Source organism: Bradyrhizobium hereditatis (assembly GCF_020329435.1).
Lineage (GTDB): Bacteria > Pseudomonadota > Alphaproteobacteria > Rhizobiales > Xanthobacteraceae > Bradyrhizobium > Bradyrhizobium hereditatis.
In genome coordinates this window covers 57,672-115,342 of sequence record NZ_JAGKJK010000010.1, presented here as the reverse complement: position 1 = coordinate 115,342, position 57,671 = coordinate 57,672, and the positions used below count along the sequence as shown (strand labels likewise).

General features: G+C 63.0%; 45 protein-coding genes (2 of these 45 cut by a window edge). 31 read left to right on the top strand and 14 right to left on the bottom strand.

Annotated features, from left to right (window positions below; all coding sequences use genetic code 11):
• Positions 1-453 carry the 3' end of an MFS transporter gene (locus J6524_RS23275; protein WP_225674823.1) on the top strand. It extends 771 nt beyond the left edge of the window, so 453 of the gene's 1,224 nt are visible here — the last part of the coding sequence; the start codon falls outside the window, past its left edge; it ends in the stop codon at positions 451-453.
• Between the two features lie 136 nt (positions 454-589).
• Here the strand turns inward: J6524_RS23275 and J6524_RS23270 are convergent, their stop codons facing one another.
• The 6 genes from J6524_RS23270 to hpaH all read right to left on the bottom strand — a co-directional run bounded on the left by J6524_RS23270 (position 590) and on the right by hpaH (position 7,023).
• Positions 590-2,218, bottom strand: coding sequence for a thiamine pyrophosphate-dependent enzyme (locus J6524_RS23270; protein WP_225674821.1), 1,629 nt, complete (start codon positions 2,216-2,218; stop codon positions 590-592).
• A gap of 28 nt (positions 2,219-2,246) precedes the next feature.
• On the bottom strand, positions 2,247-3,116 hold the full coding sequence (locus J6524_RS23265) for a fumarylacetoacetate hydrolase family protein (protein ID WP_225674819.1): 870 nt from the start codon (positions 3,114-3,116) through the stop codon (positions 2,247-2,249).
• Between the two features lie 4 nt (positions 3,117-3,120).
• Positions 3,121-4,104, bottom strand: a complete 984-nt coding sequence (gene hpaD / locus J6524_RS23260; protein WP_225674817.1) for a 3,4-dihydroxyphenylacetate 2,3-dioxygenase — start codon at positions 4,102-4,104, stop codon at positions 3,121-3,123.
• A gap of 147 nt (positions 4,105-4,251) precedes the next feature.
• Positions 4,252-5,796, bottom strand: a complete 1,545-nt coding sequence (gene hpaE, locus J6524_RS23255) for a 5-carboxymethyl-2-hydroxymuconate semialdehyde dehydrogenase (protein ID WP_225674815.1) — start codon at positions 5,794-5,796, stop codon at positions 4,252-4,254.
• Positions 5,789-6,187 carry a 5-carboxymethyl-2-hydroxymuconate Delta-isomerase gene (locus J6524_RS23250; RefSeq protein ID WP_225674813.1) on the bottom strand — a complete coding sequence of 133 codons (399 nt, stop codon included), beginning with the start codon at positions 6,185-6,187 and terminating at the stop codon, positions 5,789-5,791. Before J6524_RS23250 ends, hpaE begins: the two co-directional genes overlap by 8 nt.
• A gap of 29 nt (positions 6,188-6,216) precedes the next feature.
• Complete coding sequence (gene hpaH / locus J6524_RS23245; protein ID WP_225674811.1) at positions 6,217-7,023, bottom strand: 2-oxo-hept-4-ene-1,7-dioate hydratase; 807 nt, start codon at positions 7,021-7,023, stop codon at positions 6,217-6,219.
• 216 nt (positions 7,024-7,239) lie between these two features.
• On the opposite strand from hpaH, the gene hpaR reads away from it, so the two are divergent.
• The 7 genes from hpaR to J6524_RS23210 all read left to right on the top strand — a co-directional run bounded on the left by hpaR (position 7,240) and on the right by J6524_RS23210 (position 18,494).
• On the top strand, positions 7,240-7,704 hold the full coding sequence (gene hpaR / locus J6524_RS23240) for a homoprotocatechuate degradation operon regulator HpaR (protein ID WP_376712069.1): 465 nt from the start codon (positions 7,240-7,242) through the stop codon (positions 7,702-7,704).
• A 207-nt stretch (positions 7,705-7,911) separates the two neighbouring features.
• Positions 7,912-8,997 carry a malate/lactate/ureidoglycolate dehydrogenase gene (locus tag J6524_RS23235; protein WP_225674807.1) on the top strand — a complete coding sequence of 362 codons (1,086 nt, stop codon included), beginning with the start codon at positions 7,912-7,914 and terminating at the stop codon, positions 8,995-8,997.
• Between the two features lie 51 nt (positions 8,998-9,048).
• Positions 9,049-9,828 (top strand): HpcH/HpaI aldolase family protein, encoded by a 780-nt coding sequence (locus J6524_RS23230; RefSeq protein WP_225674804.1) that lies wholly within the window; start codon positions 9,049-9,051, stop codon positions 9,826-9,828.
• Positions 9,829-9,989: 161 nt separating this feature from the next.
• Complete coding sequence (locus J6524_RS23225; protein WP_225674802.1) at positions 9,990-11,516, top strand: D-arabinonate dehydratase; 1,527 nt, start codon at positions 9,990-9,992, stop codon at positions 11,514-11,516.
• A gap of 239 nt (positions 11,517-11,755) precedes the next feature.
• Complete coding sequence (locus J6524_RS23220; protein WP_225674800.1) at positions 11,756-15,010, top strand: transglutaminase family protein; 3,255 nt, start codon at positions 11,756-11,758, stop codon at positions 15,008-15,010.
• A gap of 86 nt (positions 15,011-15,096) precedes the next feature.
• Positions 15,097-17,619: a circularly permuted type 2 ATP-grasp protein gene (locus tag J6524_RS23215; RefSeq protein ID WP_225674798.1), complete on the top strand. Its 2,523-nt coding sequence runs from the start codon at positions 15,097-15,099 to the stop codon at positions 17,617-17,619.
• Positions 17,616-18,494 carry a transglutaminase family protein gene (locus tag J6524_RS23210; protein WP_225674796.1) on the top strand — a complete coding sequence of 293 codons (879 nt, stop codon included), beginning with the start codon at positions 17,616-17,618 and terminating at the stop codon, positions 18,492-18,494. The genes J6524_RS23215 and J6524_RS23210 overlap by 4 nt, the downstream gene beginning before the upstream one ends.
• 178 nt (positions 18,495-18,672) lie before the next feature.
• On the opposite strand, the gene J6524_RS23205 is transcribed toward J6524_RS23210, so the two are convergent.
• Entirely contained in the window at positions 18,673-20,379 is a 1,707-nt protein-coding gene (locus tag J6524_RS23205; protein WP_225674794.1) for a methyl-accepting chemotaxis protein, read from the bottom strand.
• Between the two features lie 465 nt (positions 20,380-20,844).
• Between J6524_RS23205 and J6524_RS23200 the strand changes: the two genes are divergently transcribed.
• The 7 genes from J6524_RS23200 (at position 20,845) to J6524_RS23170 (ending at position 30,716) form a co-directional block, all read left to right on the top strand.
• Entirely contained in the window at positions 20,845-22,227 is a 1,383-nt protein-coding gene (locus J6524_RS23200) for an ethanolamine ammonia-lyase subunit EutB (RefSeq protein WP_225674792.1), read from the top strand.
• Between the two features lie 143 nt (positions 22,228-22,370).
• Positions 22,371-23,957 carry a B12-binding domain-containing radical SAM protein gene (locus J6524_RS23195; protein ID WP_225674790.1) on the top strand — a complete coding sequence of 529 codons (1,587 nt, stop codon included), beginning with the start codon at positions 22,371-22,373 and terminating at the stop codon, positions 23,955-23,957.
• Positions 23,958-23,963: 6 nt separating this feature from the next.
• Entirely contained in the window at positions 23,964-24,740 is a 777-nt protein-coding gene (gene eutC, locus J6524_RS23190) for an ethanolamine ammonia-lyase subunit EutC (RefSeq protein ID WP_225674787.1), read from the top strand.
• 90 nt (positions 24,741-24,830) lie between these two features.
• Positions 24,831-26,267, top strand: coding sequence for an acyltransferase family protein (locus tag J6524_RS23185; RefSeq protein ID WP_225674785.1), 1,437 nt, complete (start codon positions 24,831-24,833; stop codon positions 26,265-26,267).
• On the top strand, positions 26,192-26,848 hold the full coding sequence (locus tag J6524_RS23180; protein WP_225675241.1) for an SGNH hydrolase domain-containing protein: 657 nt from the start codon (positions 26,192-26,194) through the stop codon (positions 26,846-26,848). The genes J6524_RS23185 and J6524_RS23180 overlap by 76 nt, the downstream gene beginning before the upstream one ends.
• 365 nt (positions 26,849-27,213) lie before the next feature.
• Entirely contained in the window at positions 27,214-29,604 is a 2,391-nt protein-coding gene (locus J6524_RS23175; RefSeq protein ID WP_225674783.1) for an efflux RND transporter permease subunit, read from the top strand.
• A 56-nt stretch (positions 29,605-29,660) separates the two neighbouring features.
• Positions 29,661-30,716, top strand: coding sequence for a hypothetical protein (locus tag J6524_RS23170; protein WP_225674781.1), 1,056 nt, complete (start codon positions 29,661-29,663; stop codon positions 30,714-30,716).
• Positions 30,717-30,776: 60 nt separating this feature from the next.
• Here the strand turns inward: J6524_RS23170 and J6524_RS23165 are convergent, their stop codons facing one another.
• Positions 30,777-31,280 (bottom strand): hypothetical protein, encoded by a 504-nt coding sequence (locus tag J6524_RS23165; RefSeq protein WP_225674778.1) that lies wholly within the window; start codon positions 31,278-31,280, stop codon positions 30,777-30,779.
• A gap of 440 nt (positions 31,281-31,720) precedes the next feature.
• Between J6524_RS23165 and J6524_RS23160 the strand changes: the two genes are divergently transcribed.
• The 6 genes from J6524_RS23160 to J6524_RS23135 all read left to right on the top strand — a co-directional run bounded on the left by J6524_RS23160 (position 31,721) and on the right by J6524_RS23135 (position 38,007).
• Positions 31,721-31,960, top strand: coding sequence for a hypothetical protein (locus tag J6524_RS23160; protein WP_225674776.1), 240 nt, complete (start codon positions 31,721-31,723; stop codon positions 31,958-31,960).
• Between the two features lie 190 nt (positions 31,961-32,150).
• Positions 32,151-33,029: a squalene synthase HpnC gene (hpnC, locus tag J6524_RS23155; RefSeq protein WP_225674774.1), complete on the top strand. Its 879-nt coding sequence runs from the start codon at positions 32,151-32,153 to the stop codon at positions 33,027-33,029.
• A complete protein-coding gene (gene hpnD, locus J6524_RS23150) occupies positions 33,026-33,865 on the top strand; it encodes a presqualene diphosphate synthase HpnD (protein WP_225674772.1) in 840 nt (279 codons plus the stop codon). The genes hpnC and hpnD overlap by 4 nt, the downstream gene beginning before the upstream one ends.
• Positions 33,865-35,124, top strand: coding sequence for a hydroxysqualene dehydroxylase HpnE (gene hpnE, locus J6524_RS23145; protein ID WP_225674770.1), 1,260 nt, complete (start codon positions 33,865-33,867; stop codon positions 35,122-35,124). The genes hpnD and hpnE overlap by 1 nt, the downstream gene beginning before the upstream one ends.
• Before the next feature lie 157 nt (positions 35,125-35,281).
• The gene (shc, locus tag J6524_RS23140; RefSeq protein ID WP_225674768.1) at positions 35,282-37,261 is read left to right on the top strand and encodes a squalene--hopene cyclase; all 1,980 of its coding nucleotides are present in this window, start codon (positions 35,282-35,284) and stop codon (positions 37,259-37,261) included.
• Positions 37,258-38,007 carry a phosphorylase gene (locus tag J6524_RS23135; RefSeq protein WP_376712064.1) on the top strand — a complete coding sequence of 250 codons (750 nt, stop codon included), beginning with the start codon at positions 37,258-37,260 and terminating at the stop codon, positions 38,005-38,007. The genes shc and J6524_RS23135 overlap by 4 nt, the downstream gene beginning before the upstream one ends.
• 102 nt (positions 38,008-38,109) lie before the next feature.
• Here the strand turns inward: J6524_RS23135 and hpnH are convergent, their stop codons facing one another.
• Both hpnH and ispH read right to left on the bottom strand, forming a co-directional pair.
• Positions 38,110-39,270, bottom strand: a complete 1,161-nt coding sequence (hpnH, locus tag J6524_RS23130; RefSeq protein ID WP_225674764.1) for an adenosyl-hopene transferase HpnH — start codon at positions 39,268-39,270, stop codon at positions 38,110-38,112.
• 68 nt (positions 39,271-39,338) lie between these two features.
• The gene (gene ispH / locus J6524_RS23125; protein ID WP_225674762.1) at positions 39,339-40,268 is read right to left on the bottom strand and encodes a 4-hydroxy-3-methylbut-2-enyl diphosphate reductase; all 930 of its coding nucleotides are present in this window, start codon (positions 40,266-40,268) and stop codon (positions 39,339-39,341) included.
• Between the two features lie 440 nt (positions 40,269-40,708).
• Between ispH and hpnN the strand changes: the two genes are divergently transcribed.
• Positions 40,709-43,300, top strand: a complete 2,592-nt coding sequence (hpnN, locus tag J6524_RS23120) for a hopanoid transporter HpnN (RefSeq protein WP_225674760.1) — start codon at positions 40,709-40,711, stop codon at positions 43,298-43,300.
• Here hpnN and J6524_RS23115 read toward each other — a convergent pair.
• A complete protein-coding gene (locus J6524_RS23115; protein WP_225674758.1) occupies positions 43,268-43,960 on the bottom strand; it encodes a DUF2147 domain-containing protein in 693 nt (230 codons plus the stop codon). The genes hpnN and J6524_RS23115 overlap by 33 nt on opposite strands.
• A gap of 102 nt (positions 43,961-44,062) precedes the next feature.
• Between J6524_RS23115 and hpnO the strand changes: the two genes are divergently transcribed.
• The 3 genes from hpnO (at position 44,063) to J6524_RS23100 (ending at position 46,578) form a co-directional block, all read left to right on the top strand.
• Positions 44,063-45,454 (top strand): aminobacteriohopanetriol synthase HpnO, encoded by a 1,392-nt coding sequence (gene hpnO / locus J6524_RS23110; protein WP_225674756.1) that lies wholly within the window; start codon positions 44,063-44,065, stop codon positions 45,452-45,454.
• 130 nt (positions 45,455-45,584) lie between these two features.
• Entirely contained in the window at positions 45,585-45,992 is a 408-nt protein-coding gene (locus J6524_RS23105; RefSeq protein ID WP_225674754.1) for a GFA family protein, read from the top strand.
• A gap of 319 nt (positions 45,993-46,311) precedes the next feature.
• Positions 46,312-46,578, top strand: coding sequence for a hypothetical protein (locus tag J6524_RS23100; protein WP_225674752.1), 267 nt, complete (start codon positions 46,312-46,314; stop codon positions 46,576-46,578).
• A 29-nt stretch (positions 46,579-46,607) separates the two neighbouring features.
• Here J6524_RS23100 and J6524_RS23095 read toward each other — a convergent pair whose 3' ends face one another.
• Positions 46,608-48,227: a GMC family oxidoreductase gene (locus tag J6524_RS23095; RefSeq protein ID WP_225674750.1), complete on the bottom strand. Its 1,620-nt coding sequence runs from the start codon at positions 48,225-48,227 to the stop codon at positions 46,608-46,610.
• Between the two features lie 200 nt (positions 48,228-48,427).
• On the opposite strand from J6524_RS23095, the gene J6524_RS23090 reads away from it, so the two are divergent.
• On the top strand, positions 48,428-49,600 hold the full coding sequence (locus J6524_RS23090; protein WP_225674748.1) for a M20 aminoacylase family protein: 1,173 nt from the start codon (positions 48,428-48,430) through the stop codon (positions 49,598-49,600).
• Between the two features lie 162 nt (positions 49,601-49,762).
• On the opposite strand, the gene ppk2 is transcribed toward J6524_RS23090, so the two are convergent.
• Positions 49,763-50,689: a polyphosphate kinase 2 gene (gene ppk2 / locus J6524_RS23085; RefSeq protein WP_225674746.1), complete on the bottom strand. Its 927-nt coding sequence runs from the start codon at positions 50,687-50,689 to the stop codon at positions 49,763-49,765.
• Positions 50,690-51,134: 445 nt separating this feature from the next.
• Between ppk2 and J6524_RS23080 the strand changes: the two genes are divergently transcribed.
• The gene (locus tag J6524_RS23080) at positions 51,135-51,605 is read left to right on the top strand and encodes a VOC family protein (RefSeq protein ID WP_225674744.1); all 471 of its coding nucleotides are present in this window, start codon (positions 51,135-51,137) and stop codon (positions 51,603-51,605) included.
• A gap of 312 nt (positions 51,606-51,917) precedes the next feature.
• Here J6524_RS23080 and J6524_RS23075 read toward each other — a convergent pair whose 3' ends face one another.
• Positions 51,918-53,354 carry a UdgX family uracil-DNA binding protein gene (locus J6524_RS23075; RefSeq protein WP_225674742.1) on the bottom strand — a complete coding sequence of 479 codons (1,437 nt, stop codon included), beginning with the start codon at positions 53,352-53,354 and terminating at the stop codon, positions 51,918-51,920.
• Positions 53,355-53,553: 199 nt separating this feature from the next.
• On the opposite strand from J6524_RS23075, the gene J6524_RS23070 reads away from it, so the two are divergent.
• The 4 genes from J6524_RS23070 to J6524_RS23055 all read left to right on the top strand — a co-directional run.
• Positions 53,554-54,363, top strand: coding sequence for an ImuA family protein (locus J6524_RS23070; RefSeq protein ID WP_225674740.1), 810 nt, complete (start codon positions 53,554-53,556; stop codon positions 54,361-54,363).
• Positions 54,364-54,670: 307 nt separating this feature from the next.
• Positions 54,671-56,188 carry a Y-family DNA polymerase gene (locus J6524_RS23065; protein WP_225675239.1) on the top strand — a complete coding sequence of 506 codons (1,518 nt, stop codon included), beginning with the start codon at positions 54,671-54,673 and terminating at the stop codon, positions 56,186-56,188.
• Positions 56,185-56,550 carry a PHP domain-containing protein gene (locus J6524_RS23060; protein ID WP_225675237.1) on the top strand — a complete coding sequence of 122 codons (366 nt, stop codon included), beginning with the start codon at positions 56,185-56,187 and terminating at the stop codon, positions 56,548-56,550. Before J6524_RS23065 ends, J6524_RS23060 begins: the two co-directional genes overlap by 4 nt.
• Positions 56,490-57,671 carry the 5' portion of an error-prone DNA polymerase gene (locus J6524_RS23055; protein WP_312002450.1) on the top strand. The gene runs 1,971 nt beyond the window's last position, so 1,182 of the gene's 3,153 nt are visible here — the first part of the coding sequence; the start codon lies at positions 56,490-56,492; its stop codon lies beyond the right edge, outside the window. The genes J6524_RS23060 and J6524_RS23055 overlap by 61 nt, the downstream gene beginning before the upstream one ends.

The following is a 57,671-nucleotide window of genomic DNA, read 5'->3' as shown; positions in this document are numbered from 1 at the left end:
TGGCTGATGCCGGTGTTCTGGATCGGCTTCAACATCGCGATGTTTCCGGCGAGCGTCGTCGTCAAGCACCGCGGCGGGCTGATCGTGATGGGCGCGGCAGGCCTGCTCGGCGCACTCGCCGTGCTGGGCGCGGAGATGGCCGGCAATCTCAACATCCTGATCGCGGCGCAGCTCATCGCCGGCGCGGCGTGGGGCTGCATGCTGATGGCCGCCGTCTCGGCGGCGCTCGCGATCGGAGAGACGGGCGCGGAAGGAAAGGTGGTGGGCCTGGTATTCTCCGCGCTGGCGCTGGCAACCTTTGCGCGGATGGCGGCGGTCGCCGGCGGCCTGCAGAAGCTGCCGGAATATGCGCCGCTGTTGCACTGGGCGCCGGTGGCGTGCTGGTCGGTCGCGGGTGCGGGGCTACTGGTGATTGCGGCGTCGCGGATGCAGCGGAGATTGGCGGAGAAGTAGCACGCCCTCATCCCCGCGCAACGGCTTCGCCGTTGTCGCTGGAGGAGCGGCCTTTAGGCCGCGTCTCGAAGGATGGGCCACGGGCCTCATGGTTCGAGATGGCGCTGAAGAAGCGCCTCCTCACCATGAGGATAACTTACGGCTTCGGCGGATGAATGAACGCCCACGGACTCACTTCCGAATCCGTCGGCACTTCCACGGAAATCAAATACGGCCCGCCATCGGCCAGCGCCTTTTCCAGCGCGGGCTTGAACTGAGCGGGCGAGGCAACACGCGCCGCTGCGACGCCGAAGGATTCGGCGAGCTTCACGAAATCCGGATTGACCAGGTCTGACGCCACCACGCGTCCATCAAAATGCTGGCGCTGGTCGCGGCGCACATTGCCGTAGGCGTTGTTATTGAACACCAGCGTCACCACACCGATCTTGAACTGTACAGCAGTCGACAGTTCCTGCACGCCGAACATAAAGCCGCCATCACCAGTGATCGCGACCACCGGCCTATCCGGGTTGGCGACCTTGGCGCCGAGCGCAGTCGGGAAGCCCGAGCCGAGCGTGCCCTGATAACCCGAAGTGATGAAGGTGCGCGGCTCGTAGACCGGAAAGCCGTACCAGGAGGCAAAGCCAACCTGCGACAGTTCATCGGTGACGATGGCGTTCGCAGGCAGCACCTCGCGCAGGATGTTCAGGTAGGCCATCTGCGGCTGCACCTTCTGGATCTCCTGCTGCGCCGCCGCGGTCGCCTCACGGATTTCACCGCGCCGGCCGCTGGTCCTCGTGTAGCCGGCCTTCTTCACGGCGGCGACGAGATCCGCCGTGCCGGCCTCGGCGTCAGCAACGATGGCGGCATCGGAGGCAAGCCGGCGCATCTCGGCAGGATCGATATCGATGCGAACCGATTTCAATCCCTTCGGCTGATACGGCCAGCGGAAGCCGGATGTCGGCAGTTCCGCGCGCGTGCCGATCGCGATCATCAGATCGGTATTCGGCCAGAGTCTATAGGCCGCAGCCATGGTCAGCCCGAGTTCGTGCGCGTTGGAGACGATGCCGCGCCCGCTCCGGAACGCCACCACGGGGGCATCGATCATTTCAGCGAGTTCGAGGATTTCCTCGCGCGCATCGATCGCGCCGCTGCCGACGAAGATCATCGGCCGCTTCGCATCCTTGATCAGCGCGGCGGCCGCCTTGATGCGATCGGGATCGGGCTGCGGCGCGGGCAGGCGATCGAACACCGGGGAAGGGCCGACCTGCGCGCGCTGCGTGAAGACGTCCCACGGCATTTCCAGCGACACCGGACCGCGACGTCCCGACAGCATTTCCTGGAACGCGCGCGACACGACGGAGGGCACCGCATCGGGATATTCGATGCGCTCGGCCCATTTGACGAAGGTGCGCAGCGTCGCGAGCTGGTCCGGCATCTCGTGCAGATGGCCGCGGCCCCTGCCGAGAAACGCCGTCGGCACCTGGCCGGTCAGGCACAGCACCGGCTCGTTGCAGCCGAGCGCGGTGAGCAGCGCCGCGCTGGCATTGAGCACGCCGGGACCGGGCACCACGCTGAACACGCCTGCTTTACCCGATGAACGCGCGTAGCCGAACGCCATGTAGCCGCAAGCCTGCTCATGCCGCGCGCCGATCACCTTCAACTGCGCCTGATGGAAGGCGTCGAACAGCCCGTAGATTTGCGCGCCGGGCAGGCCGAACACGGTATCGACGCCATGCGCGACGAGGCCATTGACGATCGCTTCGCCGCCGGAAGTTGCTTTCATCGTACTATCCACTCGCTCTCAGGAATTGTCAGGCTTCGTCGATCACGCCATTGTTCAGCACGCCGACGCCTTCGGCTTCGACCTCGATGACGTCACCGGGCTTGAGATAGCGCGGCGGGTCGAACCGCGCACCGGCGCCGGTTGGCGTGCCCGTTACGATAACGTCGCCTGGCACCAGCGTGGTGAAGGTCGAGAGATAATTGATGAGGTATCGGAAGCCGAAGATCAACCGCGAGGTGCGGTCGTCCTGCCGCGTCTCGCCATTAACTCGCGTGGTCAAACGAATATCCGCGATCTGGCCTTCATCGGTGTAGGGCACGATCCACGGGCCGAGGCTGCCGGTGGAATCAAAATTCTTGCCCTGCGTGACATTGAACTTGGCGTGCCGCACCCAGTCGCGGATGGTGCCCTCGTTGCAGAGCGTGATGGCGGCGATGTGGCCCAGCGCGTCGCTCTCTTTGATGTGCCGGCCGGCCTTGCCGATGATGATCACCAGCTCGCCCTCATAATCGAGCTGTGCGGATGCACGCGGGCGCACCAGCGGCGTGTTATGGCCGACGAAGGAGCGCGGCGTACGCATGAACATGCTCGGGTATTTCGGCGCGTCCTGACCGTCCTTGTACTCGGCGTTGCGGTCCGGATAGTTGACGCCGATACAGATGATCTTTTCCGGCGAGGGGATCGGCGGCTGCCAGGTGATCGCTTCCAGCGCATGGTCCGGCTGATGCCGCGCGCCTTCGCCGGCGAGCTTCATCAGCGCGCCGGCGGCGATGACTTCGCGCAGCGTCGGATACTCTTTTCCGAAACGCGCGGAGAGATCGACAATGCCGGTATCGGTCACCGCGCCATACTTCTGCGCGCCGTTGACGGTGTAGGTGGCAAGGCGGAGAGCAGCCATATGATCAATCCGCAATGGTGACGTCGGCGACGAAGGCAGGCTCGCGCACGGCTTGCCCGGTGAAGGGAGTGCCTTCCTCGAACCAGGAGCGCGGCGCCGGCGCGCCCCACAGCGTCTGCCGGCGCGGGTCCTTCAGCGACCAGCGCAACGGCTCGTGGTCATGGTCGCCGGTGAAATAGTCGCTGGTATAGAGTTCGAGCCGGTGGCCGTCCGGGTCGCGGACGTAGAGGAAGAATGCATTCGAGATGCCATGACGGCCCGGGCCGCGCTCGATGTTCTTCAGATAGCCGCTGGAGGCCATGACGTCACAGAGATGCAGGATGTTCATCGCGGTCGGCGTCCAATAGGCGATGTGGTGCAGGCGAGGGCCGCGGCCATTGGTAATGGCGAGATCATGGACGTTGCCCTTGCGGTGCATCCAGGCGGCGGCGATGCGGCCGTTCGGCCCGTCCTCCTCGCCATATTCGGTCAGGCGGAAGCCGAGCCGGGCATAGAAGTCGACCGTGCCCTGAACCTCGGGCGAAAAGACGTTAAAATGATCGAGCCGCTGCGGATGGCAGCCCTTGTAGAGGTCGTAGCGGCGCAGCAAATGCGGGCGCTTTTCCATCGTCGCATAGAGTTCGAACTGGAAGCCGGCGGGATCGGTGAACTGCAGCGTGCGGCCCTGGAACGGCTGATCGGCGAAGGCATAGGCGATACCGTTCTCGGAAAAGAAGGTGGCGGCCCTGTCGAGATCGCCGTCATTGCCGACCTTGAAGCCGAGCCGGCTGCAGGCCGCGCTGGACGCTTTCCTTAAGACCAGCGAGTGGTGCTGATGCTCCTCGCTGCCGCGCAGGTAAACCGCCTTGTCGTCAGCGTCTTCGACATGAAGGCCGACGGTGCTCTCGTAGAACGCGCGGCTCTTGCCGAGGTCCACGACCTCGAGCACCGCATGGCTGCAGCGGATGATGTTGAAGGGCGGATCGAAGACGTGGGTCGGAACGGGCATGTGGTTTCCTGTCCTTAAATTGTTAATCCTCATGGTGAGGAGGCGCCAACGGGTCCGCGCGAAGCGCGGCCCGATGACAGGCTCCGCGCCGTCTCGAACCATGTGGCCCGTGGCCCATCCTTCGAGACGCGGGCTTGCGCCCGCTCCTCAGGATGAGGGCAGGCCAAGTCTCTGAATCTTGTGCGTCCCGCGGGCGAGCGAGACGTGTTTGGTTTCCATGTAGAAGTCGAACGAATAGTCGCCGCCATCGCGGCCGATGCCTGAGGCCTTCATGCCGCCGAACGGGGTGGGCAGGTGGCGGACGTTTTCGGAGTTCAGCCAGATCATGCCGGCTTCCAGCGCATCGGCCACGCGTAGCGCGCGACCCATGTCGCCGGTCCAGACATAGCCGGTCAGGCCATACTGCACGCCGTTGGCGATCTCGATCGCGTCCTGCTCATCCTTGAACGGGATCACGGTCAGGAACGGGCCGAACACTTCCTCCTGCGCCACCCGCATTTTCGAATGCGCGCCGGTCACGAGTGTCGGCTGCACGTAATGGCCGCCGCCGGGGCCGTCATGCGGCTTGCCGCCAACTGCGATCGTGGCACCATCCTTTTTGGCGATATCGAAATAGCTGCAGACCTTGGCGAGGTGCCGCTCGTGGATCAGCGGCCCGATCTCGGTGGCAGGATCGAGCGGGTGACCGACCTTCAGCGTCTTGACCCGCGCGGTCAGCTTTTCGATGAATTTGTCGGCGATAGACTCCTGGACCAGCAGCCGGCTGGAGGAGGTGCAGCGCTCACCATTCAATGAGTAGATCATGAAGACGACGGCATCGAGCGCGCGGTCGAGATCAGCGTCCTCGAACACGATCACCGGGTTTTTGCCGCCGAGCTCGAAATGCACGCGCTTCAAGGTGGGGGCGCCCTGCGCCATGATGGCTGAGCCCGTCGTGCTCTCGCCGACAAAGCCGATCGCCTTGATCGCTGGGTGCTCAGTCAGCGCTTTGCCGGCTTCCTCGCCGAAGCCGTGGACGGTGTTGAGCACGCCGTCGGGCAGGCCGGCCTGCTTCGCAAGCCTGGCCAAAAGGTCCGCCGTGACCGGCGACCATTCCGCCGGCTTGTGCACGACGGTGCAGCCGGCGGCGAGCGCCGGTGCGATCTTCCAGGTCGACAGCATGAACGGCGTGTTCCACGGCGTGATCACGCCGACTGGGCCGATCGGCACCCGGGTCGAAATGTTCCAGTGTTCCTCAGAGGGCGTGTTGAGGCCGTCGCGGGCTTCGCCGCATTTATCGGCGAAGAAGCGAAAGTTTTCGGCTGCCCGGATCGCGGCCTTGGCCATGAAGCGGTGGGCCTGGCCGGTATCGATGCATTCGAGCACCGCGATGTCGTCGGCGTGGTCCTCGATCGCGTCGGCGACGCGATGCAGCAGCTTCCGCCGTGCCGCTGCCGATACCTCGCGCCAGGCCTTGAAGGCCTGGGTTGCGGCGCTTGCCGCGCGATCGATGTCCTCGGCGTGGCCGCGCGCGACCGATGCCAGCACCGCGCCATCGACCGGCGACTTCGTCTCAAAGGTCTGCCCGGAGACCGACGGCACCGTCTTGCCGTCGATCATGTGGCCGATGCCTTCACTCTTCAATCTGGCGAGCAGGGGGGCTGCGCGGTCTCGGTTGGCCTGAAAGGCGTCTTTAGGTGTCGCTTTATCCATTGATAGTTTCCACCTTCAGAGCTTCGTGGATGTTGTTGCGTTTCCAGCTTGTTTCCTTGTCGTTGATCTGCATGTCGAACGACAACGCGAACTTCTCGTTCGCAAAGACCGGATCGAGATAGGCCGACAAGGCCTTGAAAATGTGCTCGCCCGCCTTCTTGCGGGTGGCGAGGTCGCGGCCCTCGCCGAGGCGGAGCACCATGTCGAGAAAGGCGTAGTTCTGTCGGCCGTCGGCAATCGCATAGTGCTCGCATTTGATGGCGCGGACTCTGATGCCGCCGAGCGGAAAGATGCCGGTCTCGACTGCGGCCCTGCGAACCAGTTCCACGACTGCGCCCATGTCGACGTGACGATCGAGATTGCCTGAATATTCAATCGTGAAGTGCGGCATGTAGCGATGACTCCGGTCTTCCTCAAGCGTCACGCGAAGTAGCAGCTCACCGAACCGTAGGGGCCATAGTCGGCCTGGATCGTGTCGCCCTTGCGGGTCTCGATCGGGCGGATGAACGATCCCGCCAGCACTACTTGTCCAGGCTCCAGCGCCAGTCCGTTCGGCGCGATCTTGTTGGCAAGCCACGCCACTGACGTCGCGGGATGGTTGAGAACGCCGGCCGCGAGACCTGTTTCCTCGAGCTGGCCGTTGCGGAAACAGAGGGCGCCGATCCAGCGCAGGTCGGCATCCAGCGGCCGGATCGGCCGGCCGCCGAGCACGATGCCGGCATTCGCCGCGTTGTCGGCGATGGTGTCGAAGATTTTCCGGGTCGATTTGGTTTGCGGATCGACGCGTTCAACCCGTGTATCCAGGATCTCCAGCGCCGGCACCACGAAGTCGGTGGCGTTGAGCACGTCGAACATGGTGCAGCCTGGCCCGGCCAGGCGCGACTTCATCACGAACGCGAGTTCGGCCTCGACGCGGGTGCCGATGAAGCGCTCCGACGGGACGAGCCCGCCATCGGTAAAGAACATGTCGTCGAGCAGGATGCCGGAATCAGGCTCGTCGATATTGAGCGCGCTCTGCATCGCCTTCGAGGTCAGGCCGATCTTGTGACCCTTCACGACGCGGCCCTGGGCGACCTTCATCTCGACCCAGGCTTTCTGAATAGCGTAGGCATCCTCGATCGTTATGCCGGGATGTTCGAGCGAAAGCTGGCGAATCTGCGTGCGGGTCTTTTCGGCGCGATCGAGCCGCTCGGCAGCGCTTCGGATTTCGTCTTTGGAAAGGGCCATGGGCGTCCGGCTTGATCAAAAAGCGGGTGCTGAAATTTGTTTAACATGTTAAGTTATCCGGCGCAAACTGATTTGATGCTTGTTGCGGCGCAAAACTTTATCCTTCGCGGGATGGACGATTCCGGAATTAGCGGAACACTGAAGATGGCAGGCAAGAAATCGACGAACGGATCGCGTTCGGAGCAGGAGGGAACGCTAGAGCCCCGCCGCGCGCCGATGCGCGAATTCTCCCGTTCGCTGCCGATGTCGCTTTTGCGCGCGCGTGAAGCCGTGATGCGCCAGTTCCGTCCGTCCTTGCGCAACCATGGCCTGACTGAACAGCAGTGGCGGATCCTGCGCGCGCTGACGGCGGTCGACACCATTGAGGTGACGGAGCTGGCGCGCGTTGCCTTTCTCCTGGGGCCGAGCCTGTCGCGCATTCTCCGCGACCTCGAAGCACGCGACCTGATCGAGCGGCGGACCGCCAAGGCCGATCTGCGTCGCGGCGAGGTCTCGATCTCCTCCAAGGGATTGAAGCTGATCGAGGCGGTCGCGCCGACGTCGGAAGCGATCTACGCCGAGATCACCAATCGCTATGGCGCGCGCAAGCTCGCTGAACTGCAGGACATGCTCGGCGAACTCGAACGTAGCCTTGCCGCGATGGAGGTAGCAGGTGAGGGCGAGGCCGAAGTCGAAGAGTAAGCGCAAATTTGCATGATGCTACCGGCCCGATGCATAGCGGCCGGGCAAATGATTGCAATCATTTGGCTAATGCGATCGGGGCGAGTAGACACGCGCGTGATTTTTCGTTCAAAGTGCCGGTCAAGCCGGTCATCAAAACCGGCGTGGGAAGCGAAGGGTGCCCGCCGTCAGGCAGGCGTCCGGGCAAGGACAGGCTGAAATCCGGACATGGTCACAATCAAAGTCAACAATCTGATCGATTTTGTCGCCGAGGTTTTTTCGCATGCGGAATCTTCGCCCGAAGAAGCCAGACGCATCGCGACCTATCTGACGACAGCCAACCTCACCGGCCATGACAGCCACGGCGTAATTCGCGTGCCGGTCTATATCCGCTGGAAGAAGACGGGCAATGTGGTTCCCAACCAGACCCCCGAGATCGTCGTTGATACGCCCTCGCTCGCCGTGGTCGACGGCAAGTTCGGCTATGGCCAGACGGTGACGCCGTTCGCGGTGCGGACCGGCATCGAGAAGTGCAAGAAGGCCGGGCTGTCGGCGATCGCGCTGCGCAATGCCGGGCATATCGGCCGTGTCGGCGACTGGGCGGAGATGGCCGCTGCTGAAGGGCTGGTGTCGGTTCACTTCGTCAACGCCGCCGGCTCGCTGCTGGTGGCGCCGTTTGGCGGCGTGCAGAAGCGGCTCTCAACCGCGCCTTATTGCGTCGGCATTCCGCGCCTGGGGCACGATCCGATCGTGCTCGATTTTGCGACTTCCATCGTCGCCGAAGGCAAGGTGCTGGTGGCAAGCCGCGGCGGCAAGAAACTGCCGACTGGCGCGCTGGTCGATGCCGACGGCACGCTGAGCGAAGAGCCCTCCGTGCTCTATGGTCCCTATACCCCGGATGGACCGCGCGACCACACCAAGGGGACCGGTGCGATCCGCGCCTTCGGTGAGCACAAGGGTTCGGGACTTGCGTTCATCTGCGAGGTGCTCGGCGGCGCACTCACCGGCACCGGCGCCACCTCCGGCGGCCGGCAGTTCGCCAATGGCATGCTCTCCTTCTACGTCGATCCCAAGGTGATCGACACCAGCAACTTCTTTGATGGCGAGGTCTCGCGCTACACCGACTTCATCAGGGAGACCAAGCCGATCGCCGGCGTCGAGTCGGTGCTGGTGCCGGGCGACCCCGAAAGGAAGATGCGCGCCGAGCGGACGAAGAATGGCGTGCCGCTGCCCGATGATACCTGGGCCGCGATCGTCAACACCGCCCGCGAGGTCGGCGTCAGCGAAGCCGCCATTCAGCGCGCGACCAGCTAATCCACTCCACGAAGTCAAACAATTGCAACGATCACAAAGGGAAAGCGAGCAATGACGTCAAACAATGTCAAAAAAGTCTGGGCCTCCGGCAAGGCCGTGGTGAACGCGTGGCTCGCGATCCCGTCCGGTTTCTCCGCCGAGGTGATCGCGCAATGCGGCTTCGACAGCGTCACCGTCGACATGCAGCACGGCGTGCAGGACTATCTCTCGATGGTTCAGTGCTTTCAGGCGATGAACGGCCATCCGGTGACGCCGATGGTCCGCGTGCCCTGGAACGAGCCCGGCGTCATCGGCAAGGTGCTCGACGGCGGCGCCTATGGCGTGATCTGCCCCATGATCAACACTCCCAAGGAGGCGAGCGACCTCGTTCAGTTCGCCAAGTATCCGCCGAAGGGCACGCGCTCGAACGGCCCGATCCGCGCCGGCCTGTATGGCACCGCCGGCTCGTACCAGAAGACCGCCAATGACGAGATCGTGCTGCTGCCGATGATGGAGACCAGGACGGCGGTGGAGAACATGGAAGCGATCCTCGATGTCGAGGGCATCGATGGCGTCTATATCGGCCCATCCGATCTCGGCTTCTCCTATGGCCTGGTGCCGAAGCTCGACCGCGACGAGCCGGAAATTTTGAAGATCTACGAGAAGATCGTGAAGGAGTGCGGCAAGCGCGGCCTCAACCCGGGGATCCACTGCTCGGGCGCCGAAGGCGCGGTGCGCGCCATCAATATGGGCTTCAAGCTGGTGACGCTGTCGAACGAGGTCGGCCTGATGTCGACCTATGCGAGGATGCAGGTGAACCAGACCCGCAAGGATTCCGGCGGGAAGGCGTAAATGGTCTCCTGTCCCGGACGCGGTGCAGCGCCTCTTGGCGGTGCACCGCAGAGCCGGGACCCAGTAGCAGCGGCGGTGTGTAGGCCCCGGATCAGCAGCGCACCGCTTTCGCGCTGCGCAGCATCCGGGGCACGATAGTTTTGAAGCAAGGAGACACTCCCATGACCAACCCGGCCCCCGTCATCCGCCTGCACCCCGACGACGGCGTCCTTATCGCGCGCGCGAGCTTGCCGCCGGGAATGGTGGTAACCGACGGTGTCACCACGACCGAGCGGATCCCGGCGGGCCACAAGGTCGCAATCAGGCCGATCGCGGTTGGCGAGCCGGTGCGGCGGTATGGCCAGATCATCGGCTTTGCCACTGCGCCGATCGCGCCGGGCCAGCATGTGCATACGCAGAACTGCGGCATGGGCGATTTTGCCAAGGACTATGCCTATGGCGTCGACGTCAAGCCGGTGCCGAATTTCGATCTGCCGGCGACCTTCGACGGCATCCGCCGCGCCGACGGGCGCGTGGCGACGCGCAACTATATCGGCATCCTCACTTCAGTGAATTGCAGCGCCCATGTCGCCGGCATCGTCGCCGATATGTTCAAGAAGAATCCGTTTACCGGCGATAACCCGTTGGCCGACTATCCGAACGTCGACGGTGTGGTGGCGCTGACGCACAAGACCGGCTGCGGCATGACGCAGAACGAGCCGCTAACGCTGCTCAGGCGGACACTCGGCGGTTACGCGCGGCACGCGAATTTCTCTCACGTCATCGTGCTGGGGCTCGGCTGCGAGGTCAACCAGATCGGCGGGCTGATGGAGGAGCAGAAGCTCGCCGGGCGCCTGCGCGCGATGGATATCCAGGAAGTCGGCGGCACCCGCAAGACAGTGGAAGCCGGCGTTGCCTTCGTGAAGGAGGCGCTGACGGACGCGAATAAAGTGAAGCGCGAGCCTGTGCCGGCCAGCGAACTGACGGTAGCCCTGCAGTGCGGCGGCTCCGACGGCTATTCCGGCGTATCGGCTAATCCGGCGCTCGGCGCGGCGAGCGATCTGCTCGTGCGTCACGGCGGCACCGTGATCCTCTCGGAGACGCCGGAGACCTATGGCGCCGAGCATCTGCTGACCCGCCGCGCCGTCAGCCGCGAGGTCGGCGAAAAGCTCGTCGGCCTGATGCGCTGGTGGGAGGAATACACAAGGCGTGAGGGCGCCGAGATGAACGCCAATCCGAGCCCCGGCAACAAGGCTGGCGGCCTCACTACGATCCTGGAGAAGTCACTGGGCGCAATGGCCAAAGCCGGGAGCACCAACCTGGTCGACGTGCTCAATTATGCCGAGCCCATCACCAAGAAGGGTTTTGTGTTCATGGATACGCCCGGCTACGACCCGGTCGCGGCGACCGGGCAGGTGGCGGGCGGTGCCAACATGGTCTGTTTCACCACGGGCCGCGGCAGCGTGTTCGGCTGCAAGCCCGCGCCATCGATCAAGCTCGCTACCAACACCCCGATGTACAAGCGCATGGAAGAGGACATGGACGTCAATTGCGGCACCATCCTCGACGGCGAGGAGACGGTGCAGGAATGCGGCCAGCGCATCTTCGATCTGATGCTGAAGACGGCATCGGGCCAGCCAACGAAAAGTGAGAGTTTTGATTTTGGTGGGGCTGAATTCGCGCCGTGGGTGTTAGGGGCGACGATGTAGTTCTCGCACCGCTTTCGCGTCGCCCCTGTGAGCGCAGGGGCCCATAATCACCGGCTGAAGTTGTTGCGGAAGGTCTCGACCAAGCTGCCATGATGGATAGATCACGCGGTATGGGTCCCTGCGTTCGCAGGGACGACTGCGTTTCGCACTTCGCATAGGCACGCGCTGCCCGTTGTTAGTGCTTGATCCCACCCGGAACCGGTGTTCTGCTTAAAAAAGCCGCTGGAGTCTCCGGATCCGTGTCGATCTACGTCGCGCTACATCACGTCACGCACTACAAATACGACCGACCGATCGATCTCGGCCCGCAAACCGTGCGCCTGCGGCCGGCACCGCATACGCGCACGCCGATCCTGAGCTATTCGCTCAAGGTTACGCCCTCAAACCATTTCGTGAACTGGCAGCAGGATCCGCAAGGCAACTGGCTGGCGCGTTTCGTGTTTCCGGAGAAGGCGAGCGAACTGAAGATCGAAGTCGACTTCACCGCTCAGATGACGGTGGTCAATCCCTTCGATTTCTTTGTCGAGCCTTATGCCAATTCCTTTCCATTTGATTACACCGCCGATCTCAAGACTGAGCTTGCGCCCTATCTCGTGACGACGGAGCAGGGACCGCTGTTCGCAGCCCACTTGAAGGAGATTCCGCGCGAGGCCGACAGTTCAGTCAATTTCCTGGTCGAGCTCAATGCCAAGCTTGCGAAGAAGATCAGATATCTCATCCGGATGGAGCCGGGCGTTCAGACGCCGGAGGAGACGCTGGCCCGCGGCGCCGGCTCGTGCCGCGATTCCGCGTGGCTGTTGATCCAGACCTTGCGGCATCTCGGTCTCGCCGCGCGCTTTGTCTCCGGCTACCTCATTCAGCTGCGTCCCGACATTGATCCGGAAGGCCGGCGCGAGGTCGAGAATGATTTCACCGATCTGCACGCCTGGGCCGAGGTCTATCTGCCCGGCGCGGGCTGGATCGGGTTCGACGTCACCTCGGGCATGCTGACGGGCGAGGGGCATATCCCGGTCGCCGCCACGCCGCATTATCGCTCGGCAGCGCCGGTCTCCGGCAGCGCCGGCTTCGCCAATGTCGATTTCGGCTTCGAGATGAACGTGAAGCGCATCCGCGAGGCGCCGCGGATCACGCGGCCGTTCTCCGACGAATCCTGGGCGCGGCTCGATGCGCTCGGCGAGCAGGTCGATGCCGATCTCAGGCGCGATGACGTGCGCCTGACGATGGGTGGCGAGCCGACCTTCGTCTCTGTCGACGATCTGGAATCGCCGGAATGGAATATTGCCGCCGTCGGTCCGACCAAACAGGCGCTGGCAGACGAGCTGATCCGCAAGTTGCGCACGCGTTTCGCGCCGGGCGGGTTATTACATTACGGACAGGGCAAATGGTATCCGGGCGAAAGCCTGCCGCGCTGGGCGTTCGGCCTCTATTGGCGCAAGGACGGCGTGCCGATCTGGAAGAATGCCGAACTGATCGCGAAGATCGATAGCCCGCGCAAGACGTTAATCGAAGACGCCAAAGCTTTTATGGAAGCGACGGCCAAGCGGCTCGGCCTCGACATCCTCTATGTGATGCCGGCCTATGAAGATCCCGTGCACTGGTTGCAGAAGGAAGCCGCTCTTCCCGTCAACGTCGATCCGACCGAATCCAAACTAGCCGACGCCGAAGAGCGGGCGCGCATGGCGCGGGTGTTCGATGAGGGGCTCGATAAGCCGCGCGGCTTTGTGCTGCCGATCGAGCACGCCGAGGCCGACGGCTCCGGCTGGATCAGCGAGCGATGGCAGCTTCGGCGCAGCCATCTGTTCCTGATCCCGGGCGATTCCCCACTCGGGCTACGGCTGCCGATGGCATCGCTGCCGCACGTTCCGCCGGAAGAATATCCCTATGTCGTCGAGCAGGATCCGATGGAGGCGCGGCAGGAGCTTGCGGACGAGGACAGGGCGGCGGGCGGGAAACGGCTGAAAGCGAGGTCGAAGCCGAAGCCGGTGCGCACGGCTGCTGCAGTCGAAATCCGTGATGGCGCGCTGTGCGTGTTCATGCCGCCGGTCGAGAAGGTCGAACATTACCTCGATCTGATCGCGGTGGTGGAGGCGACTGCCGAAGAGATGCAGATGTCGGTTCATGTCGAGGGTTATGGGCCGCCTTATGATCCGCGCATCGAAGTCATCAAGGTGACGCCTGATCCCGGCGTGATCGAGGTCAACGTGCAGCCGGCGCAAAGCTGGCGCGAGGCGGTCGATATCACCTTCGGCCTATATGAGGATGCCGCGAAAGTCCGGCTCGGGGCCAACCGTTTTCTGGTCGACGGCCGCCACACCGGCACCGGCGGCGGCAACCACGTCGTGGTCGGTGGCTCGACGCCGCAGGATTCGCCGTTCCTGCGCCGGCCCGATCTGCTCAAGAGCCTTGTGCTGTACTGGCAGCGCCATCCCTCGCTGTCCTACTTCTTCTCCGGCATGTTCATCGGCCCGACCAGCCAGGCGCCGCGCATCGACGAGGCGCGGCATGACGGTCTCTATGAGCTGGAGATCGCGCTCGCGCACGTGCCGCCGCCGGATATCGAGGCGCCGCTATGGCTGGCCGATCGGCTGTTCCGGCATATCCTGGTCGATATAACCGGCAACACCCACCGCGCCGAAATCTGCATCGACAAGCTCTATTCGCCCGATGGCCCGACCGGCCGCCTCGGGCTGGTCGAATTTCGCGCGCTCGAAATGCCGCCCGACCCGCGGATGTCGCTGGCGCAGCAACTGCTGATCCGCGCGCTAATCGCAAAGCTGTGGCGCGAACCGCAGCAGGGCAAGTTCGTACGCTGGGGCACCGCGCTGCACGACCGCTTCATGCTGCCGCATTTCCTCTGGGAGGATTTTCTCGGTGTGCTCGATGAACTCAGGCTATCAGGCTACGAGTTCTCGCCGGAATGGTATCAGGCCCAGCTCGAATTCCGCTTTCCGGCGTTTGGCCGCGTCCATCATGGCGGCGTCGCGCTGGAATTGCGTCAGGCGCTGGAGCCTTGGCACGTGCTCGGCGAAGAGGGTTCGGCCGGCGGCACCGTGCGCTATGTCGATTCTTCCGTCGAGCGGCTGCAGGTCAAGGCGACCGGCTTCGTCGAGGGACGTCATGTCGTCACCTGCAACGGCAGGCGGATGCCGATGACGCCGACCGGCCGCTCCGGCGAGGCGGTTGCGGCGGTCCGCTTCAAGGCATGGCAACCGGCCTCGGGGCTGCACCCGACCATCCCGGTCCATACGCCCCTGACATTTGACCTGATCGATACCTGGAACGGCCGCTCGCTCGGCGGCTGCGTCTACCACGTCGCCCATCCCGGCGGCCGCAACTACGACACCAAGCCGGTCAATTCCTATGAGGCGGAGGCGCGGCGGCTGGCCCGGTTTCAGGATCACGGCCACACCCCGGGCAAAATCGAGGCGCCACCCGAGGAACGCAGCATTGAATTCCCCTTGACGCTCGACTTGAGGACGCCGCTCCTGCCATAGCGAATTGCGGCGAAAAACGCCTCAAAAAATAGGAGGCCGCGATTGCAATTCTGATTTAATCAGGAGCTCGCCTCCAGGGAGTCGGAATGACAGGCCAAGGCAACAGTCAAGGCAACCATCAGGAAAGCAAGGCCCGTCCGGGCCAGCGCCGGATGGCGCAATGGACGCGCGACTATGCGCGGCTGCCCGGCATTCCCGACGAGTATATTGGGCCGGACGGCGCGCCGCGGGCGGCCTGGGCCCGCTTCTTCGATGCCTTTGCCGCACTCTCGCCTGTTGATATCGAGCGGCGCTTCGCCTCCGCCGACCGCCACCTGCGGGAAGCCGGCGTCACCTATCGCGCGCCCGGCGAAACCGCCGACCGGCTGTGGCCGCTCAGCCATCTGCCTCTGATCATCGACGAGGGTGATTGGCAGCAGCTGACGACCGGCATCGCGCAGCGCGCGCAATTGCTCGAAATGGTGCTGCGCGATCTCTACGGCGAGGGCCGGCTGGTCGCCGATGGCGCGGTGCCGGCGGCTGCGATTGCCGGCAGCAGTGAATATCTGCGCGCGGTTTGCGGCGTCAAACCGCCGGGCAACCGCTATTTGCATTTCTATGCCGCCGATGTCGGGCGCGGCCCGGACGGGCGCTGGTGGGTGCTCAACGATCGCACGCAGGCGCCGTCGGGCGCCGGCTACGCGCTGGAAAACCGCCTGGTGCTGTCGCGCGCCTTTTCCAGTCTCTACAAGTCGATGAATGTCGAGCGCGTCGCGCCGTTCTTTGAGGCGTTCCGCGACGCGCTGCGCGCCAGCGCCGACCGCGACGAGCCGCGGATCGGACTGTTGACGCCGGGTGCCTTCAGCGAAACCTATTTCGAGCACGCGACGCTGGCGCGCTATCTCGGCTTTCTGCTGGTCGAAGGGGACGATCTCGCCGTCAGCGGCGACCGCATCCATATTCGCACCGTCGCCGGCCTGAAGCGGCTCGACGTGTTGCTGCGCCGGGTCGATTCCAATTTCCTCGATCCGCTGGAGCTCGATGCGTCGTCACACCTCGGCGTGCCCGGGCTGATCGATGTATTGCGCAAGGGCGGCGTGGTGGTCGCCAACATGCCGGGTTCGGGCGTGCTGGAATCGCGAGCGCTTCTCGGATTTTTGCCAAGCCTGTGCTGGCGCCTGCTCGGCGAGACCTTGATCATGCCGCACATCGCGACCTGGTGGTGCGGGCAGAAATCGGCGCGCGATGAAGTGCTGTCGCGGATCGAGGATTTCGCAATCGAGGGCGCTTACGGCCGGGCCGTTCCTGGCTTTTCCAGTCATGGGCCCGTGCTTGCCGGCGAGTTGCCGCCCGCCGAGCGTGACCGGCTCCGCCAGGCGATCATCGATCGCGGCATCGATTATGTGGGCCAGGAGCTGGTGCGGCTGTCGACGACGCCGGTGTGGGAAGCGGGGCGACTCACGCCGCGTCCATTCGTGCTGCGGGTATTTGCCGCCGCGACGCCGAATGGCTGGACCATCATGCCCGGCGGTTTCTGCCGGATCGCCGAGCAGGCCGATGCCCGCGCGGTGTCGATGGGCGACGGGGCGCGGTCGGCGGATGTCTGGGTGGTCTCCGACAAAGCGGTCGAATCGGCGACGCTCTTGCCGGCGGCAGACACGGTGCGGATCAGGCGGATCGCAGGCGTCGTGCCGAGCCGCGCAGCGGACAATCTGTTTTGGCTCGGCCGCTATCTCGAGCGCGCCGAGGCGACGCTGCGGCTGATCCGCGCGCTCGGCACCTCGACGCGCAATCCGGCCGACGGCGCTTCCACGGCGCTCCCTTCGGTCGAGCGCATTCAACGGATTCTGGTGAGCTGGGGCGCCACGTCGCAAACGACGCGGACCAATCCGGCACGGGTGATCGCGGAGGCGTTGCAGAGCGAGGAGAAGTTTGGCTCGGCCCTCTCGTTGGTGAGGTCGGTGCAGCGGACCGCGAGCTCGCTGCGCGAGCGGCTTTCGCCCGACGCCTGGCAGATCATCACCGAGATGGTGGAGCGCCTCGCGCTGCAGGTCGATGACGACGACGGCATCGTCAGCGCCGCCGAACTGACGCTGCAGGAGCTGGCGAGCATCGCGGGCCTGGCGCAGGAAAACATGAACCGCGCCGCCGGCTGGCGCTTCCTCGACATGGGGCGCCGCGCCGAGCGCGGCATCAACACCGTGCGGTTCGCGCGGCAATTTGCTTATGACGAAGCAGGCGAGGAAGACCTCGACATGCTGCTGACGCTGGTAGACTGCCAGATCACCTATCGCTCGCGCTATCTGGTCGGCCCGGCGCTGGCGCCGGTGCGTGATCTCGCGGTGCTCGACCCCTACAACCCGCGCTCGGTCGCGTTTCAGGTCGCTTCGCTCAACGACCACATCGCCGCGCTCCCGAGCCTGAAGGAATATGGCCTGATCGAGCGGCCGCAACGGCTGGCAGTGGCATTGCAGGCGACGCTGACCACGGCGGAGGCCGCGACACTGGATGTCACAAGCCTGTTCTCGCTCGAACAGGCGCTGCTCAATCTCGCCGATGCCATCGGCCAGCATTACTTCCCGCACGGCCCGCATGCGAGCCGGCCGGAGAAGCTGACGGGTCTTGCGTGATCTACGATATCAGGCACGTCACGACCTACGCTTACGACAGCCCGGTGAGTTTTGCGCGGTGCTCGCTGCGGCTGGAGCCGCGCAGCGGCGACGGGCAACAACTGATTTCACATACGGTCGAGATTCGGCCGCGACCAGCCGAACGTAACGCGCGGCGGGATTTCTTCGGCACCCATACCGAGAGCGTGCTGATCGAGGCTGCACATCGCAACCTGCGCATCGATTCCCGCTCGCGCGTTTCGCTCTCGCGCAAGGCGATTGACCGCGCCGCGCCGAGCCCGCCATGGGAAGATATCCGCGACGCAGCGTTCGAATCCAACAGCCTCGGCCCCATGTCGCCGGTCGGCTACGTCTTTGCGAGTTCGCTGGTGCCTGTGCAGGCGTCGGTCACGGCCTATGCAGCTACGAGCTTTCCGCCGGGCCATGGCATCGTCGCAGGTGCCGCTGATCTGATGCGTCGGATTCGCAGCGACTTCAGATATGATTCCAAGGCAACGGTAATTTCCACGCCGCTCCGCGAAATATTCGAGAAGCGGCATGGCGTGTGCCAGGACTTTGCCCATGTGATGATTGCGGGCCTGCGCGGGCTCGGACTGCCGGCTGCCTATGTCAGCGGCTATCTGCGCACCATCCCCCCGCCAGGGCAGCCGCGCCTGCAGGGCGCCGACGCCACCCACGCCTGGGTATCGGTATGGTGCGGCGGCGAGCTCGGCTGGATCGGGTTCGATCCGACGAATGATCTTATCGTCGAGAACGACCACATCATTCTGGCGGTCGGCAGAGACTTTGCCGACGTCTCCCCGGTCGACGGCATCATCGTGGGGTCACGCAAGCAGAAGCTCAGCGTTGCGGTGGACGTGCTGCTGGTGGAGTGAGGTGCTAAGGCTAACCACGGTGAAACTGCGCTCCCTCTCCCGCTTGCGGGGGAGGGCTGGGGTGGGGGTGCCGCCGCGAGTCATACTGCCCGTGTGGAGAGAGTTTCCCCCACCCGGATCGCATCTCACGATGCGCTCCGACCTTCCCCGCAAGCGGGAGAGGTTAGGCCACCGCTCCTCACGTCCCCGTCTTGCGCATCTGCGCGTCCCCGTCCGCGCGCAGGTTCCGGAAAAATTTCTCGACCTCGCGGGACAGCGTCTCGGCGGTGGCCGTCAGTTCGCTGGAGGCGGTGAGAACGGATGCAGCCGCCGTGCTGGTCGTGCCGATCGATTCGCTCAGCGAATTGATGTTGACCACCAGCGTTCCGTTGCCCTGCGCCGCCAGTTGCGCATTCGAGGAAATCTCGCGGGTCGCCGAATCCTGCTGCTCGATCGCGCTGGCGATTATGGACGTCACCTCGTTGATCTCGCGCACCGCGTTGCCGATCTCGCGCACCGCCTCGACCGATGTCTTGGTCGACGTCTGGATCAGGCCGACGTTTTGGCCGATTTCGGCGGTCGCCTTCGCAGTCTGCTCGGCGAGCGCCTTCACCTCGTGGGCGACCACGGCAAAGCCGCGGCCGGCATCGCCGGCGCGCGCGGCCTCGATCGTCGCGTTGAGGGCGAGAAGATTTGTTTGCTCTGCGATCGCCTGAATGAGATTGAGCACGCCGTCGATGCGCTGGGTCGCGGCCGCAAGCCCCTCGATTTCGGCAACCGATTTCTCGGTGCGCTGGCCGGCCTGCTCGACGGCGCCGGCCGACTGCCGCACCTGGCGGCCGATTTCCTCGACCGAAGCAGACAGTTCTTCGGCGGCGCTGGCGACGGCGGAGACGTTGCTGGATGCCTGCTCGGTCGCACCGGAAGCAGCCACCGCGCGGCCGCTGGCGTCGGCTGAGACGCTGGCGATGGTCTGGGCGGTGTCGCGCATAGCGGTCGCATTGTCGGTGACGGCGCGTACCACGCCGCCAATCGCTGCGCGGAAGGCATCGACCGACGCCTCGATGTGGCGGGTGCGCTCGTCGCGTGCTTTTGAATCTTCCAGCACCTGCGAATTGAGGTTGCGGTTGCGGTCCATCGCTTCCTGGAAGATCTTGATGGCGCGGGCGAGCGCGCCGATCTCGTCGGCGCGGCCGGTATGCGGAACCTCGACGCCTTCCGCACCGTCGGCGACCTGCTTGATGGTCGAGGTGATCACCGAAAGCGGCCGCGCGATCGAGCGCGCGATGATCAAGACGCCGATGACGACCACAGCCAGCGCAAGGACACCGAGGCAGGTGAGCACAAAGGCCATGGTGTGGTTGGTATCGGTCTGTTGCGCCAGCTTCCTGCTGCGCTCAGCATAGACCTTGGAAAGTGCTTCGAGATCCTTGTTCAGCGCGGTGCGCACTTCGCGGTTGGCGTCATTGTCGCCCCATTCACGCCCCGCAGCGGCGTTGATCTCGACGCCGCGGCGCACCAGCTCCTTGCGGAAATCAACGAACTGCTCGATGCGCTTCTTGAAAGTGGCGAACTGCTGGGCATCGTCCGCCTGCACCAATGCTTCCCAGTTCTTGACGACCTCGAGGATGCGCTCATTGAACTTGAGCAGCCCGTCGCCGAATTTCTTCACCACTTTTGGATCGGTCGACATGTAGATGCCGCGTGACTCCATCACGACCGCATAAACCAGCGAATTGATGCGCTCGACATTGAGCGCAGCGCGGCTTGCGATCGAAACGGCTTCGGTGAGCTCGGCGTTCTGGCGAGTGTTGTAGTCGGACAAAGCCGTGATGGCGGCGACCAACACCGCGAACAGCGCGAAGATCGAATACAATTTGGCTGCGAGCGAAAACCGGGATGTCATGGGCCACCAAAAAAAGAGCAGGGGATTCTTGCAATTCAGCGGTAGCGGCACGCCGGATCAGATCCCGTGAGTGCCGCCAACATGGGCAAAGTGTGCTGAATTTTGATGGACATTGTCTTAACGCGCGAAATTCGAAAATCTGCAACTAAGGCCCAATAATCAAGCTTGTTCAGGCGATTACGAGATCCCTGCGAGTCATCTCGTCGGGAAAATTCGGCAGCATCGCGCGACCACAACGCGCTTCTGGTATGCCACTGCAATTGGAGGTCGCTGTTCCCAGCGGACGTGACGAGTAACCGCCACCACCGTAGGGCCGGCAACCGAAAATGGCTGCGCACTACTTCCCGCAACCGCGCAGAACAGTTCTCACCAGGTGCATTCCGCACCGACAGACAATCTCTTCTCTGCGCACATGGTGATAGGCTAGCCTTGCCATGGGGCGGGTACGGGTGTGGGAAATTCAGCATGGTCTATCGCCAAATCATCGGGGCGACCTCCTACGTGTTCGGCGACTTGCGCGAGCTGCTCGCCAAGGCGACGCCGCCGCGGTCCGGCGACCGTCTTGCCGGCGTCGCGGCGGGAAGCGCGGAAGAAATGATCGCGGCGCGCATGGCGCTCGCCAACGTGCCGCTGAAGCAGTTTCTCAATGAGGCGGTGATCCCCTACGAGGACGATGAGGTCACAAGGCTGATCATCGATACGCATGCGGCAGAGGCCTTTGCGCCGATCGCCTCGCTGACCGTCGGCGCCTTTCGCGACTGGCTGTTGTCCGATGCTGCCACCGGCGAAACGCTTAAGCAGGTGTCGCGCGGAATCACGCCGGAAATGGCAGCTGGCGTCTCCAAGCTGATGCGCAACCAGGACCTGATCCTGGTCGCCAGCAAATGCACGGTGACATCGGCGTTCCGCAACACTATCGGCCTGAAGGGGCGGATGAGCGTACGGCTGCAGCCCAACCATCCTTTCGACGACGCAAAGGGGATTACCGCCTCGATTCTCGACGGCATCCTGCTGGGCTCCGGCGATGCCTGCATCGGCATCAATCCGGTCAGCGACGATCCGGCGGTGATCGGAGAGCTGCTGCGGCTGCTCGACGGCATCATCTCGCGGCTGCAGATCCCGACGCAAGGCTGCGTGCTCACCCACGTCACCACGACGCTCGGATTGATCGGGCAGGGCGCTCCCGTCGATCTGGTATTCCAGTCAATTGCGGGAACCGAGGCCGCCAACCGCAGCTTTGGCGTCGATCTCGCGCTGCTCCGCGAGGCGCGCGAGGCAGGACTATCCCTGCGTCGAGGTACGGTAGGCGACAATGTGATGTATTTCGAGACCGGGCAGGGCTCGGCGCTGTCGGCCAATGCGCATCACAATGTCGACCAGCAGACATGCGAGGCGCGGGCTTACGCGGTGGCGCGGGCCTACGATCCGCTGCTCGTCAACAGCGTCGTCGGCTTCATCGGTCCCGAATATCTCTATGATGGCAAGGAAATCATCCGCGCCGGGCTCGAGGATCATTTCTGCGGCAAGCTGCTCGGCCTGCCGCTCGGCGTCGACGTCTGCTACACCAACCATGCCGAGGCCGATCAGGACGACATGGACAATCTCTTGACGCTATTGGCTGCCGCCGGCGTCACCTTCATCATGGGTGTGCCGGGCGCCGATGACGTGATGCTGAACTATCAGTCGACCTCGTTCCACGACGCGCTCTACGTCCGGGAGCTTTTCGGATTGAAGCGGGCGCCGGAATTCGATGATTGGCTGGTTCGCGCGGGGCTCGCGGATGCCGATTTCCGGCTTGCGGGCGATGGGCGGCTGCTGCCCGATTTTGCGTTGCGGCTGATCGCCTGAACGCCGGGCCGCGGTCGGCCTACAGATTTTCTTGAAACCAATTGAACCCACAACGAGTTAGAAGTCACTGTCACATTGTTGAAGAATTTCTGGCCCAGCTTTCGATGTCGTGCTTAAATTCGTGTCAGCCTTGAGGAAATTTGATGAGAGCTGAAGGCATCGAAACGGTACGGCGTATCCTGTGCGTCTTCCCGCGCTATACGTCTTCTTTTGGTACATTCGAATACGCCTATCCCCTGACCGCCGGCGTCCAGGCCTTCATGCCGCCGCAGGGCCTGCTCTTGATCGCGGCCTACCTTCCGGCGAACTGGCAAGTTCGCTTTGTCGACGAGAATATTCGCCCTGCCAGCGCGGAAGACTTCGAATGGGCGGAGGCGGTGTTTGTCAGCGGCATGCACATTCAGCGCCAGCAGATGAACGACATCTGCCGCCGCGCGCATGCCTTCGACCTCGCGGTCGCGATCGGCGGACCGTCGGTCAGCGCCTGCCCGGATTACTATCCCTCGTTTGACTATCTGCATGTCGGCGAATTGGGCGATGCCACCAACGAGCTGATTGCGCGTCTGGCGCGCGATCCATCGCGGCCGGCGCAACAGGTGGTGCTGACGACCAGCGATCGGATTCCCATGAGCGACTTTCCGATCCCGCGCTACGAGCTGGCGGAAGTGAAGAAATATCTGCTCGGCAGCATCCAGTATTCGAGTGGTTGTCCCTATCAATGCGAGTTCTGCGACATCCCGGGCCTCTATGGCCGCAACCCGCGCCTGAAGACGCCGCAGCAGATCGTTGCCGAGCTGGACAGGCTGCGCGAATGCGGCATGACCGATACGATCTATTTCGTCGATGACAATTTCATAGGTAACCGCAAGGCTACCCTTGAATTGCTGCCACATCTGATCGAATGGCAGAAGAGGACGGGTTATGTGGTGCGGCTCGCCTGCGAAGCGACGCTCAACATCGCCAAGCGTCCCGAGATCCTGGAGAAGATGCGCGAAGCGAGATTCGTCACCGTGTTCTGCGGCATCGAGACACCCGATCCCGATGCGCTGCACGCGATGCACAAGGACCACAACATGATGGTCCCGATCATGGAAGGCATCCAGACCATCAACTCCTACGGCATGGAGGTCGTCTCGGGCATCATCATGGGGCTCGATACCGACAAGCCAGGTACCGCGGATGCGCTGCTCAAATTCGTCGACGAGTCGCGGATCCCGCTGCTGACCATCAATCTGCTGCAGGCGCTGCCGAAGACGCCGCTGTGGGACCGGCTGGAGCGCGAAGGCCGCCTCAATCACGACGACAGCCGCGATTCCAATGTCGAATTCCTGATGCCGTACGATGAGGTCATCAGTTCCTGGAAGCGATGCATGGAGATCGCCTTCGAGCCCGCGAAGCTGTTTGCGCGCTACCAGTATCAATGCGAATACACCTATGCCAACCGCATCAAGGTGCCGGTCGCGCCTGAGATGAAGACCTGGCCGAACATCAAGCGCGCGCTGATCATGCTGCGCAACATCTTCTGGCAGGTCGGCGTGCTCGGCGATTACAAGCGCGTGTTCTGGAAGTTCGCGATCGGGCGGCTCCGGCGCGGCGATATCGAGGGCTTTATCGGTTCGGCTACTATCGCGCATCATCTGATCAAGTTCGCGCGTGCGGCGTCCGGCGGCCAGCAGAACGCATCGAACTATTCGATCCGCCTGCGCGAGGCTTCGGTCCCTGCCGAGTAGCACGCCATGAAAACGCCGGCGCCGCCGTCCCGCCCGCTCGAAACCCTGCGGGAGCTGACGCCGGCCCGCGTCGGGCTCGGCCGCTCCGGCGCGAGCATGCCGACCGACGCACTACTCGCCTTCACGCTCGATCACGCCCGCGCGCGCGACGCCGTTCACGCCGCTTTCGATGCGGGGCGCCTCATTACGGAATTGGCCGGTCTCGGCCTGGAAGTAAGCGAGGTTTCCAGCCAGGCGCGCAACCGCGCCGATTACCTGCGCCGTCCTGATCTCGGCCGCATGCTGGATGCGGATTCGCGGCGCGCGCTGGAGAAGCGAAGCGTCGGCGCAAGCGAAGAAATTGTGATCGTGATCGGCGATGGGCTGTCGCCGGCGGCCGTCAACCTCCACGCCGTCGAACTGGTTCGCCATCTCGCGCCGCGCCTGACGGAGACCGGAATCCGGTTTGGCCATGTCGTGGTCGCGTCGGGCACCCGCGTGGCGCTGGGCGACGAGATCGGCGCCGTGCTCGGCGCGCGGATGGTGGTGATGCTGATCGGCGAGCGGCCCGGGCTGTCGGCGCCCGATAGCCTTGGTGCCTACTTGACCTTTGCACCGCGCATCGGCCTCACCGACGAGAAGCGCAATTGCGTGTCCAACATCCACGGCGCGGGGCTGAGCTATGATGAAGCCGCCTTCAAGATCGCGTGGCTGGTGCGTGAAGGCATCGCGCGAGAGATCACCGGCGTGGCGCTGAAGGACGAAAGCGGAACCGCGCTGATCGCAGCCAAGCCGATCGATTGAAAGCCGAAAACGTTTCGACCTGTGGCTGCCCCGCCACTGTGAGCCAATCCGCGCCTGATATAAGGGGGCGAGGAGTGGGCGGGACAAGCGATGGAGCAGGTGGGGGCGACAGAAGGCGCGGCGGGCAAGCATGCCAGCCCCGACGGGTTCCGGCTGGACATCAATGCGCTGCGGGCGCTTTCGGTCATTGCCGTCGTGGGCTTCCACTTCCAGATCCCGGGCTTCGCTGGCGGGTTCGTCGGCGTCGACGTCTTCCTCGTCATCACCGGCTATCTCATGACGAGGAAGGTGCTGACCGACCTGCGGCTCGGCCGCTTTTCACTGTGGACCTTCGCCATGATGCGGATGCGCCGGATCTATCCGGCGCTGGCGGTTGCGGTCGCGGCCTCAATCGTCATCGGCTGGTTCGTGACGTTGCCGGGCGAATATCTCAAGCACCTGCTGCAGGCCTTGTCCGCGCTGGCGTTCGTGTCGAACTTCGCCTTCAACAGCGACAACGGCTATTTCGCCATGGCGGCGCAGACCAAGCCGCTGCTGCACACCTGGTCGCTGTCGCTGGAGTGGCAGTTTTATATCTGGATGCCGCTCGTTGCGTGGCTGGTCTGGCGGCTGGCTTCGCGCACCAAATCGTCATTCGCTGCTGTGACGATCGCGTTGCAGATCTTTGCCGCATTGTCGCTCGCATGGTGCCTGTGGGCGAGCCAGCACGATGCGATGGGCTCGTCGTTCTTCTCCCTGCGCTCCCGAGCATGGGAGCCGCTCGCGGGCGGATTGATTGCCGCCGCGGAAATCCGGCGCCGATCGGGAGGCATAAAAACCTCCTGGTTGGAATCGCCGATCATCGCGCTCGCCGGCTGGGCGCTGGTCGCGGGCTGCACCGTCTGTCCTTTGCCCGAAGCGCGATGGCCCGGCGCGCTGACGATCCTGCCGATCGTCGGCGCTGCCATGATCGTCGCGGCGCGGCAGGGGGCAGGCGAGGGCAGCGTGCTCGCATTATCGCCGATCCAGCGCATCGGCGACTGGTCCTATTCGATCTATCTGTGGCACTGGCCGATCTGGGTGTTCGCGCTGAGCTGGCTGACGGTGCGCGGCTATGACGTCGGCGTCGCGCAGAAGATCATCATGGTGCTGGCCTCGCTGGGGCTCAGCGCGCTCTCTTACCGCTATATCGAGCAGCCCGTGCGAACGCAGCGCGAATTTTGGACGCCGCGCCGGCTGCTGACGACTTCCGGTGTCTCATTCGCCGTTCTCGCCGGCTTCGTGTCGCTCGCGTTCCTCAACCATGGTTTTCCGGGCCGGCTGCCCGACTATCTTTTGTCCGCCGAACTTGCTCGACGAACCAATACGCCGCGCGACGAGTGTTTCCGGAACGCCAACTCCACCAAGAAAGCCACCGAGACCTATTGCAGCTTCGGCAGCGCGCCAGCCACGGGCCGGCCGACCGCCATCCTCTGGGGGATTCCTTTGCCAACCAGTATCTCGAACCGATCTCGTCGGCTGCGCTCGACAACGGCATCCACGGCTTGATCGCGACCCAAAGCGCGTGCAGGGCCTTCGTCGATGATGCAGCCTCCAATGCGAGCGATCAGCGACCATGCCGGCAGTTCAATCGCAGCACGCTCGACTTCGTGCTGGCACAGGCGGAGCCGAGCATTGTCGTGCTCGGCAGCAACTGGAGCAATGCGGCCGAAATTTCAGTGCTGGTGGAGCGTCTGCTTTCGGCAGGCAAGACCGTCGTGCTGATCATGCCGCTTCTGAACATCGGCTTCGACCTGCCGCAGCGCTGGATCGAGAACCAGATCCGCGCCGGCAAGGCTATCGGCGAATGGAAGGTCGAGGCCGGCCCTGTGCTAACCATGAGCGCTTTAAGGAACGAGATTGCGCGTGGATTAGTTCGGTATCGAGATCATCCCCAACTCGTCGTAGTGGACCCGTTGTCCGTGGTTTGCGAGCAGGGCTATTGCTACCTGGTTCGCCATGGGCAGGCCAATGTCCGCGACACCGCGCATATCTCCAACGTCAACGCGGGCCAGTATCGCGGGCTGTTCGACGCTGCGTTCCGCGCGGCACTGCGCGGGGGGACCGAAGCGGAGAAGAACAAAGACTGAGCGCAGTGCCGCATCGGCGGACGATTTACAAGGCGTGAGCCGCTTCCCGAAAAATTGACCTGAGGTAGCCGTGCCGTTCCGTTACGACCGGCATTGGCGTTTCCAGCGAAGGCGCCTCAGACCGGTGGTTTACGGGTGTGGCAAATCAGAGACTTAACGCGGATTTTCGTCATCTTGGTGCCGATTTGCCGGCCCGCGCATGCTTGCCGGATGGGATTCGGCCCTGTAAAACGGCGGCCGTTAAATTTATCGCGTGATTTCAAGGGCTAGCGCCGATCGAATAGAGCTGTCAAAGCCGCATTCGCGCCACCAAACTGCATAAAACCAAGCTGCACAAACAGGCCGACGTGAGAACTGGACAGGGTATGCTCGACAAGAACTCCGAAAGTCACGTCCATGTCGCAGCTGTCGAGGAGCCGCCGCCGGGCAAGAGCATCGCCTTCGGACTGGAGCGCATGGGCCTGATCGCGGTCAAGGCGCCGATCATGTCCATGGTCATCCTCGCCGTGCTGATCGTGGCGGCGCTGTTCGGCATCGAACGGATCAAGATCGACGACTCGCTGAGCCAGCTGTTCCGCTCCGACTCCAAGGACTTCAAGCAATACGAGGCCGTGACCAAGCGCTTCCCGGCGACCGAATTCGACGTGCTGGTGGTGGTCGAAGGCAAGACGCTGCTGGCGCGCGAGAACCTTGAAAAGCTCCGCGACATGGTCACCGACCTGCAATTGGTCGAGGGCGTACGCGGTCTGGTTTCGCTGTTTTCGGCACGCCAGGCGCCGGAGCCCGGCAAGCTGCCGGCGGCACTGTTCCCGCCCGAACTGCCGCAAGGCGCCGCCTACGACAAGTTCGTCGAAACAGTCAAAACCAACGAGATCATTCGCGGCAAGCTGTTGTCTGAGGACGGCACGCTGGCGCTGATCGTGTTGTCGCTGGAGCCGCAAGTCGTTTCATCCAACGAGCTCGGCAAGGTGGTCGGCGAGATGCGGAAGATCATGGCCGAGGACCTTGCCGGCAGCGGACTCAACGCGCAGCTTTCCGGCGTTCCCGTCATGCAGCTCGAGATCCGCAACGCGGTCAAGCGCGACGGGTTGACCTATAATATTCTCGGCATTCTGGCCGGTTGCATCATCGCGATCATCTTCTTCCGCAAGATATCGTTCATGGTGGTCGCGGCCTTCCCGCCGATCATCGCGATCCTGCTTGCGCTCGGCGGCCTCGGCTGGGCCAACTTCAATCTCAACATGTTCCTGAACGTGATGACGCCGCTCATCATGGTGATCAGCTTCTCGGACTCGATGCAGCTCACGTTTGCGGCGCGCGATCGCCTGATCGCGGGGCAGGACAAGCTCACTGCGTTCACCAATGCGGTGCGGGTGGTGGGTCCGGCTTGCGTGCTCACTCACGCGACTGCCGGAATCTCCTTCATCGCTCTGATGTTCTCCGATTCCGAACTGATCCGCAAATTCGGTGAGGCCGGCCTTGCCGCCACCATCATTGCGCTCGTTGCCGTGCTATCGCTGGTGCCGGTGTTCGGCGTGCTGTTCGTCCGCAACGAGAAGATCTTTGCAGTGAAGTTCCAGAGCGCGGATGCCGGCGTGCAGGCGCTGCGCAATTTCTGCTACTGGATCGCGGTTCGCATGGTCAGCCGACCCGGCATGTTCAGCCTGATCGCGCTGCTCTTCGTCGGTGCGCTGGGCTACATCTACGCCACGCTGGAGCCGCGCTACAGGCTCGCCGACCAGGTGCCGGACAAGCGGCAGGCGGTCGCGGCCTCAGGCCGGCTCGACGCCAAGCTCACCGGCGCCAATCCGATCGACGTGCTGATCGAATTCCCCAAGGGCGCCTCGCTCTACGCGCCCGAAACGTTGAAGACGATCGCCGACGTTCACTCCATGGTCGAGAAGTCGGCCGGTGTCGGCAATGTCTGGTCGCTGGAAACGCTGCGCCGCTGGCTCGCGGAGAAGGCGGGCAGCACCGATGTCGCGACGCTGAAGGAATATGTCAGCGTCATTCCAGAACATCTGGTCCGTCGCTTCATCTCGGCCGAACAGGATGCGGTGGTGGTCTCAGGACGTGTGCCAGATCTCGATTCCAGCGAAATCCTTCCCGTGGTCGACAAGCTCGACAAGGCGCTGGACAAGGTGCGCGCCGAGCATCCAGGTTATGAGATTGCGGTCACCGGCCTGTCGGCGATTGCCGCCCGCAACAGCGCCAACATGATTTCGAAGCTGAATGCCGGCCTCACGGTGGAGTTCCTGCTGGTCGCGATCTTCATTGGCCTCGCATTCCGCTCGGTCGTAGTGATGTTCTCCTGCATCCTGCCTGGCATTTTCCCGGTCGTGGCATCGGGCACGGTGCTCTGGATACTGGGCGAGGGGCTACAATTCGCCAGCGTGGTCGCGCTGACGGTGTCGTTCGGTCTCGGGCTATCGGCCACCATCCACTTCCTCAACCGCTTGCGGCTGGAGAGCAAGCCGGGCGTGACCGCGGGACTGGCGGTTGAGCGCGCCACTGTGCTGGTCGGTCCGGCGTTGATTCTGACCACTGTGGTGCTGGCCTGCGGCCTCGGCGTCACCGTGTTCTCCGATCTGCCGTCGCTGCGGCTGTTCGGCTGGCTCAGCGCGTTCTCGATGATCGCAGCTCTGGTCGCGGATCTCTTCATCCTGCGGCCGACATCGATGTTCCTGATCAATCTGTCGGAAAAAATTCGCGGGGTCAGCCACGCCAAGCCGGCGGGGAACAAGCCTGCCGGATAACAGGTGTTGCTGAAAACAAGGCTGCTGGCCAAGTGCCGAAGAGAGGCTGAGGAATGATGTCTGCAGGATTAGCTGCTCGCCCTGCGGCCGATGCGGCTGCCTATCGCGCCGTCGAATACATCTATCATTCCTATCTCACCGGTCTGATCCTGATGCTGGCCTCGCGGGCCGGCGCGCCGCGCGCGGCCGAGGTGGTGTTTCGCACCTTCCGGCGCCAGCAACTGGCGCGCTTCCTGCCTGGATTGAAAAAGCTCGGTCTCGACCAGCTTCCGCATGCGGTGGCCTGCGCGCAGTATCACTATCTGTCCAACCAGGTCGGCGGCGTGAAGGTCGAATATGTCTATGAGAGCGACACCAAGGCCTGGGTGCGCTATCCGCCGCCGCGCTGGATCTGGTCGGGCACCGCGATCTGCGGCATTCCCTCCGAAGTGTCGCGCGCGATGCTGCGCGGATGGCACGCCAATAACGGCGTCGTGCTCGGCAATCCCAGGCTCGGCTTCGTCTGTACCGGCCAGACCGTCGACGGCCAGCCAGGGCTCGAAGGTTATTACAAGGAGTGGGATCGCGATCTCGCGCCCGAGGAGCGGCTGCAGTTTTCGCCGGGTGAGCGCTGTCCGCCGTTCCGAGCTGATCTCGCACCGCGCCTGCCCGCGAACACCTGGCCGGAGGAGCGGCTGCAGAAGGTGCTGCGCAATTATGCGATGGAATACATCACCTCGATCGTGCCGGAGACGATCAGCGTGCTCGGCCCGGAGGAGGGCGGCCATCTCGCTTCCGCCGCAGCGCGGCTCATCGGCATGCACACTTTTGATGAGGTCGCTGCGCTCTTGGGTGGCGTCGAAGCGGGAGCGCTGGGCTTTGCCAAAGCCTTTGCCCGGCTGGCTCGCGGGCAGGATGACGATGCGGAATTGTTGGTGGAGGGGACGGGCGCGACGGTGCGCCAGACCTCATGGCGGCTCATGGCGGAACGCGAGGCGCTGTCGCCTGCCGTGTTCGATGCCTGGAATGAACTCTGGGTCGGGGCGGCGCTTGCGCATGATCGCTTCATGCGCGTCGAAGTGATCGAGAGGCGCGACCGTGGAGATTCCTGCTGGCGCTGGAAGTTCAGCTGATATCAAAATGAAAAGGCAGCGCTAGTGGCGCTGCCTTGAGGCTTTCGATAGGGCAGCGGATCAGGTCTTGGTCATCGTGATCTTGACGCCGCGGATCTCGCCCTTGGAGTCGATCTGCACACTCTGCTTGTTGCCGTTGGTGCGCAGATTGAGGTTGGCCGCAAAGCCGGAAGCTTCAACGAACACGTCGATCTGGCCGCCGCCGGCGGTGCCCTGCAGATTGCCGAAGATGTTCCGGCTCTTTTCGCTCCAGTTGCCGGAGATGCGCTCACCCTGGCTGGTGACATCGCTCGACAGATCGAACCTGTAGCTGTCACTGGCGCAGAGCAGGTGTTGCTTCAGGCCAAGCCCGTTGGCGTTGACCTTGTAATCGGCCTTGCAGCGGATGTTCTCGGTGGTGCCATTGGAGAGTGCGACCGTGCCCGTGCCGCTCCAGTTTCCATCGAAGCCGGCAAACGGCCCGCCCGCCTGGGCATGGCTTGCAGTGACCGACAACATCAGCGCAGCGCCGATGCCGGTCGCTGCCAGAGTTTGGCGGAGCAAGCTGGAACCAAAGAGTTTCATCGTGATCTTTCCCCTCAAAATAGACGCCTCTGCAAAGATACGTCTCGCCGCATCGAAGATTTAGTGTTCCCGCAGTATCTTAGGTTCAAATGACGGCGTGCTGATTCCGCCGGTTGCGGCAGGAAAAAAGCCACCAGCGGCCGGATGGGAATCAATCGTTCACATCGGCCTCCGTCGGAGCAGCATCTAACTTTGCGCCACATGATCTGCAACATCCAATTGCCGCGCAGCTGTGGCAAAAATACACGTTAGATATCAGTTGGTTATTTTACGTGCTAAGGCCGCCGTAGATGTCGCCGCAAATTTGGCCGCATTTACCATGCTTGTCCTTTGCTCGCTGCTGCGCTACGCGGCGCCTCCCATCCAGACAAATCCGTTCCGGCGATGCTTAAAGCGCAAATCGGGAACAGGATTTCCTGCTGCCGAAATGAAGGAATACGATGCGTAAATCTCTCCTCGCCCTCACCTTGTTGTCGATCACGGTTTCGTCGAACGTCGCCTTCGCCCAGCAACAGCGCAGCGGAACGCCGGAGGAGCAGAAGGCCTGCACCCGCGACGTCCAGAAGCTCTGCCGCCCGGTCATTGATCAGGGTGACCTGACCATCCTGGCGTGTCTGAAGGAAAACCGCTCCAAAATCAGCGCGGCCTGCGATCAGGTTCTCAAGAACAACGGCCAATAAGCCCGGTCCAGCGTCCGTTAACCCTCGCGGAAAAAGCCAGTTTTCGGCTCTATGACGCGCGTCACGGGCGGGGCTAATCAGCCCATATAGCATTGGTTTTGGCTGCGGATTCCCCTATATGGGGCCCGCAATCACCCGCATGCGCTGAAGCGTCGGCGCATGCCGCCAATCCCGATTGATGTAGCAGTTGATGACCACCGCGAGCGACCTGCGATCCGGAAAGACCCACCGCGACGAGAATTTTCCCGTCGCGTCGTGGATCATCCATCCGCGTCACCGGGCGCTGATTCTCTCATTCTACAATTTCGTTAGAACCGCCGACGACATCGCCGACCATGCGACGCTGAGCGCTGACGAGAAGCTGCGCTATCTCGACCTGCTCGAGGCGGAATTATTGGGCAAGGGCGATACCCAGAAGGAGGCGGTGAGCCTGCGCCACGCGCTGGCCGAGCGGTCCATGACGCCGCGCCACGCGCTCGACGTGCTGGTCGCGTTCCGGATGGACGTCACTAAGCTGCGCTACGAGAACTGGGACGACGTCATTCACTATTGCCGCTATTCGGCGATGCCGGTCGGGCGCTTCATGCTCGACGTCCACGGCGAGAGCACCTCGACCTGGGCGGCGTCCGACGCGCTGTGCGCGGGGCTGCAGATCAACAACCATTTGCAGGACTGCGGCAAAGACTACAAAAACCTCAACCGCGTCTATCTGCCGCGCGACGCGCTGGCCGCAAGCGGCGCCACTGTCGAGATGCTGGGCGAGGCGAAGTCGCAGCCGGCGCTCCTGCAATGTCTCCATGCACTCGCGGTGCGCACCGAAATCCTGCTCAACGAGAGCAAGTCGCTCTGCGCCGAGGTGAAGGATTTCCGGCTCGGGCTTGAGATATCAGTGATTCACGCCTTCGCCGACAAGATCGTTGGCATGCTCAAAGTGCGGGATCCGCTCAGCGAGCGTGTCCATCTCAGCAAGCTCGAGTTGCTCGGGCAGAGCGTCGGCGCCATTGCAGGCGAAATGATCAGGCGTGCGGCGGGACGCCGCCCCCTGGCAAAACCCGCGGCCGGCGCATGACAATCCAGACGGCGGCGGCCAACGCAGATTATGGCACCACTGCATCAGGCAGTTCATTCTATGCCGCGATGCGCATCCTGCCGCGCAGCCAGCGCGAGGCGATGTTCCAGATCTACAGCTTCTGCCGGCAGGTCGATGATATCGCCGATTCCGACGGGCCGCGGTCCGAGCGGCTGGCGGCACTGCAACAATGGCGCGACGACATCGATGCGCTATATCACGGTCATCCGCCGCCGCGCCTGCAAGACTACGCCGCCTCGGTAAAAACCTTCGGCCTCAAGCGCGAGGATTTTCTCGCGATCGTCGATGGCATGGAGATGGACGTGCCACAGGACATTCGTGCGCCGGATCTTGCCACGCTCGATCTCTATTGCGACCGCGTGGCCAGCGCCGTCGGGCGTCTGTCGGTCAGGGTGTTCGGCATGCCCGAGGAAGACGGCATCCTGCTCGCCCATCATCTCGGCCGCGCGCTGCAGCTGACCAACATTCTGCGCGACATTGACGAAGACGCCGGCCTCGGCCGTCTCTATCTGCCGCGCGAGAGCCTGTTGCTCGCCGGTATCACCACCGACGATCCACAGCGCGTGATCGTCGACCGCGCATTGCCGAAAGTTTGCCTGCCGCTGGCTGAGCGGGCGAAGAAGCATTTTGAAAAGTCCGACGAAATCATGAAACGCAATTCGCGCCGCGTGGTGCGCGCGCCGCGGATCATGTCGAAATATTACCGCGCGATTCTGGATTTGTTGCTGGCTCGGGGTTTTGCCGCTCCGCGCGAGCCGGTCCGCGTCCACAAATGGGCGAAGATCGCCATCCTTCTCCGTTACGCGATTATCTGATGCAGAAAAACACCCATATTATCGGTGCCGGCATTTCCGGCCTCTCGGCTGCCGTGCGGCTCGCCAATGCCGGCTACCGGGTGCATGTCCATGAGGCGACGCAGCAGGCCGGCGGCCGCTGCCGCTCGTATTTCGACGCGGCCACCAATCTCACCATCGACAATGGCAACCATCTCCTGTTGTCCGGCAACCATCACGCGCGGGCCTATGCCAGATCGATCGGCACCGAGGCCGGGCTGGTCGGGCCGAAGCTCGCGCAGTTTCCCTTCGTCGACATCATGACCGGCCAACGCTGGCTGCTAGACCTCGGTGAGGGGAAATTGCCGCTATGGGTATTCGACGAGGCGCGCCGCGTCCCCGATACTAAGCTGTTCGACTATCTCGCCTTGATGCCGCTGATCTGGGCAGGCACGGGCAAACTGGTCGGAGACACGATTCCCTGCAAGGGCACGCTGTATCAGCGGCTGGTGCAGCCGCTGCTGCTCGCCGCGCTCAATGTCGATCCGCCTGAGGGTTCGGCGGGCCTTGCCGGCGCAATCGTGCGGGAGACGCTGCTCGCGGGCGGCCAGGCCTGCCGTCCCTTGATCGCGCGCGAGGGGCTCAGCGCGGTTCTGGTCGAGCCCGCGATCAAGCTGCTGCAGGACAAAGGCGCCTCGATCCAGTTCGGCCACGAGCTGCGCGAATTTGCGGCGAAGGGCGAGGCCGTCGGCGAATTGAAATTCGGCAGCGATACGATTGCACTCGGCGAGGGCGACGTCGTGGTGCTCGCGGTGCCGCCGCGTCCTGCGGCGGCGTTGTTGCCGGGTCTTAAGACGCCGACGAAATTCCGCGCCATCGTCAATGCGCATTTCCGCTACGATCCGCCCCGCGATGCCGCGCCCATCCTCGGCGTTGTCGGTGGCCTCGTGGAATGGTTGTTTGCATTCCCGCAGCGCCTATCCGTCACCATCAGCAACGGCGACCGGCTCGTCGACATGCCGCGCGAAGAACTTGCGCTGGCGATCTGGCGGGATGTCTGCAAGGCCGCTGGGCTACCGGGCGAACCGGCATTGCCGCCTTGGCAAATTGTACGCGAGCGACGTGCGACCTTCGAGGCGACGCCGGAGCAGAACGCGCTACGGCCGGGACCGGTAACGCCGTTCAAAAACCTGTTTCTCGCCGGCGACTGGACTGATACGGGATTGCCGGCAACCATCGAGGGATCGGTGCGATCGGGCGACCGCGCCGCCGATCTGGTCCTGGCGAGGCACAGAGCATGATCCGGAAAAGTGGATACCGGTTTTCCGAAAAGATCATGCTCGAATGAAGAGATAGAACGAGATGACTATTCGAAGAATGGTCATCTCGTTCGGGCCTTTAGGACGTTGCGTGACCGGCTTCACAGAGCCCGGTTGCGAATTGAGGGATGTCTAGCGAATGCTTTCCATAGACAAGAAAATTGCAGTCGATTCCGTCCCGACGGTCGACCCCATCGCATTGCAGAAGAGCATCTCTTCGGCAACCGAAGCGCTGCTCGGCTACCGGCAATCCGATGGACACTGGGTGTTCGAGCTGGAGGCCGACAGCACCATTCCGTCGGAATATATCCTGCTGCGCCACTATCTCGGCGAGCCCGTCGATAGCGTTCTCGAAGCCAAGATCGCGAACTATCTGCGCCGCACGCAAGGCGATCATGGCGGCTGGCCGCTGGTGCAGGACGGTCCGTTCGACATGAGCGCCAGCGTCAAATCCTATTTCGCGCTGAAGATGATCGGCGATTCCATCGATGCGCCGCACATGGTGCGCGCGCGCGAGGCGATCCGCTCGCGCGGCGGTGCGGCCGGTAGCAACGTCTTCACGCGATTCCTGCTCGCCTTCTTTGGCGTGCTGAGCTGGCGCGCGGTGCCGGTGTTGCCGGTCGAGATCATGCTGCTGCCGATGTGGTCGCCGTTCCATATCAACAAGATTTCCTACTGGGCGCGTACCACGATGGTGCCGCTGATGGTGCTGGCGGCGCTGAAGCCGCTCGCAAAGAACCCCAAGGGCGTCGGCATCGACGAATTGTTCCTGCAGGATCCCAAATCGGTCGGCATGAACAAGAAGGCGCCGCATCAGAGCTGGGGCTGGTACACGCTCTTCAGCACGCTCGACAGGATCCTGCGCGTCGTCGAGCCGCTGTTTCCGAAGAAGCTGCGCCAGCGCGCGATCGATGCCGCGCTCAGCTTCACCGAAGAGCGCCTCAACGGCGAGGACGGCATGGGCGCGATCTATCCGCCGATGGCCAACATCGTCATGATGTATGATGCGCTCGGCAAGGGGCCGGATTATCCGCCGCGTGCGATCACCCGCAAAGGCATCGACAAGCTGCTCGTGATCGGCGAGCACGAAGCCTATTGCCAACCCTGCGTCTCGCCAGTGTGGGACACCGCGCTGACCTGCCACGCACTGGCGGAAGCCGGCGGCGACGACACGCTTGCGAAAATGAAGCAGGGCCTCGACTGGCTAAAGCCGCGGCAGGTGCTCGACCTCAAGGGCGACTGGGCGGTGAAGGCGCCCGATGTCCGCCCGGGCGGCTGGGCATTCCAGTACAACAACGCGCATTATCCTGACCTCGACGACACCGCCGTGGTGGTCATGGCGATGGACCGCGTGCGCCGGCAGAGCGGCAGCAAGGAATACGATGCGGCCATTGCGCGCGGCCGCGAGTGGATCGAGGGACTACAGAGCCGCGACGGCGGCTGGGCCGCCTTCGACGTCAACAATCTCGAATATTACCTCAACAACATCCCGTTCTCCGACCACGGCGCGCTGCTCGATCCGCCGACGGAGGACGTCACCGCGCGGTGCATCTCGATGCTGGCGCAGCTCGGCGAGACCGCCGAGAGCAACAAGGCGGTCGCGGACGGAATCGCCTATTTGCGCCGCACCCAACTCGCGGAAGGCTCGTGGTACGGCCGCTGGGGCCTCAACTACATCTATGGAACCTGGTCGGTGCTGTGCGCGCTCAATGCCGCAGGCGTCGACCACCAGGACCCGATGATTCGCAAGGCAGTGGACTGGCTGGTCTCGATCCAGAACAAGGACGGCGGCTGGGGCGAGGACGCCGGCAGCTACCGACTCGACTACAAGGGATATGAGGTCGCCCCGTCGACCTCTTCGCAGACGGCATGGGCCTTGCTTGGGCTAATGGCAGCCGGGGAGGTGGAGAACCCGGCAGTCGTGCGCGGCGTGCAGTACCTAAAAACCACACAAACCGAAAAAGGGCTGTGGGACGAGGCGCGTTACACGGCTACAGGCTTTCCGCGGGTGTTTTACTTGCGTTATCATGGCTACTCGAAATTCTTTCCGCTCTGGGCGCTGGCGCGGTACCGGAATTTGAGAAGCACCAACAGCAGGGTGGTAGGGGTCGGAATGTGACTTTGGGGGCAGGGGCCGCCTTGGCGGACAATCAGATTGATCGCGATTCGATCGATCGGCGGCCGGTGTTGATTGTTACAGGTTTGGTGCAGGAAGCCCGCATCGCGGCCGGGCCCGGCATGATCGTGATCTGCAGTTCCAGCGATCCGCAGCAATTGCGCGCGCTGCTGGCAACGCTCGATTCTACCACTTTCAGGGGTGTCATCTCCTTCGGCGTCGCCGGCGGCCTCGATCCGTCGCTGAAATCGGGCGACGTGGTGGTGGCGACCGAGGTTCTGGCGGGCGATACTCGGTTCCTCGCCGGTCTGGCGCTGAATGAGGAAATGATCGCCCGTGCCGCATTGCGCCGTCGGCGCGTGGTCCGCGGCGTCCTTTCCGGCGTGGAACAGGTGATCGCGGCAACCGCCTGCAAGGCTGCGCTGCACTCGGAGACCGGCGCTGCAGCGGTCGATATGGAAAGTCATATTGCCGCGGCCTACGCAGCCGAGGCGGGCTTGCCGTTCGCGGCACTGCGGGTCATCTCCGATCCGGCCAGCCGGGCGCTTCCGGCGATCGCCAAGAACGCCATCAAGCCGAACGGCGACATCGATGTGGGCAAGGTGCTGCGCGGGGTCGTGCGTAATCCAACCTCGCTGCGTGCGCTGGTCTCGACCGGCATCGATTTCAACCGCGCGCTGCGCTCCTTGCGCGGCTGCCGCGGCTTCCTGCATGGCGGCGAAGGCGCGTTCGCCACCGCGGAGATCTGATTCCGGCCAATCTGGCATCCTTCAGGTTTGAAGAGCGTCAAACAAAAGAAAAGGGCCTCGGTTCGCTGCAGAACCGAGGCCCATTGTTTTCCAGGATCCCGCTCAGGCGGCGGTGGAGGCTTTTTCCTGCTGCTTTGCGGCGGCCGCAGCCGCCTCGTCGCGGCGGATTTCCGAAAGCTTCTTCTGCACCTGTTCGGAGAAGATGTACTGCGCCGGACGCTGCTTGGAGAGATCGATCTCCGGCGCCATCGGACCTGAGGTGCGCACGCCCCTGAGCGCCACCCACATGGCCTTCAGTGGGTTGTGCAGCGCAGCGGTCGCGGCGGTCGGCTCGTAGCCGCAATGGGCCATGCAGTCGGCGCACTTTTCGTACTTGCCGGTGCCGTAGGAATCCCAATCCGTGGTCTCCATCAGCTCCTTGAAGGTCTTCGCATAGCCTTCGCCGAGCAGGTAGCAGGGCTTCTGCCAGCCGAAGATGTTGCGCGCCGGCATGCCCCAGGGCGTGCATTCGTAGGACTGGTTGCCGGCCAGGAAGTCGAGGAACAGGCCGGAATGCATAAAATTCCACTTCTTGCCCTTGCCGAGCGCGAAGACGTCGCGGAACAGTTTCTTGGTCTTGGTGCGGTTGAGGAAGTGCTCCTGGTCAGGCGCACGCTCATAGGCGTAGCCCGGCGACATCGACACGCCGACGCCGAGTTCGGTGGTGAAGTCGAGGAATTTGGCGATGTCTTCGGCAGCGTGGCCGTCGAAGATGGTGGCATTGACGTTGACCGTGAAGCCGCGCGCCTTGGCAGCCTTGATTGCGGAGACCGCGCGGTCGAACACGCCCTTCTGGGACACCGCCTTGTCGTGGTGGTCCCTGAGGCCGTCGAGGTGAACCGAGAAGAACAGGTAGGGTGAGGGCTCGAACAGGCCGAGCTTCTTCTCCAGAAGCAGCGCGTTGGTGCAGAGCGAGACGAACTTCTTGCGCGCCACGAGGCCGCGCACGATCTCACCGATCTCCTTGTGGATCAGCGGCTCGCCGCCGGGAATCGCCACCATCGGTGCACCGCACTCGTCGGCCGCGTCCCAGCATTCCTGTGCGGTCATGCGGCGGTTGAGGATGGCATCGGGATAGTCGATCTTGCCGCAGCCGACGCAGGCGAGGTTACAGCGGAACAGCGGCTCCAGCATCAGCACAAGCGGATAGCGTTTTCGGCCAAGCAGCTTCTGCTTGAGGAGGTAGCTGCCGATACGCATTTCCTTGAAGAACGGTATTGCCATTTGAGGGATTTCTTTCTGGACTTTGCAGCCTGGGCTTGGGAAGCCCAGACTTGGAATCATGAAGTGAATCAGCTCGCCGCGGTCAGTTCAGCCGGAAGCCGGAACTCGATGTTCTCCTCCCGGCCGGGAAGCACCGACACCTTGACGGGTCCGATACGCCTCAAAGCCTCGATCACGTCGTCGACCAAAACTTCGGGCGCCGAGGCGCCCGCCGTAATGCCGACGGCTTTCGCATCCTTCAGCCAATCGGGGTTCAACTCGCTCCCGTCGGCAATCAAATAACTCGCGACGCCGACCTCGGTGCCGATTTCGCGAAGCCTGTTTGAGTTGGAACTATTAGCGGCCCCCACCACCAAGATGACGTCCACCAGCTTACTCAGATCCCTTACCGCAGATTGGCGGTTCTGTGTCGCATAGCAGATATCCCGGATGTCGGGGCCTTGAATATCTGTAAATCTGGCTTGAAGGGCCGCGATTATGTCCTTTGTGTCGTCCACGCTGAGGGTGGTCTGGGTGATATAGGCCACCGGGGCGTCCGTCGGCAGCGTCAGCGAGGCCACGTCCTCGACGCTCTGGACCAGTAGGACCGGTCCTGGAACCTGGCCCATGGTTCCCTCAACCTCGGGGTGGCCGGCATGCCCGATCAGGATCAGGGTCCGCCCCTTGGACATGTACCGCTTGCCCTGGTTATGAACCTTGGTGACCAGAGGGCAGGTGGCATTGAGGACCGGCAGGCCGCGGGCAGCCGCCTCTTCCTCGACGCTGCGGGCCACGCCGTGGGCACTGAACACGGTAACCGCATTCGGCGGAACTTCCGACAGATCCTCGACGAAAATCGCGCCCTTGGCCTTCAGGCTTTCGACGACGTACTTGTTATGCACGATCTCGTGCCGGACATAGACCGGCGGACCGTACTTCTCGAGCGCACGCTCAACGATTTCGATGGCGCGCACGACGCCCGCACAAAATCCGCGGGGCTGCGCTAAATACACTTCCATGGGACGTCCACTAAGCAAGTTGCACCAGCTACTGAATTCGCAAATTCACCCGAAGGTCTCCGTGCGGCCGGTCACATCGGATATTTGCAATATCCGCACCACGATCGGAACCCGTAGGTAATCCCCACCCAAGTAGATGGAAGCGCAGGTCTATGTGTCAAAAATCGTGCAGATAGGAAAGGGTGGATCGCGTAATGGTTACTATCTTTGGTAACTAAATACCAAAAAATCGCTTTCGTGAACCTCCAGTTCCTCACCGGTTCGTCACTTTATCGCCCACTGGAAAGGGCTATACCGGCCCCCTGAACACCCAGTCCGGTCCGTTTTGGCCGCTTCGCTCGAACCATCGGGAAGCGACCAAAACAACATTAGATCGGTGCCGGGAACTCGGCTAGACAGCGGGCGTTTTCGCCCAGCCCCCTTAGATTGAAAGAAGCGAAGTGCTGACCAGCATTGTTGTCTCGATTGTCAGAACCTGTACGCGGTTTGCCACTCTCGTCGTTGTCGTCTCCCTGCTTATGGCAGTTGGAGCGGCCTACTATGCCGCCCGGCATTTCGCCATTAACACCGACATCAACACGCTGATTTCGCCCGACCTCGACTGGCGTCAGCGCGACAATCAGTTCGAGCAGGCCTTCGACCGCGAAAAACTGATACTCGCCGTCATCGAGGCGCCGACACCGGAGCTCGCCAGCGCCGCCAGCAAGGCGCTCGCCACAAAGCTTTCCGGCGACACCAAGCATTTCGAATCCGTGCAGCCGCTCGGCTCCGGCGAATTCTTCGAAAAGAACGGGCTGTTGTTCCTGCCAATGGAGGAGGTTGGCAAGGTCACCGGCCAGCTCGAAGCCGCAGCTCCCCTGATCGAGATCATGGCCGGCGATCCCTCGATCCGCGGCCTGACCGGCGCGCTGGAAACCGGGCTTGCTGGCGTCAAGCGCGGGCAGGTCAAGCTCGACAATGCCGAGCGGCCCTTCAACCTGATCAGCCAGACGGTCGAGGACATCCTGAACAAGGGGACGGCGACCTTCTCCTGGCGCGAGCTCGTCAGCGACAAGCCTCTGACCGATGCCGATCGTCGCAACTTCATCGAGTTCAAGCCGAAGCTCGACTACAACGTGCTCGAACCCGGCAAGGATGCGACCGACGCGATCCGGCAAGCTGCGGCCGACCTCAAATTTGCGGACCAGTATGGCGCGCGCGTGCGCCTGACCGGTCCGGTTCCGATCGCCAACGAGGAATATTCGACCGTGCAGGACGGCGCGATCCTCAACAGCGTCGCAACGGTCCTCATCGTCCTCGTGATTCTCTGGATGGCGTTGCACTCCGGCAAGATCATCTTCGCGGTGTTCGTGAACCTGTTCATTGGCCTTGCGATCACGACCGCCGTCGGCCTGATGATGGTGGGTTCGCTGAACCTCCTGTCGATCGCATTCGCCGTGCTGTTCGTCGGCCTCGGCGTCGATTTCGGTATTCAGTTCAGCGTCCGCTACCGGTCCGAGCGCTTCAAGAACAACGAGGATCTGGCGGAGGCGCTGGAAAGCGCGGCCCGGCGTTCGGCAGTCCCGCTGTCGCTCGCTGCGATGGCGACGGCTGCCGGCTTCCTGTGTTTCCTGCCGACCGACTACAAGGGCATTTCCGAGCTCGGCAAGATTGCCGGCGCCGGCATGCTGATCGCGTTCTTCTCGAGCATCACCGTGCTGCCGGCGTTGCTGAAGCTGCTGCATCCGCCCGGCGAAAGCGAGCCGGTCGGCTACGCGTTTCTGGCACCGGTCGACGAATTCCTCGAACGGCACCGCGTCATCATCGTTGCCGGCACGCTGGCTCTCGTCGTGGCCGGCTTGCCGCTGCTCTATTTCATGAAGTTCGACTTCAACCCGATCAACCTGCGCAACCCGCACGCCGAATCGATCGCGACCTTCCTCGACCTGCGCAAGGATCCGAACACCGGCGCCAATGCCATCAACGTGCTGACCAATTCGGAAGCCGAAGCCAAGAAGATCGAGGAACGGCTTTCGAAACTGCCGGAAGTCCTGCGCGTGATGTCGATCGACAGTTTCGTGCCGGAGGATCAGCCGCCGAAGCTGCAGCTGATCGCAAAGGCGGCGAGGGTGGTTGGGCCCGCGCTCAATCCCGATTCGGTCGATGCGGCGCCGTCGGATGAGGAGAATGTCGAGGCGTTGAAGAGTTCGGTCGAAGCCTTGCGCAAGACCGCCGGCGACGGCAAAGGGCCGGGCGCGGTAGCCTCCCGGAGGCTCGCAGATGCGCTGGCAAAGCTTGCCGCCAGCGATCAGGCGACGCGCGACAAGGCGCAGAACATTTTCGTCGCTCCGCTCAAAATCGTGTTCGACCAGCTCCGGAACACGCTCCAGGCCGGCCCGGTCACGCTGAAGACGCTGCCGCCGGAACTCTTGAACAGCTGGAAATCAAAGGACGGCTTGATTCGTGTCGAAGCATTGCCGAAGGGCGATCCCAACGACAACGATAATCTCCGTCGCTTTGCCGACGCGGTGCTGGCCGCCGAGCCGAACGCCATCGGCGGACCGGTATCGATTCTCAAATCCGGCGATACCATCGTGAAGGCATTCATTCACGCCGGCATCTGGGCGCTGGTCGTGATCAGCCTGTTGCTCTGGCTGACGTTGCGGCGGGTCACCGACGTCCTGATGACGATGGTGCCGCTGCTGGTCGCCGGCGCAGTGACGCTGGAGCTCTGCGTGCTGATCGGGCTGCCGCTCAACTTCGCCAATATCGTCGCGCTGCCGTTGCTGCTCGGCGTCGGCGTCGCATTCAAGATCTATTATGTCGTGGCCTGGCGCGAGGGTAGAACTAACCTGCTGCAGTCGAGCCTGACACGCGCGATCTTTTTCTCGGCGCTCACGACCGCGACCGCATTCGGCAGTCTCTGGCTATCCAGTCATCCCGGCACCGCCAGCATGGGCAAATTGCTGGCGCTGTCGTTCATCATCACGCTTGCCGCGGTGTTGCTGTTCCAGCCCGCACTAATGGGTAAACCGCGCGATGTCGGGCAATAGGCAGATGTCGCCGATGTCAGCGGGCTGGGCGGCGGTCGCCTGCTTCTGACCCGGCGCGGCCTTGGGCGCAGGGTTTGCGGGTGCGGGACTGGCTGCACCCGTGGTCTTTGGTGCTGCCGGCGCAGGAGCCGGTGCCGCAGTCGTCGGTGCGTTGCTCTTTGGTGCAGCACCCGGTGCACCTTTCGGCGCCCCCTTGGCCATGCTGTTGGCGGGACTTGAGGGAATCGGCGGCCCGACGCGGGTCCAGGTTTCGCCGCCGCAGAGGAAGCCGAGCACGCAACCCTGAATCTCAAGCTGGTCGTTGCCGACAGGCTTGATCGTCGAGCTGTAGAGTTGGCCGTCCTTGGCGTTGTAGACTTGGCCTTCCCAGGCATCGACGCCGGGCTTCTTTTTCATGTCGATCAGGATAGGCATGCCGAGCGTCGGTCGGCTCTGCTTGGAGGTATCAGGATTGTTCTTGTCCTTGCCGCCCGGCACCTTTTCCCAGGCTACGACACCCCACATGCTGCCGCTGCATTGGGCGACACGAATGTTGGCCACGCCATCGGCTACCTTCCAGTCACCGGTCGGATCGGCGGCGAGCGCCGCATTTAGACCTGTGGCCAAAAAGATTCCCGAATAAACTATTGTACGCGCGACAGTTCTTGGGCAGTGCAACATGGGTGTAACCTATGTTTAAGTAGATGATCCAAGGCGGGGGTCAAAACGCCGCATTGAGTGTTTTCAGTTGACGAGACGGCCATCAACCGACGTATGTAGCCAATGCCAGATTCATATCTAGACGTTTCCGAGCTGTTTGTAGAGCGGCAGGCGCAACGCAGTTCCATGCATGCGCGTCATCTCAATGAGCAACTCGTCCGGGTGCTGAAGACCATCGGCTACGATGTGGGCTTTCAGAAGGGTCAAGGTCCATACCTGTACGATCGTGAGGGGGCCCGCTATCTCGATCTACTCAGCGGATTTGGCGTTTTTGCGATTGGCCGCAACCATCCGGCGCTGCGTCACGCGCTGAAAAGCGTGCTTGATGCCGATTTCCCCAATCTGGTGCAACTCGACGTTTCGACGCTCGCAGGTGTGCTGGCGGAACGCCTGCTCGAACATGTGCCATATCTGGACAAGGTGTTTTTCTCCAATTCCGGCGCCGAGACCGTCGAGGCCGCGATCAAGTTCGCGCGCGGTGCGACCGGCCGCCCCGGCATCGTCTCGTGCTCGCATTCGTTCCATGGCCTGACTTACGGCGCGCTATCTTTGATGGACGATGCCAATTTCCGAAGCGGCTTCGAGCCGGTGCTGCCCGGGTGCACGCAGATTCCCTTCAACGATCTTGAGGCGCTGGAACGGGCGTTGTCCTCGCGCCAGGTCGCGGCCTTCATCGTCGAGCCGATCCAGGGCAAGGGCGTCAACCTGCCCACCGATGAATTCCTCCCCGGTGCGCTCGCGCTGTGTAAAAAGTACGGCACCATCTTCATCGCCGACGAAATCCAGACCGGCATCGGCCGCACCGGAAAATTCCTCGCGGTCGAGCACTGGAATATCGAGCCTGATATGGTGCTGCTGGCCAAGGCGCTGTCGGGCGGCCACGTGCCGGTCGGCGCGCTGCTCACGCGCAAGTCCATCTTCGACAAGATCTTCAACCAGATGGATCGCGCGGTCGTGCACGGCTCGACTTTCTCGAAGAACGATCTGGCGATGGCTGCCGGCATCGCGACGCTTGATGTGATCAAGCAGGAAAAGCTGGTCGAGCAGGCCGCCAAGCGCGGCGCGGAGCTTCGGCTTGCGCTGACGCGGATGGTGCCGGGCTATGAGCTCTTGAAGGAAGTGCGCGGCAAGGGACTGATGATCGGCATCGAGTTCGGTCCGCCGAAATCGCTGAAGCTGAAGGCGTCGTGGAATCTCCTGGAGACCGCCAACAAGGGGCTGTTCTGCCAGCTCATCACCGTGCCGCTGTTCAAGGAGCACAAGATCCTGACGCAAGTCTCCGGGCACGGCAGCCACACGATCAAGCTGCTGCCGCCGCTCGTGATATCAGAGGAAGACTGCACCTGGATCGAGAAGGCGTTCGACGATGTCATCGCCGCCAGCCACAAGGTGCCCGGCGCGATCTGGTCGCTCGGCAAGACGCTGGTCGACAACGCGGTCAGGAAGTCGGCGTAGTCGCGCAGTTTCGTAGGGCGGATTAGCCGAAGGCGTAATCCGCCGACAATCGGTGAGGCTTGTGGCGGATTACGCTTCCGCTAATCCGCCCTACAACTCAATGTAAGACCACGTCCATCGGGAGGAAAGCATGGTCGACGTCACCGGCGGCTGTCATTGCGGTGCGATCCGCTACGAGATATCGGGCGAACCCATTGTTCACGCACTGTGCCACTGCGCAGATTGCCGTCGCCACGCTGGCGCGCCAATGGTCGGCTGGACGATGTATCCAGAGAATGCGCTCAAGATCACGAAGGGAGCGCCGAAGCTCTACCAATCCTCCGAGCATGGCCGGCGGCAATTCTGCGCTGACTGCGGCACGGGACTGTTCTACACCAATGCGAACATCATGCCCGGCATCGTCGACATCCAGAGCGCGACCTACGACGATCCCGACGCCGTGCCAGCGATGATGCACATCCAGATCGCAGAGCGCATTCACTGGATGGAGCGCGCGCACGAACTGCCGACCTTCGAGCGCTATCCGCCGCAGACGTAGCATGCGGAATTCGTAAGGGCGGATTAGCGAAAGCGTAATCCGCCGCTGTCTCGCCGCCGGAAATCGTCGGCGGGTTACGCTGGCGCTGATCCACCCTACGGCACAGCCGCGCAATAGCGAAAGTGTCGCGCCGACTGTTTCATTTGTAGGCGAATATTCTGCGCATTGTCGGCCGACGGTATTTCCTCGCATTCACGCCGCCGCGCATCCTTGCACACGCCTTTTCACATCGTGGTGAAAGCCCTCGCACGGCTCTCCGGATTTTGCGATGCGATACCCAACTGGGTGGGATGAATTCGTGGCAAGGAGAACCTCACCAATGACCAAGTCTATCCCGACACTCGCCGCCGCGTTTCTGATGACCGCAATCGCAACGCCCGTGTTCGCGCAAGCTGCGATCCAGGAGCCCGGCGCCTTTGCCTTCTATCATCCCAATGCCGACGTGCTCGGCGGCCGGCCGTCCTACCGGTCGTTCGATCAATCGAGCGCCTATTACAATTCCAATGCCTACTACAACCAGGCTGTGCCGGCACCCGAACCGCGGCTGCGGCAGAGATCGACGAGGCATCATCGCAGGGCGCAGTAGCGCGAAGATCTCTCGCGAGGATGCGGCGGCTACGTCGCATCCTCCAAAATCATCGCAGCGCCTTTCTCCGCGATCATCGCCGTCGGCGTATTGGTGTTGCCCGACGTGATCGTGGGCATCACCGAGGCGTCGGCGACGCGCAGGCCAGCGATGCCGTAGAAGCGCAGCCGCTCGTCGACCACCGCCATCGGATCATTCGCGGTGCCCATCTTCGCGGTACCGACGGGATGGAAGATCGTGGTGCCGATGTCGCCGGCGGCCTTTGCCAATGATGCATCGTCATCGCCGACGCTGGGGCCGGGCAGGTATTCGACCGGGTGATAGCGCTCGAGCCGCTTCTGTTTCATCAGCCGCCGCGTGGTGCGGATGGCGTCTGCCGCGACCTGGCGGTCGTCGTCAGTCGAAAGATAGTTCGGTGCGATCGAGGGCGCTTCATCGGGCTTTGCGGAGCGGATGCGCACGGTGCCGCGCGAGGTCGGCTGCAGATTGCAGGCGCTCACGGTGATCGCGGGGAAGCGGTGCAGGGGATCACCGAACTTGTCGAGCGACAGCGGCTGCACGTGAAACTGGATGTTGGCGCGCGCACGGCGTGGATCGGAGCGGGTGAAGATGCCGAGCTGCGAGGGCGCCATGGTCAGCGGCCCGCGGCGGCGGAAGGCGTAGTCGAGCCCCATCAAGCCGCGCCGCATCAGCGACCAGTAGGTCTCGTTCAGCGTGCGCACGCCCTCGACCTTGTAGATCGCGCGCTGCTGCAGATGGTCCTGCAGATTGCGGCCGACACCCGGTTTGTCCAGCACCACATCGATGCCGAGCGGCGACAGCCAGTCGGCGGGCCCGATGCCGGAGCGGTGCAGCACCTGCGTCGAGCCGATTGATCCCGCGCATAAAATAACTTCGCCTTTGGTGCGCGCCTCGACCACATCGTTGCCTTGCAGGAAGCGCACACCCACCGCGCGGCCGTTCTCGACAACGAGACGGTCGACCAGCACGTGCTTTTCCAGCCGCAAATTGCTGCGGTTCAGCACCGGCTTGAGGAAGCCGCGCGCGGATGACCAGCGGCGGCCGCGCTTCTGGTTGACGTGGAAATAGCTCACGCCTTCATTGTCGCCGGTGTTGAAATCGGGAATGCGCTTGATGCCCATCTCTTCGGCGGCATCGCCGACCGCGTCGAGAATGGCCCAGGACAGCCGCGGCGCCTCGATGCGCCAGCCGCCGCCAACGCCGTGATGTTCGCTTTCCCCGAGGAAATGATCCTCCAGACGTTTGAACAGCGGCTTGACATCGTCATAGCTCCAGCCGGTCAGCCCGAGTTGCCGCCAGTGATCATAATCGGCGGATTGCCCGCGCATCGAAATCATCGCGTTGATGGCGGAGCAGCCGCCGATCACCTTGCCGCGCGGATAGGCAAGCGAGCGGCCGTTGAGCCCAGGCTCCGGCTCGGTCCTGAACATCCAGTCCGAACGGGGATTGCCGATCGCGAAGAGATAGCCGACCGGAATGTGAAACCATATCCAGTTGTCGTTGCCGCCGGCTTCAAGGATCAGCACGCGGTTGTTCGGGTTCGCCGACAGCCGGTTGGCCATGATGCAGCCGGCGGTCCCTGCGCCAACCACGATATAGTCGAAATCACCTTCGAGCCGCTTCGGCATTATCCGCCCAATTTTGTTGATTGATCGATGTCCGGCGTCCCGGCATCCACACTTCCATTGCGCGCTTTTTAGTCAGACGCCGATGGCGGGGACAAGCCCGCCGATTGCGGGATGGAGCCCCCGCGCTCAGGCCATTGGGTGGACCACCGCTTGCATGCTACAAAAGTCCTAGCGTTCCAACCTGAGGTTCGAGAAGTCCCATGCCCATCGTCAACCGCGTCGCCGATCTGCAACCCGATATTCAGGCCTGGCGTCGCGTTATCCATCAAAACCCTGAATTGCTGTATGACGTGCACCGCACTGCAGCATTTGTAGCGGATCGCCTGCGCGAATTCGGCTGCGACGAGGTCGCCACCGGCCTCGGCAAGACCGGCGTCGTCGGCGTCATCAAGGGCAAGCAGCCTGGCAGGGGCGAGATCAGGGTGATTGGGCTGCGCGCCGACATGGATGCGCTCCCGATCCAAGAGGAAACCAATCTGCCCCACGCCTCCAAGACGCCGGGCAAGATGCACGCTTGCGGCCATGACGGGCACACCGCGATGCTTTTGGGGGCAGCGCGATACCTCGCCGAGACCCGGAATTTTGCCGGCAACGCGGTCGTGATCTTCCAGCCGGCCGAGGAGGGCGGGGCAGGCGCCGCCGCCATGATCCAGGACGGGCTGATGGACCGGTTCGGCATCGAGCAGGTCTACGGCATGCACAATGGTCCCGGGATTCCGGTCGGCTCCTTCGCCATCCGCTCCGGCCCGGTGATGGCCGCAACCGACTCGGTCGACATCAAGATCGAGGGCCTCGGCGGCCACGCCGCGCGCCCGAACAAATGCATCGATTCCGTGCTGGTCGGCTCCCAGCTCATCACGGCGCTGCAAGGGATCGTCTCGCGGACCATCGATCCGCTAGAATCGGCCGTGATCTCAATCTGCGAGTTCCACGCCGGCAATGCGCGCAACGTTATCCCGCAAACCGCCGAACTCCGCGGCACCGTGCGGACGCTGACGCCGGAGGTACGCGAAACGGTCGAGCGGCGCGTCCGCGAGGTCTGTGAGGGCGTCGCCAAAATGACCGGCGCGAAGATCGATCTGGTTTACGAGCGCGGCTATCCCGTGACCAAAAACCATGCCGAGCAGACCGAATTTGCCACGCAGGTCGCCAAGGAAGTTGCCGGCGCCCAGAACGTTCATGAGATGCCGCCGCTGATGGGCGCGGAAGATTTTTCCTACATGCTGGAAGCTCGCCCGGGCGCCTTCATCTTCTGCGGCAACGGCGACAGCGCAGGGCTGCATCACCCCGCCTATGATTTCAACGACGAGGCGATCGTGTACGGCACCTCGTACTGGATCAAGCTGGTCGAGAACAAGTTGGCGGCGTCTTAAGGGCGCGCGGCGCCGCTTCAACTTCGGTCCGCACTGGAAGTGCGAGACAGCATCAAGGAAGGCCTGTATCTCCAATACAGGCCTTCATTATTTGCCGCTCAGCCGCAACTTGAAGTGCGGCAAGGCTCTTCGCCTTCAGTATCTGAGGGGTCGTCACGCCGCTCAATAGCGCTCCGGGACGTACATTTCGCGTGGAATCGGCCCGCGGCTATATTCGGGGTTGCGAACCCGCGGCGGCAGTACCACCGGCTCGCGCTTGATTTCCTGGTAGGGAATCTGTTCGAGCAGATGCGCGATGCAGTTCAATCGTGCCTTCTTCTTGTCGTCGGCCTCGACGAGCCACCAGCGAGCTTCCGGAATATGGGTACGCTCCAGCATCGCTTCCTTGGCCTTGGTGTATTGCTCCCAGCGGCTGCGCGATTCCACATCCATCGGGCTCAGCTTCCACTGCTTGAGCGGATCGTGAATCCGCATCATGAAGCGCAAATACTGCTCCTCATCGGTGATGGAAAACCAGTACTTGATGAGGGTGATTCCGGAGCGCACGAGCATGCGCTCGAACTCCGGCACCGACCGGAAGAATTCCTCGACGTCGTCTTCAGTGCAGAAGCCCATCACGCGCTCGACGCCGGCGCGGTTATACCAGCTACGGTCGAACAGCACGATCTCGCCACCGGCCGGCAAATGCGACACGTAGCGCTGGAAATACCATTGCGTGCGCTCACGCTCGTTCGGCGCCGGAAGCGCTGCGACCCGGCACACCCGCGGATTAAGCCGCTGGGTGATGCGCTTGATGACGCCGCCCTTGCCTGCGGAATCGCGCCCCTCGAAAATCACCACCACCTTGAGATGGTGGTGCTGTACCCAGGTCTGCAATTTTATCAGTTCACCCTGCAGACGGATTAATTCCTTGAAGTAGATGCGCCGGTCGATCGTCTCTTCTGCCGTATGATCGGCAAATTCATTGGTCAGCGCATCGAGGCGGTCGTCATCGATTTCAAGCTCCAGTTCTTCATCGAAACTGTCCAGCATTTCCGCCTGAATGCGGTCTTGGATCGGCGTGGTGTCATTCGGGGGCCTTTTGGTCATGGCGGGTTCCGGCTGCAGAGCTGCTGGGTTTGCGTGAACTGTGTACGTCGATGTCCTGCCGTATCATCCGTCAGGTGCTTTGCGGAAAGCAAAACGCCGCGGTTTGGTTCCGTCTTCTGCTATCCATCGAGCTGCCACGGCAGCGTCCCGGGCATCGCTGATGGCCTAGGTTCGAGAACAGTACGTAGAGCTCGCTGACAGGCAGATCGCGGCCGGCACCGCAGCGGCCCATGCCATCAGGAGATTGCGAACCGCTAATGACAGTTGGGCTATCCCGGCCGCGGACGGCCAGGGATGCCCGCCGTGGTCCCCTTCAGGCCACGCGTGGTTTGAGGAAATCGTCTCACAACTTTTTTTATCGCCCTGTCGGAACACGCCGCCCTCCATCCGTCCTTGGTGCGGAAGCGGCCGCCCCGTGGCCGGGTATCTCAGGAAAGGAACGTCGATGAAGGTCACACAGCATCTCTGGTTCGAGAAGGACATGGAGGCCGCGATCAGCTTCTACACCTCGCTGATTCGCGGTTCGGCGGTGCAATGGATTTCATCCCTACCGGCCGACAGCCCGAGCGGGCCCGCCGGCAGTGTCAAGATCGCCGCCTTCACCCTGGCCGACCAGCGCTACATGGCGATCGAGGCGGGCCCGCTCGACCCGTTCAACCACAGCTTCTCGATCATGGTCGAATGCGACACGCAGGCTGAAATCGACCATTTGTGGGACGCCTTGCGAGAGGGCGGCAAGATCGAGCAATGCGGCTGGCTAAGGGATCGTTGGGGCCTGTCCTGGCAGATTGCACCCAGACGGCTCGGCGAATTGATGAACGATCCCGATCGCGCCAAGGCCAAGCGCGTTTCCGAGGCCATGTTGAAGATGGTCAAGTTCAACATTGCGGAAATAGAAGCGGTGGCGAAAGGCTAGAACGCGCGGGTAACACGCCGCTGAAGCAGGCAGCTTGCGCCTGGACGATCAAGCGCCGAGCGCGATTGCGTCGCTGTGCAACGCGAGGGCTAAAGGCCGAGAGCTAAAGGAAGAAGGGTCGCGCGCTGCACGGCGCCGGGGCTGGAGGAGGACCGCGCAGCGCGTCGACCATATGGGAGCATCTAGCGTGACCAGACGTCCCACATTCCTTGAGAATGCGATTGTGTCCACTATCAATTAATGGTTGCAAGCGCGATTGTCAATTTTTCCGTTATATTTCACCAGAAATTGCGCAGCGCCGATTGGCGGAATTCAGGCCGCATGTGCTGATTTTCGCAGCACCGCGGCGGCAATTTTGAGGTCCTGGACAAAGCGCCGGTATTCGCGCGCTTTGGCATCCGCATCAGGCAGGCGCAGCAGATAGGACGGATGCACCGTCACCATGGCCCGGGTTCCATCATCCAGATCGATCGGGCGGCCGCGGTTCTTGTTGATCGGCGTGATCTTCCCGAACACGCTTTGCGCAGCGGTGGCGCCCATCGCCACCACGAGATCGGGCCGGATCGCGGCCAGTTCGCGTTCGTACCACTGCCGGCATGCCTTGATCTCCGGCGTGTTGGGCTTCTGGTGCAGGCGGATTTTGCCGCGCGGCACGAATTTGAAATGCTTCACCGCATTGGTGACGTAGACCTTGCGGCGGTCGATGCCGGCTTCTTCCAGCGCGCGGTCGAGCATCTGCCCCGCAGGCCCGACGAACGGTTTGCCGGCGAGATCTTCCTTGTCGCCGGGCTGTTCGCCGACCAGCATGATCTGCGCCGTCTGCTGGCCTTCGCCGAATACCGTCTGGGTCGCGTGCTTATAGAGATGACAGGCGCGGCAATCGGCGGCTTCCTCGCGCAACATCTCGATGTCGTCAGCACGTCTGCGTGCCATTTCGCTTGCCTCGTCGCTTTCCACTGATGGTTCCAGCCGCGTCTGCGGCTTGTGCGGTTCGGTCGCGGCCTTCGCGATCATCGCGCTTGCGGTGCGCTCTGCGCCTTCGATCAGGGGTTTAATCGATGAAGCCTCCGGCAGGTTCCTCCAGTATTTGCCCGGCATCTCCTTTTGCACGGGATTGAAAATGCTGGCGTAGTAGCTCCGCCAGGTTTCCTCGAGCCGATCGGCAGTTGGCGCTTCGCTTTTGGCAACGCCCGGCGTGAACGAAACGGCATGGCCGTCCCAATGCGCGCAGACATCGGGGGTGAGGATCGACCAGGGCATGTCGGCAAAACGGCGCGCGAAGAACGGGGCGGCCAATTCGACGATGTGATGCTCCGGCTCGAACCAGGCGACAAAGTGCGACTTCTGCTCGCGGCCGACTTCGCGGAAGCGGACGAGAGCGTGCATCTTGTGCTCGTCGCTGCGCACGGCTTTTGCCATGGCCGTGATCTCAGCCACGTCGGGATCGGTCGCGATCTCGAGTAGATCGTGATGTTGGCGCAGCCGCCACAGCAGGCGATAGAGCAGGGCGAACCGCTCGGGGTTGCGATGCAGGATTGCGACTTCAGCCAGTTCGACGAATCTGGCCGGGACGCTGAAGGTGCCCTGTGGCGGTTCGAGCGGCTGATGCGTCGGCGCGAACAATTCGGACGCATCGTTGGCCACGCGCCATGTCACGTTGGATGGTTTGACGTCGTTCAGCGCCAGCGCGCGCGCCGCGTTACGCCAGCCGTCGAAATCAGTTTCGCTGTCGAGGATGATGTGGTGCATGGTGCTTGCTCTCCGCATACTCCGCCGTCACGTCCATCGTGAATCCCTTTGATTCTATTCATGAATCTCCTGAGCTTCGATCTCAGTTGACTCTGCTTGGCCTGTTAGCTTTATATTAGAACATATCATGAACAAATGAGCCAGCCGCGCGTTCACTCGGGAAGAAGCGGCAAAGGCCAAACTCTTGAAGGAGCGGCGCATGAGCACCGCACGCATGAGCACGCTTGCGACTTTGCGCGGAAGCATCGAGCGCCTGGAGCAGGGCGCGGCGCATGATCTCAACAAGATCGCGCTCGGCCATGCGGCAGCGGATTCTGTGCTGCAAGGCGGGCTTGCGGTCGCAGCGGTCCATGAAGTGTTCGCCGAGGGTCATCAGAGCGCAACGGCCACCGGCTTCATCGCTGGCCTCGCGGGACGGGTATCGTCGCGCCGGCCGCTGGTCTGGGTGCGGCAGGATTTTTCGGAAATTGAAGCGGGCGCGCTGTCGATGAGCGGGCTTGCCGAGCTGGGTCTCGACCCGCGGCTGCTCGTGACCGTGCGCGCCGCCGACACCGATGCCGCGCTGCGGACCGCCGCCGATGCGCTGGCCTGCGATGCGCTCGGCGCCGTCGTGCTCGAGGTCTGGGGCCAGGCGCGCCAGCTCGATCTCGTCGCCAGCCGCAAACTTACATTGGCTGCGCAAGCTTCGGGCGTCACCGCCTTGCTGCTGCGGGTGGCGGCGGAGCCGCGGCCTTCGACGGCGGAGACAAGGTGGATCGTGCGCGCGGCGCATTCGCCGCCTTCCGCCCCTTCAATGCCTGCGGCGCCTTGGAGCGCGTGGGGCGCACCCGTCTTCGACGCGCAGCTCGTTCGTAACCGTCATGGCCCGGTTGGCCGGTGGATCATGGAATGGAATTGTGATGAGAGCCAATTCAGTGAACCGGCGTCGCATCCTCAGCCTGTGGTTGCCACGCCTGCCCGTCGACCGCATCAAGCGGAAGCTTTCAGCCTCCAGCGGCGTGCAAGCTGAAAACTGCAGGGCGGCGGATGAAAATTCCAAAGCGATTTCGAGCGACGCTGCTCACGACACGACCGGTGCGCTCCCTCCCCCCTTGCGGGGGAGGGCTGGGGAGAGGGGTGGCGGCAACGGCAGTGCTCGTGGCTTACCCCTCTCCCTAACCCCAAGAGCGAGTTCCGCTCGTCTCGACCCCCGCAAGGGGGGAGGGAACAACAGCGATGCGCTGGGTGACACCTCTCACAACACGAACAGTCGGCTCCCTCTCCCGCTTGCGGGGGAGGGTTGGGGTGGGGGTTTCGCCGCGAGTGACACTGTTCGTATAGAGGGAACTTCCTCCACCAGCATCGCCGATTCCTACCCCACCGTCGTCGTCGCCAAGCAGCACAACGCCATCCTGATTCACTCCCTCGACGAGGCCGCCGTCCGCGCCGGCGTTTCGATCGGCCTGCCGCTCGCCAATGCCCGCGCGATCTGCCCTGAGCTGACGGTGTTTGATGCCGATGAAGTCGCCGACCGCAAGATGCTCGAAGACATCGCCGACTGGTGCGACCGCTTCACGCCCCTGGTGGCGCTCGATCCGCCGCACGGGCTCTATCTCGATATCACCGGCTGCGCCCATCTGTTCGGCGGCGAGCGTGCGCTGTTGCAGATCGTGAGCGGCGCACTGAGCCGCCGCGGCTTTGCCGTCAGCGCAGCGATCGCTTCTACCGCGATCTGCGCCCGCACGGTGACGCGCCACGCCTCCGGAAAGATCGTTGCCGATGGCGAGGAGGCGGAAGCCGTCGCTCCGCTGCCGGTATCTGCGCTCGGCGCTGAGGATGCCATCACCGCTGGCCTGCGCCGCGCCGGATTGAAGACCATCGGCGATGTTGCCTTGCGCGCGCCTCACGAAATCACTGCGCGGTTTGGCGCGTCCTTTACGGCACTGTTGCAGCAGGCGCTGGGGCAGGGCGATGGGCCGATCAGCCCGCGAAAGCCGCTGCCGGATTACATCGTCGAGAAACGCTTTCCTGACCCGGTCGCCACCGACACCGTGATCGCGATGAACCTGTCCGCACTGGCGACCATGCTGGTCACGGCGATGGACAAGCAGGGCAAGGGCGCCCGAAAGCTGGAAGCAAGTTTTTTCCGCACCGACGGCGCGGTGCGCACGATTCCCGTCGAGACCGGACGTCCCGTAACGAAGCCGGAGGTGATCGATCGCCTGTTCCGCGAGCGGTTAGAGGCGCTCAATGATCCCCTCGATCCCGGCTTCGGCTTCGATCTCATCCGCCTTTCCGCCAGCCGCACCGAAATCGTAGTGCAGCAGCAGCGCGATCTCGATGCCAATGTTCACGACAGTGACGAATTGTCCGCGTTGATCGACCGCATCGCCGCGCGCATCGGCGGAAAGCGCGTCGTCGTGCATCTGCCTGAGGATACCCACATTCCTGAAAGCGCCGTGCGCGCTGTGTCGGCGCAACATCATCTGGCGGCGGCGACGCAGGCGGCTTGGCCGGAGCGGATCGCGGGCGAGCCGCCGCTCCGGCCCTTGCGGCTGTTCGAAAAGCCGGAGCCCATCAAGGTGCCGTTCGCGACCGTGCCTGACGGTCCGCCACACCAGTTCACCTGGCGGCGCGTGACGCACGCGGTGGTACGGGTGGAGGGACCCGAACGCATCGCCATGGAATGGTGGAAGCAGAACGGCGACGGCCCGACGCGGGATTATTTCCGCATCGAGGATGAAGCGGGCCAGCGCTTCTGGATCTTTCGCGACGGCCTCTATGAAAGCGAGCTGGCGGATGAGGAGGGCGAACCCACGCCGCCCAGATGGTTCGTGCACGGACTATTCGCATGAAAAGCCCCTTCGACAATTATGCCGAGATCGGCATCACCAGCAATTTCTCGTTCCTGCGCGGCGGCTCGGACCCGCGCGCCTATGTGCATCAGGCAAGCGAACTCGGCATTCCCGTGATCGGCATCGCCGATCACAACACGCTGGCCGGCGTGGTGCGCGCCTACAAGGAGCTCGACAATCCCGAGGTCAAATACAAACCAAAGCTTCTGATCGGCGCGCGGATCGTCTTCATCGATGGCACGCCCGACATTCTGGTCTATCCGCGCGACCGCGCCGCTTACGGGCCGAAGGCCAGCTTCTGGTGCTGGCGCTACCGCACCGTTTCGATGCGGAGGGCGCGTCAAAAATCCTGCAGCGGTTGAAGGACAGTGGCGCCGATGGCGTCTGGCTCGCCGCAAGCCTGCTCTATCGCGGCGACGACCGGCGTCGCCTCGCACGGCTGCACCGCATCGCACACGCCGCAAAAGTCCCGCTGCTCGCTAACAACGAGGTGCTGTACCATCATCCCGCCCGCCGCCGGCTGCAGGACGTGCTGACCTGCATCAGGGAGAAGACCACGATCGATGCCATCGGCCGGCGGCTCGAGGCTAATGCCGAGCGCTACCTGAAACCGCCGCATGAAATGGCGCGGCTATTTCGCGATCTCCCCGAGGCGATTGTGGAAACCATGCGCTTTGCGAGCCGTATTTTGTTCTCGCTCGATCAGCTCAAATATCAGTATCCGGACGAGCCGGTGCCGCCGGGCAAGACCGCGCAGGAGCATCTCGAAGATCTCACCTGGGCGGGCGTCGACAAATACTTCGGTGGGGTAATCGACGACAAGTTGCGCGCTACCTTGCGCAAGGAGCTCGATCTAATCGCCGAATTGAAATACGCGCATTATTTCCTGACCGTGCACGACATCGTGCAATATGCCCGCAGCCAGAACATCCTCTGTCAGGGCAGGGGATCAGCAGCGAACTCGGCCGTCTGCTACGTGCTCGGCGTCACTTCGGTCGATCCGACCAAGGTCGATCTCTTGTTCGAGCGTTTCATCTCCAAGGAGCGGCTGGAGCCGCCCGACATCGACGTCGATTTCGAGCATTCGCGGCGCGAGGAGGTGATGCAATATGTCTACCGCCGCTACGGCCGTCACCGCGCCGCTGTTATCGCGACCGTCATCCATTATCGCCCGCGCAGCGCGATCCGCGACGTCGGCAAGGCGCTGGGGCTGACGGAAGACGTCACTGCCGCGCTCGCCGATACGGTCTGGGGAAGCTGGGGCAAGGGCCTCAACGAGATGCAGGTCCGCCAGGCCGGACTCGATCCGCAGAATGCGATGGTCGAACTCGCGGTCGAGCTTGCCGCCGAGCTGATCGAATTCCCCCGTCATCTGTCGCAGCATGTCGGCGGTTATGTGCTGACGCAGGACCGGCTCGATACGTATGTGCCGATCGGCAACGCCGCGATGGACGACCGCACCTTCATCGAATGGGACAAGGAC

What these genes read in the sequence shown, in the direction of transcription:
- J6524_RS23270 (WP_225674821.1), bottom strand. Translation starts at nt 2,218, where the DNA reads ATGAAAGCAACTTCCGGCGGCGAAGCGATCGTCAATGGCCTCGTCGCG.
- J6524_RS23265 (WP_225674819.1), bottom strand. Translation starts at nt 3,116, where the DNA reads ATGGCTGCTCTCCGCCTTGCCACCTACACCGTCAACGGCGCGCAGAAG.
- hpaD (WP_225674817.1), bottom strand. Translation starts at nt 4,104, where the DNA reads ATGCCCGTTCCGACCCACGTCTTCGATCCGCCCTTCAACATCATCCGC.
- hpaE (WP_225674815.1), bottom strand. Translation starts at nt 5,796, where the DNA reads ATGGATAAAGCGACACCTAAAGACGCCTTTCAGGCCAACCGAGACCGC.
- J6524_RS23250 (WP_225674813.1), bottom strand. Translation starts at nt 6,187, where the DNA reads ATGCCGCACTTCACGATTGAATATTCAGGCAATCTCGATCGTCACGTC.
- hpaH (WP_225674811.1), bottom strand. Translation starts at nt 7,023, where the DNA reads ATGGCCCTTTCCAAAGACGAAATCCGAAGCGCTGCCGAGCGGCTCGAT.
- hpaR (WP_376712069.1), top strand. Translation starts at nt 7,240, where the DNA reads ATGCGCGAATTCTCCCGTTCGCTGCCGATGTCGCTTTTGCGCGCGCGT.
- J6524_RS23235 (WP_225674807.1), top strand. Translation starts at nt 7,912, where the DNA reads ATGGTCACAATCAAAGTCAACAATCTGATCGATTTTGTCGCCGAGGTT.
- J6524_RS23230 (WP_225674804.1), top strand. Translation starts at nt 9,049, where the DNA reads ATGACGTCAAACAATGTCAAAAAAGTCTGGGCCTCCGGCAAGGCCGTG.
- J6524_RS23225 (WP_225674802.1), top strand. Translation starts at nt 9,990, where the DNA reads ATGACCAACCCGGCCCCCGTCATCCGCCTGCACCCCGACGACGGCGTC.
- J6524_RS23215 (WP_225674798.1), top strand. Translation starts at nt 15,097, where the DNA reads ATGACAGGCCAAGGCAACAGTCAAGGCAACCATCAGGAAAGCAAGGCC.
- J6524_RS23205 (WP_225674794.1), bottom strand. Translation starts at nt 20,379, where the DNA reads ATGACATCCCGGTTTTCGCTCGCAGCCAAATTGTATTCGATCTTCGCG.
- J6524_RS23200 (WP_225674792.1), top strand. Translation starts at nt 20,845, where the DNA reads ATGGTCTATCGCCAAATCATCGGGGCGACCTCCTACGTGTTCGGCGAC.
- J6524_RS23195 (WP_225674790.1), top strand. Translation starts at nt 22,371, where the DNA reads ATGAGAGCTGAAGGCATCGAAACGGTACGGCGTATCCTGTGCGTCTTC.
- eutC (WP_225674787.1), top strand. Translation starts at nt 23,964, where the DNA reads ATGAAAACGCCGGCGCCGCCGTCCCGCCCGCTCGAAACCCTGCGGGAG.
- J6524_RS23185 (WP_225674785.1), top strand. Translation starts at nt 24,831, where the DNA reads ATGGAGCAGGTGGGGGCGACAGAAGGCGCGGCGGGCAAGCATGCCAGC.
- J6524_RS23175 (WP_225674783.1), top strand. Translation starts at nt 27,214, where the DNA reads ATGCTCGACAAGAACTCCGAAAGTCACGTCCATGTCGCAGCTGTCGAG.
- J6524_RS23170 (WP_225674781.1), top strand. Translation starts at nt 29,661, where the DNA reads ATGTCTGCAGGATTAGCTGCTCGCCCTGCGGCCGATGCGGCTGCCTAT.
- J6524_RS23165 (WP_225674778.1), bottom strand. Translation starts at nt 31,280, where the DNA reads ATGAAACTCTTTGGTTCCAGCTTGCTCCGCCAAACTCTGGCAGCGACC.
- J6524_RS23160 (WP_225674776.1), top strand. Translation starts at nt 31,721, where the DNA reads ATGCGTAAATCTCTCCTCGCCCTCACCTTGTTGTCGATCACGGTTTCG.
- hpnC (WP_225674774.1), top strand. Translation starts at nt 32,151, where the DNA reads ATGACCACCGCGAGCGACCTGCGATCCGGAAAGACCCACCGCGACGAG.
- hpnD (WP_225674772.1), top strand. Translation starts at nt 33,026, where the DNA reads ATGACAATCCAGACGGCGGCGGCCAACGCAGATTATGGCACCACTGCA.
- hpnE (WP_225674770.1), top strand. Translation starts at nt 33,865, where the DNA reads ATGCAGAAAAACACCCATATTATCGGTGCCGGCATTTCCGGCCTCTCG.
- shc (WP_225674768.1), top strand. Translation starts at nt 35,282, where the DNA reads ATGCTTTCCATAGACAAGAAAATTGCAGTCGATTCCGTCCCGACGGTC.
- hpnH (WP_225674764.1), bottom strand. Translation starts at nt 39,270, where the DNA reads ATGGCAATACCGTTCTTCAAGGAAATGCGTATCGGCAGCTACCTCCTC.
- ispH (WP_225674762.1), bottom strand. Translation starts at nt 40,268, where the DNA reads ATGGAAGTGTATTTAGCGCAGCCCCGCGGATTTTGTGCGGGCGTCGTG.
- J6524_RS23115 (WP_225674758.1), bottom strand. Translation starts at nt 43,960, where the DNA reads ATGTTGCACTGCCCAAGAACTGTCGCGCGTACAATAGTTTATTCGGGA.
- hpnO (WP_225674756.1), top strand. Translation starts at nt 44,063, where the DNA reads ATGCCAGATTCATATCTAGACGTTTCCGAGCTGTTTGTAGAGCGGCAG.
- J6524_RS23105 (WP_225674754.1), top strand. Translation starts at nt 45,585, where the DNA reads ATGGTCGACGTCACCGGCGGCTGTCATTGCGGTGCGATCCGCTACGAG.
- J6524_RS23100 (WP_225674752.1), top strand. Translation starts at nt 46,312, where the DNA reads ATGACCAAGTCTATCCCGACACTCGCCGCCGCGTTTCTGATGACCGCA.
- J6524_RS23095 (WP_225674750.1), bottom strand. Translation starts at nt 48,227, where the DNA reads ATGCCGAAGCGGCTCGAAGGTGATTTCGACTATATCGTGGTTGGCGCA.
- J6524_RS23090 (WP_225674748.1), top strand. Translation starts at nt 48,428, where the DNA reads ATGCCCATCGTCAACCGCGTCGCCGATCTGCAACCCGATATTCAGGCC.
- ppk2 (WP_225674746.1), bottom strand. Translation starts at nt 50,689, where the DNA reads ATGACCAAAAGGCCCCCGAATGACACCACGCCGATCCAAGACCGCATT.
- J6524_RS23080 (WP_225674744.1), top strand. Translation starts at nt 51,135, where the DNA reads ATGAAGGTCACACAGCATCTCTGGTTCGAGAAGGACATGGAGGCCGCG.
- J6524_RS23075 (WP_225674742.1), bottom strand. Translation starts at nt 53,354, where the DNA reads ATGCACCACATCATCCTCGACAGCGAAACTGATTTCGACGGCTGGCGT.
- J6524_RS23070 (WP_225674740.1), top strand. Translation starts at nt 53,554, where the DNA reads ATGAGCACCGCACGCATGAGCACGCTTGCGACTTTGCGCGGAAGCATC.
- J6524_RS23060 (WP_225675237.1), top strand. Translation starts at nt 56,185, where the DNA reads ATGAAAAGCCCCTTCGACAATTATGCCGAGATCGGCATCACCAGCAAT.